The 57,671-nt window shown below is 36.6% G+C and carries 54 protein-coding genes, 2 tRNA genes and 2 other annotated features (1 of these 58 running past the window's edge); of the genes, 50 read left to right on the plus strand and 6 right to left on the minus strand.

Annotation, left to right across the window (positions count from 1 at the left end):
• The first annotated feature begins 13 nt into the window (after positions 1-13).
• The 4 genes from LDK52_RS02760 to LDK52_RS02775 all read left to right on the plus strand — a co-directional run bounded on the left by LDK52_RS02760 (position 14) and on the right by LDK52_RS02775 (position 2,142).
• On the plus strand, positions 14-109 hold the full coding sequence (locus LDK52_RS02760) for a non-canonical purine NTP pyrophosphatase (RefSeq protein ID WP_422662702.1): 96 nt from the start codon (positions 14-16) through the stop codon (positions 107-109).
• A gap of 16 nt (positions 110-125) precedes the next feature.
• Positions 126-623, plus strand: coding sequence for a metallophosphoesterase family protein (locus LDK52_RS02765; protein WP_277584426.1), 498 nt, complete (start codon positions 126-128; stop codon positions 621-623).
• An 85-nt stretch (positions 624-708) separates the two neighbouring features.
• A tRNA-Arg gene (locus tag LDK52_RS02770) sits at positions 709-782 on the plus strand.
• Positions 783-1,224: 442 nt separating this feature from the next.
• Positions 1,225-2,142 carry an HNH endonuclease gene (locus LDK52_RS02775; protein ID WP_277584427.1) on the plus strand — a complete coding sequence of 306 codons (918 nt, stop codon included), beginning with the start codon at positions 1,225-1,227 and terminating at the stop codon, positions 2,140-2,142.
• A 712-nt stretch (positions 2,143-2,854) separates the two neighbouring features.
• Here LDK52_RS02775 and LDK52_RS02780 read toward each other — a convergent pair.
• Positions 2,855-2,928 (minus strand) — tRNA-Arg (locus LDK52_RS02780).
• Positions 2,929-3,256: 328 nt separating this feature from the next.
• Here LDK52_RS02780 and LDK52_RS02785 point away from each other — a divergent pair.
• The 18 genes from LDK52_RS02785 (at position 3,257) to LDK52_RS02875 (ending at position 28,203) form a co-directional block, all read left to right on the plus strand.
• Positions 3,257-4,858, plus strand: a complete 1,602-nt coding sequence (locus LDK52_RS02785) for an amidohydrolase (protein ID WP_277584428.1) — start codon at positions 3,257-3,259, stop codon at positions 4,856-4,858.
• 37 nt (positions 4,859-4,895) lie between these two features.
• Positions 4,896-6,362 (plus strand): alanine/glycine:cation symporter family protein, encoded by a 1,467-nt coding sequence (locus tag LDK52_RS02790; protein WP_277584429.1) that lies wholly within the window; start codon positions 4,896-4,898, stop codon positions 6,360-6,362.
• 1,157 nt (positions 6,363-7,519) lie between these two features.
• Entirely contained in the window at positions 7,520-8,518 is a 999-nt protein-coding gene (locus tag LDK52_RS02795) for a hypothetical protein (protein WP_277584430.1), read from the plus strand.
• Positions 8,519-8,651: 133 nt separating this feature from the next.
• A complete protein-coding gene (gene tig, locus LDK52_RS02800) occupies positions 8,652-9,938 on the plus strand; it encodes a trigger factor (protein WP_277584544.1) in 1,287 nt (428 codons plus the stop codon).
• A 168-nt stretch (positions 9,939-10,106) separates the two neighbouring features.
• A complete protein-coding gene (gene clpX, locus LDK52_RS02805) occupies positions 10,107-11,375 on the plus strand; it encodes an ATP-dependent protease ATP-binding subunit ClpX (protein WP_277584431.1) in 1,269 nt (422 codons plus the stop codon).
• Positions 11,376-11,519: 144 nt separating this feature from the next.
• Positions 11,520-13,838: an endopeptidase La gene (gene lon / locus LDK52_RS02810; RefSeq protein ID WP_277584432.1), complete on the plus strand. Its 2,319-nt coding sequence runs from the start codon at positions 11,520-11,522 to the stop codon at positions 13,836-13,838.
• A 2-nt stretch (positions 13,839-13,840) separates the two neighbouring features.
• On the plus strand, positions 13,841-14,425 hold the full coding sequence (gene yihA / locus LDK52_RS02815; protein ID WP_277584433.1) for a ribosome biogenesis GTP-binding protein YihA/YsxC: 585 nt from the start codon (positions 13,841-13,843) through the stop codon (positions 14,423-14,425).
• A gap of 1,003 nt (positions 14,426-15,428) precedes the next feature.
• Positions 15,429-16,796 (plus strand): glutamyl-tRNA reductase, encoded by a 1,368-nt coding sequence (gene hemA / locus LDK52_RS02820; protein WP_277584434.1) that lies wholly within the window; start codon positions 15,429-15,431, stop codon positions 16,794-16,796.
• 79 nt (positions 16,797-16,875) lie between these two features.
• Positions 16,876-17,706, plus strand: coding sequence for a cytochrome c biogenesis protein CcsA (ccsA, locus tag LDK52_RS02825; protein ID WP_277584435.1), 831 nt, complete (start codon positions 16,876-16,878; stop codon positions 17,704-17,706).
• A 20-nt stretch (positions 17,707-17,726) separates the two neighbouring features.
• The gene (gene hemC / locus LDK52_RS02830) at positions 17,727-18,656 is read left to right on the plus strand and encodes a hydroxymethylbilane synthase (RefSeq protein WP_277584436.1); all 930 of its coding nucleotides are present in this window, start codon (positions 17,727-17,729) and stop codon (positions 18,654-18,656) included.
• Positions 18,649-19,413, plus strand: coding sequence for a uroporphyrinogen-III synthase (locus LDK52_RS02835; protein ID WP_277584437.1), 765 nt, complete (start codon positions 18,649-18,651; stop codon positions 19,411-19,413). Before hemC ends, LDK52_RS02835 begins: the two co-directional genes overlap by 8 nt.
• Complete coding sequence (hemB, locus tag LDK52_RS02840) at positions 19,410-20,396, plus strand: porphobilinogen synthase (RefSeq protein WP_277584438.1); 987 nt, start codon at positions 19,410-19,412, stop codon at positions 20,394-20,396. The genes LDK52_RS02835 and hemB overlap by 4 nt, the downstream gene beginning before the upstream one ends.
• Complete coding sequence (gene hemL / locus LDK52_RS02845) at positions 20,393-21,688, plus strand: glutamate-1-semialdehyde 2,1-aminomutase (RefSeq protein ID WP_277584439.1); 1,296 nt, start codon at positions 20,393-20,395, stop codon at positions 21,686-21,688. The genes hemB and hemL overlap by 4 nt, the downstream gene beginning before the upstream one ends.
• A gap of 150 nt (positions 21,689-21,838) precedes the next feature.
• Positions 21,839-22,597, plus strand: a complete 759-nt coding sequence (locus LDK52_RS02850) for a GTP cyclohydrolase II (protein WP_277584440.1) — start codon at positions 21,839-21,841, stop codon at positions 22,595-22,597.
• Entirely contained in the window at positions 22,590-23,681 is a 1,092-nt protein-coding gene (ribD, locus tag LDK52_RS02855; protein WP_277584441.1) for a bifunctional diaminohydroxyphosphoribosylaminopyrimidine deaminase/5-amino-6-(5-phosphoribosylamino)uracil reductase RibD, read from the plus strand. The genes LDK52_RS02850 and ribD overlap by 8 nt, the downstream gene beginning before the upstream one ends.
• Positions 23,682-23,705: 24 nt before the next feature.
• Positions 23,706-24,290 carry a 5' nucleotidase, NT5C type gene (locus LDK52_RS02860; protein WP_277584442.1) on the plus strand — a complete coding sequence of 195 codons (585 nt, stop codon included), beginning with the start codon at positions 23,706-23,708 and terminating at the stop codon, positions 24,288-24,290.
• Between the two features lie 63 nt (positions 24,291-24,353).
• Positions 24,354-24,947, plus strand: coding sequence for a hypothetical protein (locus tag LDK52_RS02865; protein ID WP_277584443.1), 594 nt, complete (start codon positions 24,354-24,356; stop codon positions 24,945-24,947).
• A gap of 222 nt (positions 24,948-25,169) precedes the next feature.
• Positions 25,170-25,396, plus strand: a binding site (T-box leader).
• A 164-nt stretch (positions 25,397-25,560) separates the two neighbouring features.
• A complete protein-coding gene (locus LDK52_RS02875) occupies positions 25,561-28,203 on the plus strand; it encodes a valine--tRNA ligase (RefSeq protein ID WP_277584445.1) in 2,643 nt (880 codons plus the stop codon).
• Between the two features lie 148 nt (positions 28,204-28,351).
• Here the strand turns inward: LDK52_RS02875 and LDK52_RS02880 are convergent, their stop codons facing one another.
• Together LDK52_RS02880 and LDK52_RS02885 are read right to left on the minus strand one after the other, a co-directional pair.
• Entirely contained in the window at positions 28,352-29,164 is an 813-nt protein-coding gene (locus LDK52_RS02880; RefSeq protein WP_277584446.1) for an ATP-grasp domain-containing protein, read from the minus strand.
• Complete coding sequence (locus LDK52_RS02885; protein WP_277584447.1) at positions 29,161-30,039, minus strand: ATP-grasp domain-containing protein; 879 nt, start codon at positions 30,037-30,039, stop codon at positions 29,161-29,163. Before LDK52_RS02885 ends, LDK52_RS02880 begins: the two co-directional genes overlap by 4 nt.
• An 86-nt stretch (positions 30,040-30,125) precedes the next feature.
• Between LDK52_RS02885 and LDK52_RS02890 the strand changes: the two genes are divergently transcribed.
• The 3 genes from LDK52_RS02890 to LDK52_RS02900 all read left to right on the plus strand — a co-directional run bounded on the left by LDK52_RS02890 (position 30,126) and on the right by LDK52_RS02900 (position 33,586).
• Positions 30,126-31,349, plus strand: coding sequence for a bifunctional folylpolyglutamate synthase/dihydrofolate synthase (locus LDK52_RS02890; RefSeq protein WP_277584448.1), 1,224 nt, complete (start codon positions 30,126-30,128; stop codon positions 31,347-31,349).
• Between the two features lie 95 nt (positions 31,350-31,444).
• Positions 31,445-33,154 carry a sensor domain-containing diguanylate cyclase gene (locus tag LDK52_RS02895; protein ID WP_277584449.1) on the plus strand — a complete coding sequence of 570 codons (1,710 nt, stop codon included), beginning with the start codon at positions 31,445-31,447 and terminating at the stop codon, positions 33,152-33,154.
• A gap of 288 nt (positions 33,155-33,442) precedes the next feature.
• Entirely contained in the window at positions 33,443-33,586 is a 144-nt protein-coding gene (locus LDK52_RS02900; protein ID WP_277584450.1) for a hypothetical protein, read from the plus strand.
• A 24-nt stretch (positions 33,587-33,610) separates the two neighbouring features.
• On the opposite strand, the gene LDK52_RS02905 is transcribed toward LDK52_RS02900, so the two are convergent.
• From LDK52_RS02905 to LDK52_RS02915, 3 genes are read right to left on the minus strand one after another with little or no spacing between them, the layout of a single operon-like run.
• On the minus strand, positions 33,611-35,227 hold the full coding sequence (locus LDK52_RS02905) for a hypothetical protein (RefSeq protein WP_277584451.1): 1,617 nt from the start codon (positions 35,225-35,227) through the stop codon (positions 33,611-33,613).
• Entirely contained in the window at positions 35,227-35,661 is a 435-nt protein-coding gene (locus LDK52_RS02910) for a prepilin-type N-terminal cleavage/methylation domain-containing protein (protein WP_277584452.1), read from the minus strand. The genes LDK52_RS02905 and LDK52_RS02910 overlap by 1 nt, the downstream gene beginning before the upstream one ends.
• Before the next feature lie 24 nt (positions 35,662-35,685).
• Positions 35,686-36,126 carry a PulJ/GspJ family protein gene (locus LDK52_RS02915; protein WP_277584453.1) on the minus strand — a complete coding sequence of 147 codons (441 nt, stop codon included), beginning with the start codon at positions 36,124-36,126 and terminating at the stop codon, positions 35,686-35,688.
• Positions 36,127-36,480: 354 nt separating this feature from the next.
• On the opposite strand from LDK52_RS02915, the gene LDK52_RS02920 reads away from it, so the two are divergent.
• The 25 genes from LDK52_RS02920 to obgE form a co-directional block, all read left to right on the plus strand.
• A complete protein-coding gene (locus LDK52_RS02920; RefSeq protein WP_277584454.1) occupies positions 36,481-37,854 on the plus strand; it encodes a VanW family protein in 1,374 nt (457 codons plus the stop codon).
• 21 nt (positions 37,855-37,875) lie between these two features.
• On the plus strand, positions 37,876-39,540 hold the full coding sequence (locus LDK52_RS02925; protein ID WP_277584455.1) for a GspE/PulE family protein: 1,665 nt from the start codon (positions 37,876-37,878) through the stop codon (positions 39,538-39,540).
• Positions 39,541-39,550: 10 nt separating this feature from the next.
• The gene (locus LDK52_RS02930) at positions 39,551-40,591 is read left to right on the plus strand and encodes a type IV pilus twitching motility protein PilT (protein ID WP_277584456.1); all 1,041 of its coding nucleotides are present in this window, start codon (positions 39,551-39,553) and stop codon (positions 40,589-40,591) included.
• A complete protein-coding gene (locus LDK52_RS02935; RefSeq protein WP_277584457.1) occupies positions 40,591-41,796 on the plus strand; it encodes a type II secretion system F family protein in 1,206 nt (401 codons plus the stop codon). The genes LDK52_RS02930 and LDK52_RS02935 overlap by 1 nt, the downstream gene beginning before the upstream one ends.
• Positions 41,797-41,949: 153 nt before the next feature.
• A complete protein-coding gene (locus tag LDK52_RS02940; protein WP_277584458.1) occupies positions 41,950-42,474 on the plus strand; it encodes a competence type IV pilus major pilin ComGC in 525 nt (174 codons plus the stop codon).
• Between the two features lie 196 nt (positions 42,475-42,670).
• Entirely contained in the window at positions 42,671-43,645 is a 975-nt protein-coding gene (pilM, locus tag LDK52_RS02945) for a type IV pilus biogenesis protein PilM (RefSeq protein ID WP_277584459.1), read from the plus strand.
• On the plus strand, positions 43,645-44,241 hold the full coding sequence (locus LDK52_RS02950; RefSeq protein ID WP_277584460.1) for a PilN domain-containing protein: 597 nt from the start codon (positions 43,645-43,647) through the stop codon (positions 44,239-44,241). Before pilM ends, LDK52_RS02950 begins: the two co-directional genes overlap by 1 nt.
• Positions 44,238-44,948, plus strand: a complete 711-nt coding sequence (locus LDK52_RS02955) for a hypothetical protein (RefSeq protein WP_277584461.1) — start codon at positions 44,238-44,240, stop codon at positions 44,946-44,948. Before LDK52_RS02950 ends, LDK52_RS02955 begins: the two co-directional genes overlap by 4 nt.
• 21 nt (positions 44,949-44,969) lie before the next feature.
• Positions 44,970-46,535 (plus strand): GGDEF domain-containing protein, encoded by a 1,566-nt coding sequence (locus tag LDK52_RS02960; protein WP_277584462.1) that lies wholly within the window; start codon positions 44,970-44,972, stop codon positions 46,533-46,535.
• A 1-nt stretch (position 46,536) separates the two neighbouring features.
• Complete coding sequence (locus LDK52_RS02965; RefSeq protein WP_277584463.1) at positions 46,537-47,292, plus strand: prepilin peptidase; 756 nt, start codon at positions 46,537-46,539, stop codon at positions 47,290-47,292.
• Between the two features lie 86 nt (positions 47,293-47,378).
• Positions 47,379-48,020 carry a hypothetical protein gene (locus LDK52_RS02970; RefSeq protein ID WP_277584464.1) on the plus strand — a complete coding sequence of 214 codons (642 nt, stop codon included), beginning with the start codon at positions 47,379-47,381 and terminating at the stop codon, positions 48,018-48,020.
• Positions 48,021-48,115: 95 nt separating this feature from the next.
• Positions 48,116-48,718 (plus strand): Maf family protein, encoded by a 603-nt coding sequence (locus LDK52_RS02975; protein ID WP_277584465.1) that lies wholly within the window; start codon positions 48,116-48,118, stop codon positions 48,716-48,718.
• Positions 48,715-49,413 (plus strand): RadC family protein, encoded by a 699-nt coding sequence (gene radC / locus LDK52_RS02980; protein ID WP_277584466.1) that lies wholly within the window; start codon positions 48,715-48,717, stop codon positions 49,411-49,413. Before LDK52_RS02975 ends, radC begins: the two co-directional genes overlap by 4 nt.
• Positions 49,414-49,508: 95 nt before the next feature.
• Positions 49,509-50,528 (plus strand): rod shape-determining protein, encoded by a 1,020-nt coding sequence (locus tag LDK52_RS02985; protein WP_277584467.1) that lies wholly within the window; start codon positions 49,509-49,511, stop codon positions 50,526-50,528.
• Positions 50,529-50,541: 13 nt separating this feature from the next.
• On the plus strand, positions 50,542-51,444 hold the full coding sequence (mreC, locus tag LDK52_RS02990) for a rod shape-determining protein MreC (protein ID WP_277584468.1): 903 nt from the start codon (positions 50,542-50,544) through the stop codon (positions 51,442-51,444).
• Positions 51,441-51,968 carry a rod shape-determining protein MreD gene (mreD, locus tag LDK52_RS02995; protein ID WP_277584469.1) on the plus strand — a complete coding sequence of 176 codons (528 nt, stop codon included), beginning with the start codon at positions 51,441-51,443 and terminating at the stop codon, positions 51,966-51,968. Before mreC ends, mreD begins: the two co-directional genes overlap by 4 nt.
• A 35-nt stretch (positions 51,969-52,003) precedes the next feature.
• On the plus strand, positions 52,004-52,675 hold the full coding sequence (gene minC, locus LDK52_RS03000; RefSeq protein ID WP_277584470.1) for a septum site-determining protein MinC: 672 nt from the start codon (positions 52,004-52,006) through the stop codon (positions 52,673-52,675).
• A gap of 1 nt (position 52,676) precedes the next feature.
• Entirely contained in the window at positions 52,677-53,477 is an 801-nt protein-coding gene (gene minD, locus LDK52_RS03005; RefSeq protein ID WP_277584471.1) for a septum site-determining protein MinD, read from the plus strand.
• Positions 53,478-54,027: 550 nt separating this feature from the next.
• Entirely contained in the window at positions 54,028-54,573 is a 546-nt protein-coding gene (locus tag LDK52_RS03010; protein WP_277584472.1) for a hypothetical protein, read from the plus strand.
• Complete coding sequence (locus tag LDK52_RS03015; RefSeq protein WP_277584473.1) at positions 54,566-55,162, plus strand: site-2 protease family protein; 597 nt, start codon at positions 54,566-54,568, stop codon at positions 55,160-55,162. Before LDK52_RS03010 ends, LDK52_RS03015 begins: the two co-directional genes overlap by 8 nt.
• 51 nt (positions 55,163-55,213) lie before the next feature.
• Positions 55,214-55,293: a sequence feature (ribosomal protein L21 leader region), on the plus strand.
• Between the two features lie 12 nt (positions 55,294-55,305).
• Positions 55,306-55,614 carry a 50S ribosomal protein L21 gene (gene rplU, locus LDK52_RS03020; protein WP_277584474.1) on the plus strand — a complete coding sequence of 103 codons (309 nt, stop codon included), beginning with the start codon at positions 55,306-55,308 and terminating at the stop codon, positions 55,612-55,614.
• 1 nt (position 55,615) lies between these two features.
• Positions 55,616-55,951, plus strand: a complete 336-nt coding sequence (locus LDK52_RS03025; RefSeq protein WP_277584475.1) for a ribosomal-processing cysteine protease Prp — start codon at positions 55,616-55,618, stop codon at positions 55,949-55,951.
• 12 nt (positions 55,952-55,963) lie between these two features.
• Positions 55,964-56,254 carry a 50S ribosomal protein L27 gene (gene rpmA, locus LDK52_RS03030; RefSeq protein ID WP_111437784.1) on the plus strand — a complete coding sequence of 97 codons (291 nt, stop codon included), beginning with the start codon at positions 55,964-55,966 and terminating at the stop codon, positions 56,252-56,254.
• Positions 56,255-56,391: 137 nt separating this feature from the next.
• Positions 56,392-56,925: a Spo0B domain-containing protein gene (locus tag LDK52_RS03035; RefSeq protein ID WP_277584476.1), complete on the plus strand. Its 534-nt coding sequence runs from the start codon at positions 56,392-56,394 to the stop codon at positions 56,923-56,925.
• A 5-nt stretch (positions 56,926-56,930) separates the two neighbouring features.
• A protein-coding gene (obgE, locus tag LDK52_RS03040) for a GTPase ObgE (protein WP_277584477.1) crosses the window boundary here: on the plus strand, positions 56,931-57,671 show its 5' portion. It continues 549 nt past the right edge of the window; only the first 741 of its 1,290 coding nucleotides appear in the window; the start codon lies at positions 56,931-56,933; the stop codon falls past the right edge of the window.

Below are 57,671 nucleotides of genomic sequence, written 5' to 3' on the forward strand. Positions count from 1 at the left end.
TGAACTAAAAATGATGGCAGAACTAACTGCAGAGCAAAAGGGAGCTATTTCTCATCGAGGTAATGCTATTAAAAAACTTTCTTTGGTTTTGGAAGATTTAATTTTCTGAAGGATAGGTGTGGGAAATGAAGTTATTAATTATGAGTGATACACATAGTGCTACCAATACAATGGATCAGGTAATTGAGCGACATAAACACGTTGTAGATACAATTATCCATTGCGGAGATAGTGAGTTAAATGCAAATTACTTTTTTGAAAAACCTATCCATGTTGTTCGTGGAAATTGTGATACCGATGATCGTTTTCCTTTAGAGCAGTTATTCTCTGTCCAGGATGCTAAAGTGCTTGTAGTTCATGGCCATAAATACAATGTAAAAACGACTCTAATGTCGCTATTTTATCGAGCACAAGAAGTACAAGCCTCCGTTGTTTGTTTTGGTCATTCTCATTTATTAGGAGCCGAAATGCAGGAAGGTATATTATTTATCAATCCTGGTAGCCTTCAACAACCTCGAGGACGTAAAGAAAAAAGTTACGCAGTAGCTGAATATAGCGGAGATTCTTGGACAGTTCTCTTTTATTCAGACGAGCATATACTGCTAGAAAAAGTAACTTTATAAATTATTAGAAATAGTGTTGACTTATCTTTGTTGTCATTATATAATAAATCTTGTCTTTCCTATCCGTTTAGGTGGGGGAGTACTTGTCTCAGTAGCTCAGCTGGATAGAGCAACGCCCTTCTAAGGCGTCGGTCGGGGGTTCGAATCCCTCCTGGGACATATAAGTAAATAGGTTATGAATTCTTAGAGAGTAAGGGTTTGTGATTAGAAAGGGATTAAGTCAGGACTTCGGTCCAAGAGACTTAATCCTTTTTTTCATTTCTATCAATTTACACAAAGTAGGACACGAAACTATCTTCTGACTCGATTGAATGGAGGATAGTTTTATTGACCGAGAAAACAGAGCTGCTGATGTATACATTATTGAGACGATGTTATCGTAATTACGGAGCGAATGATTACAATTTTTCAAAACGTAACCCAATCATAGCTGAAATGTTATAATTGGTTAACAATCCGAGAGAAAAATAAAAGTGTTGATGGTAATCCCGACGAACAAATTGATTTTTATAACTAGTTTCGGAAATGATATTTATGAAGAAAAGGCTTTAGATTCCCTAATATAATTGAAGTGAAATGTAATTTAAGGAGTGTTTTATAGATGAAGAGCTTTGTTGTGATGCAAGGAGAAACATATCAAGCGGAAAGAGATTTAGGTATTATTTGGTCTCCACAACAAGATAGTGGAGGACAAGTACCCCATTCTTGGCTCCGGATGAAGGAAGTGAATGAAGGGGATCGTTTCTTTCATTATGTGAAAGGTAATATTGTTGCGATTAGCGTGGCTAAAACTGGATGTCAGGAAATAACTAAATCTTCCTATCTGAAAAGTCATAAGCACTTAACTGATAGTGGTTATTTAGTAGAATTAGAATATCATGAATTAGAAGAGCCTCTAAATATCCTGTCAAACTATCATGAAATTTTAGCTCTGCTTCCAATAAAGTATTCGCCATTCCAACACGATGGAAATGGCAACCCAGGTTATTTATATCCTTGTAATGAACAACTAGTAATAAAATTATTAGAACTTATAAGTGATTTGAACATCTACCAAGTAGACGAGGAGCAGCTTGAATTAGCAATTGGAACAGTACGCCGTTCGGAGCGTAATACTTTTGTTCCATTGATAGCTGAAATGGAATCTGAAGCAAAATTAATGATTCGTAAAGGCCAAGAAAAATTTAAGAAAGAATTATTGCCATTGTGGGAAAATAAATGTGCTTTGTGCGATATTGAATTACCGATTTTACTTCAAGCAAGTCATTCTAAACCTTGGAAAGATAGTACACATAATGAAAGGGTAGATCCCTATAATGGTTTACTTCTTTGTCGCAATCATGATGCTTTATATTATAAAGGTTATATTGCATTTGATGGTCAGGGTAGATTACATATTTCTTCATCCATTCCGGAGGATGATTATTTAATTTATAATATCTATCCAAAAAAGAAGGTTGCTAGACATGAAGAGCATAAACCGTATTTCAAGTGGCATCTAAAAAATATATTTCATTAAGAAAAACCAGGCAAAAAGACGCCCGGTCCTCTAAAAATAAAAACGTAGATATGCCGTTGATTTCCGCTACGAGCGGACGCTTTCCGTGGGCACGGCTTCAGCCGCTTCCCTCGCTTACGCTCAGTCCAGGGTCTTCAGCTCGCGCTGTTCCCACTGGAGTCGCCGCTCTGCGCTCCAATCAACTAGGTCCACTTTATATAATACTACCCCTAATTCAAGAATCCGTTTTACCCCTCTAGTAACTTTGAATACGCTTATCATCAAAGCGATAGGCTATGCAGATCTACTAGTGGAGTACTACTCATTTAATTGATTGTAGTGAAATGTGGCGACTCCAGCGGGAACAGCGAGAAAGTCGAGACCCCGCAGGCAGCGCAGCGTACAAGGAGGCACGGCCTCGCCCGCGGAGGCCAACAGGATGTTGGTCACAAAGGCGTTGCCACAGGACGTGGCGCCCTTAGCCTTTGTTCTCCACATGTAACGGAAATCAGTAGTATTATGCATTCTTAAAAGTTCTGTAAATCCAGTGTTCATGCTGTATTTTTATATACTTTCTTATCTTTTAAAAAAGAAGTCCTGTTTTGGACTTCTTTTTTGCATTTGAACTAGGAGTTGAGTTTTAACTTCGCATTGAAAAAAACCTCGTAATTGCTGATTTAACAACGTTTACGAGGTATTCTTATTGTACTAGTTTTTAACACATTTCTGATTATGTCCCAGGAGGGATTCGAACCCCCGACCGACGCCTTAGAAGGGCGTTGCTCTATCCAGCTGAGCTACTGAGACAAGTACTAAGTTCTTTCAAAAACACTTACCTTTGTATGTTATCACTAAAATGAGTTAATGGAAGATTTTTATTTATTTAATCAATTCATAAATCAAAACAAAAGACCATGTTACTATTATGCAGAATATATGAACATTGAATAAAGCGATTAGCTATCGAGATAAAATTATAACGCGGATAGCTTTTTGGCGTTTGTAAAAGAATAGTTCTACATCATTACTTGACCTCATATACTTTTTGAAAATAGACGGAATATTATAAAACATCTAAATATTTATTTAATTAGTTGCGCGCTTACCTTATAATAAATATATGGAAAAGGAGGGAATGAAAGTGAATACTATATTTATAAATGGTCAGATATACACGATGAATCCGAAGGAACCCGTTGTGCAATCTATCTTTACTCAAAATGAGAAAATCATGGATATGGGAACGAATGATGAGATTTTACTACAATGGGGAAGAAATGGAACTAAAATTATCGATTTGGAAGGCAGGGCAGTTGTGCCTGGCTTGATAGATAGTCATCTGCACATTTCAAGTGTTGGGATCAATTTGCAAGAACTGAATCTTACTAATGTGAAAACTACAGATGATTTATTGGAATCTATCAGGAAATGGGCAGTTAATATGAAACCTGGCGAGTGGATTTTAGGTAGAGGCTGGGATGAAAATATTTTTCCGGATAGAAAAATTCCCTCTATTGAAGAATTAGACAGAGTTTCGCCGAATACGCCACTTTTTCTACCGCGAATTTGTGGACATGCATTTTTGGTTAATAGTACTGCTCTGAAAGTATGTGGCTACCACCCAGATATTAACGTTCCTTATGGAGGGACAATAGTACTTGATCCTGCAACGAAAAAACCTAATGGATTATTGTTGGAAACTGCTTCAAGCCTTATCTCCAAACATATTCCGAAGAAAAGCTATGAGCAGTTAAAAAGTGCTTTACAAGCGGGCTTGCAACAAGCAATTAGTTTAGGCTTAACGAGTATTCACACGAATGACCCGAACTATCTTGGAGGAGCAAGACAAACGTATAAATTGTTTGATGAACTTATCAATCAAGATGGAATTGGACCTCGTAGTAATCTGTTAATAGATTATGAGTATTTGGAGGAAATGATTACCTCTGAAATGAGCACTGGCTATGGAAATGACAACGTTAAAATAGGTGCAATAAAATTATTTGCGGATGGTGCATTAGGTGGAAGGACTGCTCATCTAATGGAGCCTTATTTAGATGATCCACACAATGTTGGAAATGCAATGTACGATAATGAAGTCTTATTTCAACTTATTCGTGATATCAGACTGCAAGATATGCCAGTAGCCATACATACAATTGGAGATCAGGCACTTATAGATGTCCTTGATATATTAGATCAATTTAAACCGTCCAACTATCGTGATAGGCTCATTCACGTTTCTTTATTGAATGAACAATTAATACAGCGATTAAGAAGTCCTCATCGAATAGTGGATCTACAGCCTAAATTCGTTTCAAGTGATTATCCATGGATTGAGGATAGACTCGGAAAACAAAGAGCGAGGTTTTCGTATCCTTTTAAAAGCCTCTTAGATAATGGTGTAATAAGTGCTGGGGGCTCGGATGCTCCAATCGAACCCTTAAATCCTTTATTAGGTATTCATGCAGCTATTACTAGAAGGAAGGCTAGTGAAAGCCATGATGGTTACAATAAACAAGAAAAATTGTCTATGCATGAAGCCATTCATTTATTCACAGTGGGGGGTGCCTATGCTACCAATGAAGAAAATTTAAAAGGAACATTAGAACGGGGCAAGTTGGGAGATATGACCGTTTTATCTAAAAATCCTTTTCGAATGGAGTGTCCCGACGAATTATTTACGACCGAAACGGAAATGACCGTAATTGGAGGAGTAATAAGGTTCCAAAGATAAGATCTTAAAAATCAGAAATCGGAGAGGGGTTATGCTTTTGGATGCAATACTGGAAACGATTGTTGGCTGGTTATGGGGATTACCACTAATATTTACAGTTCTATTTGTAGGGCTATATTTTACAATAGGCAGTAAACTTTTTCAGTTTAGTTATTTACCGCATATTTTTAAAGAAACATTTGGAAAAATTTTTGGCAAAAAAGAGAAAACAGAAGATACAAAAGGAATATTAACTCCATTTCAAGCTGTGGCTACAGCTATTGGGGGAAGTGTTGGGGTAGGGAATATCGGTGGTGTTGCTACTGCAATTGCTATTGGAGGACCTGGAGCAGTTTTTTGGATGTGGATTACTGCTCTCCTGGGAATGATTACAAAAACGGTGGAAGTAACCTTATCTGTGTATTACCGAAATACGGATGAAAAAGGTAACCCATATGGCGGACCGACTTATTATATGGAAAAAGGGCTTGGAGAGGAAAAGAATTTCAAGTATTGGAAGGTTCCAGCAATACTATTCGGCTTAGGTATTTTCACAACATTTTTTATTACTCTTCAAAATTATACAATCTCAGAGGCAGTTAGCTCGACGTTTAATATTGGAATGATTCCTGCCTCTTTTATTTATTTGACTATTATTTATATTATTATTTATGGTGGTATCAAACGGATTGGAGAGATAGCTTCATTGCTCGTTCCGTTTATGTGCTTGTTCTATGTGATTGCCGGACTTTATATTATTTTAAAAAATTACACCGAAATCATTCCTGTTTTTTCTTTAATATTTGATAGTGCTTTTTCTGGAATGGCAGCAGTTGGTGGGTTTACAGGAGCGGCAATTGCTCAAGTAATTCGTATGGGGGTTGCTCGTGCGGTTTACAGTAATGAGGCTGGTTGGGGTACTTCACCAATGATACATTCTACAGCTAAGACTGCCCATCCTGTGAAGCAAGGAATGTGGGGAGCGATGGAGGTTTTCGCGGATACGATGGTCGTCTGTTCTATCACCGCATTTACTATTATCATAACAGGCGTATGGTCTTCAGGCTTGGACGGTGCAGCACTAACCTTGTCTGCATTTGAAATTGGAATTGGAGAGTTTGGTAGATATATTATTACAATATCCATCTTCTTGTTTGGACTAACCACTTCTACAGGTTGGTATACGTATTATGAAATCTTGTTAAGACATGTATTTAATAATGAAAAGAAGCTTGCATTGAAATATAGAATATTAACACTGTTCAAATGGCTGTATCCAATTCCTGGTTCGTTAATGGTAATCTATGCAGTAATGAATGATATGCCTGGAAAAGCAGTTTGGTATTTTGCAGATATAACTACGGCAATCCCCACTTTTGTTAACTTAATCGTTATATTATTCTTAAGTAAAAAATTCTTCGAACTGCTTCGAGACTACAAAGCTAGATACTTAAATATAGGAATAGTCGACCCTAATTTTAGTGTGTTTTACGAGGATAAGGTGAAAAAAGAAAGCACTAAATAGCGATTACCAAAGACAAATCGTCGAAATACGATTTGTCTTTTTTAAAAGATAAGAAAGTATATAAAAATACAGCATGAACACCAGTTTTACAGGGCTTTTAAGAATGATTGATGCTACTGATTTGCATTTCAGGTGGGGTACAAAGGTTAAGAGCGCCACATCGTGTGGCAACGCCTTTGTGACCAACATCCTGTTGGCCTCCGTGGGCACGGCTTCAATCTCCTCGTCACTACGTTCCTGCGGGGCTTTCAGCTCGTGCTGTTCCCACAGGAGTCGCCACTTTCACTCCAATCAATTAAATGAGTAGTACTAAACTAGGGGATATTACATAGACTCTCGCTTAGATTATAATAATAGCCAGATTTAATATAGTGAAAAACCGTCTGAAGCATTAGGGATACTATTCTGGAAAGAAGGATGTAGAAAGTAGATATCCTTTTATACCAGAGGAAATAAAGAGAAATAGTTAGTGTTCACTAAATAAAGAAGCGAAATAGCGAACGAAATTGCATCTTCGTGAGCTACTTCTCTATATAGGAATTTAGCTTTTCTCTAGTTACCCCAAAAATGAACTAACCCGTTTCTAAAAGTTGTAGAAGGGCGACGGACAGTTAATAGCCATAAGATTACCGAGAAAAAAAGATGCTGGTCGTGACTTCAGTCACGACCAGCATCTTTTAAAAAATCAAACGGTAATTATATAGCAATAAATCTGTACAAAGCCCTTCGAAAACAGTAGAAACAGGTTTAGATCCTAGAGGACCGGGCGTTTTATTGCCCGGTTTTTCTTAATTGGATGTAAAAAAACAAAGAACAGGGATTGGATTGTTTATAACTCTAAAGATAGGGAATATATTGACTAACATAAATGATGAAATTTAGAAATGAGGAGAGAACAAAATGGCTAAACAAAATGAAAAAAAGAGACAAGGAGATGTAAATTACTAAGAGGATACGATTAGTACAAAAGAAGATAGTAACTTGCGATGATAATTACTTTTTGCGCTATAATTAAGATGTACCTGATCAATTGTCAATCAGGTACATCTATTTTACTATTCAAACTATTTAAACACTTTAAACAAATTGTATCTGTGCATACAGAAAAAATGATATAATAAAGTACATAGAGAAGTTAGTGAAGGTGGCGAGTTGTGTTGAAAAAAAAGAATCATCCAATTATAAAGGATGAAAACGTCATTTTATTCCCAGGAATGATTGAAAAATATGTTGAAAATGGGCTGAAATTTGCGGAAGAGACCAATTTTGTAGAAGCAGTGTCTTGCTTTGATGAGGCTAGCAAATATAAAGAATTAAGTGATATGGTACAAAGTGTTTATATCCTGTCATTACTAGAAGCAGGTAGACCTTTAGATGCGAAGAAAATATGTGAAACTCTTTACGAAAAAAGATCGCCTTTTTTTGAGCAGGTTATTGAATTATATTTGACGATCTTACTCGATTTAAAAGAATACAAACAATTAAACGAAGTGTTAGATGGATTAATGAAAGATTCTACATATACTTTTCAACAAAAGAAAAATTTTAAACAACTGAAAGAATTGAGCATCAAGATGTTAACGGACACTACATATTCTGCAGATGAAGAGACAAAAACCAACTTTGACAAGGAGCAGTTTGAGCTAAGTAGCTTTATAAAACTACCTTATGGGCAACAAGAACATTTAATACAAGAGGCATTTCATACAGATATTACTGAAATAACGGAGGAACTCATTGCTATTATCGAAGGTTCGGACATAATCCCTACTATTAAGTCACTTGCTCTTTTACTGCTGGGTGCTGCTGGAGTAGACAATGAAGTTACGGTTGAAAAATTCGGATTTAAAGAAACTATTATTCCGACAGCACCACCAGAGCATACTGCGGTGGACCGAGTAGAGCCCATAAAAAGATGTATCGAGAACTTGCTAGAAAAAGATCCAAGTAAGCTTCAGATGACTTTGGAAATGGTTCATCGACATGCTTATACCTTGTTTCCTTTTGATTGGGTAGGATATACTAATGAAGTAGTAGCTAACAAATATATCGAATATGTGGATGTATTGTTTGGCAATAGCGTATTGCGGTCAGATGAGTTCTTTGACTTGCTTATAGTAATGGAAGAATCATTAGAAGTTTTGAGTGGTGAATAGTGTTGAAACTCTATTCAACTATGCTATAATATACAAGTTGTCAATATAATTAGTGAAAATCTGTTCTGTATGAATGTGTGATACAGGCTGCTAAATTATTGTAAATTATTATTTGGAGGTAGAATATATGTCAATGGATCAGACTGTAAAATGGGAAAAACAAGAAGGAAATATTGGTTTATTAACTGTAGAAGTTACTGCAGAAGAAGTAGCAAAAGGATTAGACCAAGCGTTTAAAAAAGTAGTTAAACAAATTAACGTACCAGGTTTCCGTAAAGGAAAAATGCCACGTCAAATGTTCGAAAAAATGTACGGTGTAGAATCATTATTCCAAGAAGCATTAGATATCATTCTTCCACATGCTTATGGGCATGCTATTGAAGACGCTGGAATTGACCCTGTCGATCAACCAGAAATCGATGTTGTAACAATGGAAAAAGGTCAACCTTTAGTTTTCACTGCTAAAGTTGTTGTAAAACCAGAAGTAACTCTAGGAGACTATAAAGGTCTAGAAGTAACTAAATTAGAGGAAACTGTGACTGACGAAGAAATCGATGAGCAACTTCAAAGCCATCAAAGTCGTTTAGCTGAATTAGTTGTAAAAGAAGATGCAATTGTTGATGGCGATACTTCAGTAATCGACTTCGAAGGATTCGTTGATGGTGAAGCTTTTGAAGGTGGATCTGGAACAGATTATGCATTAGAAATCGGTTCTAATTCATTCATCCCTGGTTTCGAAGAGCAATTAGTCGGTTCAAAAACTGGAGATGCGAAAGATGTTGAAGTAACATTCCCAGAAGAATACCATGCTGCTGAATTAGCTGGAAAAGCTGCTACTTTTAAAGTAACTATCAAAGAAGTTAAAGGGAAAGAATTACCAGAACTTAATGATGACTTTGCTAAAGAAGTAGATGCTGAAGTGGATGGCATCGACGCTCTACGTGCTAAACTGAAAGAAGCATCAACTGAAGAGAAAAAACAATTGTCTACTCAAACACTTCGAGATACATTAGTGGAAGCTGCTGCTGAAAATGCAACAATTGATATTCCTGAAGCGATGATCGCATCTGAAACGGACCGCATGCTACAAGAATTTGGTCAACGTTTAGAGCAACAAGGTATGAACTTAGATCTTTATTATCAATTCTCTGGTCAAGATGAAGAAGCATTACGTACTCAAATGACAGAAGATGCTAAAAACCGCGTAAAAGTTTCATTAACGCTTGAAGCAATTGGTAAACAAGAAAATATTGAAGTTTCAGAAGATGAAATTACTACAGAGCTAGAAAAAATGAGCGCACAATTCAATATGAATGTGGAAGATATTAAACGTGCCCTTGGTAGTACTGAGGTTCTTGCAAACGATCTACGTTTTGCAAAAACAGTTGAATTCTTAGTGGAAAACGCTAAAATTTCTTAATCATAACTCCATACGATATTAATACAAATAGAGCAAGGTACAGAGCTACTGTGCCTTGTTCTATGCCATACATAGCATATATAAATATATAAAAAACGTACTTGAACGTATTATTTGATTACTTGCTGAGAATCTTGTAACATAATTGCTTGAATAGGGGTGAATATTTTGTTCAAATTCAATGATGAAAAAGGGAACTTAAAATGTTCTTTTTGTGGTAAGCCACAAGAACAAGTTCGTAAATTAGTGGCAGGACCAGGCGTATATATTTGTGACGAATGTATCGATCTTTGTTCTGAGATTGTAGAAGAAGAGCTAGGAATTGAAGAGGAAGTAGAGTTTAAAGAAGTCCCAAAACCAAAAGAAATTTTAGGTACTTTAGATGAATATGTAATCGGACAAGAACGAGCAAAAAAATCACTTGCGGTTGCTGTTTATAACCATTACAAACGTATCAATTCAAATAGTGTAATCGATGAAGTGGAATTAGCTAAATCTAATATAGTATTAATAGGTCCTACTGGTAGTGGTAAAACATTATTAGCCCAAACACTTGCAAGAATTCTTAACGTACCGTTTGCAATTGCAGATGCGACTTCGTTAACAGAGGCAGGATATGTAGGGGAAGATGTAGAGAATATTCTTTTAAAACTAATTCAATCAGCTGATTATGATATCGAACGTGCTGAAAAAGGAATTATATATATTGATGAAATAGACAAGGTTGCTCGTAAATCCGAGAATCCATCTATTACACGTGATGTTTCCGGTGAAGGCGTACAACAAGCACTTCTAAAAATATTAGAAGGTACTGTTGCAAGCGTTCCTCCACAAGGTGGTCGTAAGCATCCTCATCAAGAATTTTTACAAATCGATACGACGAATATTTTATTCATCGTAGGTGGAGCTTTTGATGGTATTGAACAAATCATTAAACGTCGTTTAGGCGATAAAGTAATTGGTTTCGGAGCAGATCCTAACAAAGTAGAAGTTGCAGAAGGTTCCGTACTTTCTCAATTAATACCAGAGGATTTATTGAAATTTGGTTTAATACCAGAATTCATCGGACGTTTACCAGTGCTTGCAAGCTTAGAACAATTGGACGTAAGTGCATTAGTTCAAATTCTTACAGAGCCGAAAAATGCGCTTGCTAAGCAATATCAAAAAATGATTGAGTTGGATAATGTGAAGTTAACATTTGAAGACGATGCATTAGAAGCGATAGCTAAAGAAGCGATCGAACGCAAGACAGGTGCTCGTGGTCTTCGATCCATTATCGAAAATATCATGCTTGATGTAATGTTCGAATTACCTTCTAGAGATGATATTGTAGAATGTGTAATAACAAAAGAATCTATTACAGAAAAGTCCAAACCTAAGTTATTATTAGAGGATGGCACTGAATTAGAAAAAGATAATGAAAAAACATCGGCTTAATTAGCGATTGACAAAGCTGGCTTCCAATCTGCGCGTGCATAGCGCATGCAAGGATGTCAGCTTTTTCAACTTAATAGAACTTTTATTATAAGAGGCATTATTAATGAATTATTCGGACAGAATAAGCTGGAGGTGACTATCCAAATGACTAAAGAAAAAAAAGTATTTTATCCAGTTCTGCCTCTTAGAGGTTTACTCGTTTATCCTACAATGATTTTACATATTGATGTAGGGCGTGAGCGTTCTATCGCTGCACTGAATGAAGCAATGATACGGGAGGAAAAGTTATTTCTTTCTGTTCAAAGAGATATGACTATAGAAAACCCCGATATGTCAGATCTTTTTGACATAGGGATTATTGCAAAAGTAAAACAGATGGTGAAGTTGCCAAATGGTACGATGCGGGTTTTAGTAGAAGGATTACAACGTGCTATTTGGGATGATTTTAATCAGCTTGATACATTTGACGAGGTTGCTGTGACTGCATTTATCGAACCAGAAAAAACAGATCAAGAAGATGTGGCACTCATGCGTACGCTAGTACATAATTTTGAAAAGTATTCAAAATCATCTAAGAGTGTCTCCGAAGAAACGTACAATTCGGTTGTTGATATTGAAGAACCTGGTCGTTTGGCAGATATGGTTGCTTCACACCTGCCATTAAAAATTTCTGGTAAACAAGAAATACTAGAAATAATGGATGTTAAAGAACGTCTGGAATGGTTAGTCAGTCGTTTATACAATGAGCAAGAAATATTGGACTTAGAAAAGAAAATAAATAATAGGGTCAAGCAAGCGATGGAAAGAACACAAAAAGAGTTCTATCTTCGTGAACAGATGAAAGCAATCCAAACAGAGCTCGGAGATAAAGAAGGTAAAACAGGTGAAGTTGCAGAACTGAAAAAACGTATTAACGAAGCCGGTTTACCTGAAGATACCCAAAAAAATGTATTAAAGGAATTGGATCGATATGAAAAACTTCCTACCCAAGCTCCAGAAAGCGGTGTAATACGAAATTACATCGAATGGATTGTCTCGATTCCATGGACTAAATCGACAGAAGACCAGTTAGATATAAAACGTTCTGAACTTATATTGAATAGAGACCATGAAGGCTTAGAGACTGTTAAAGAGCGTGTGCTAGAGTATTTGGCTGTCAGACAGTTAACGAAATCTTTAAGAGGGCCGATTCTTTGTTTAGCAGGACCTCCAGGTGTCGGTAAAACTTCCTTGGCTAAGTCGATTGCCGAGTCTTTAGGACGTAATTTTGTGCGTATCTCTCTTGGGGGAGTCCGGGATGAATCTGAAATTCGAGGACATCGTAGAACTTATGTAGGTTCTATGCCTGGACGTATCATTCAAGGGATGAAAAAAGCAGGAACGGTTAACCCAGTATTTTTACTCGATGAAATCGATAAAATGTCGAATGACTTTAGAGGAGATCCATCTGCTGCAATGCTAGAAGTATTAGATCCTGAGCAAAATAATTCATTTAGCGATCATTATATCGAAGAGACGTATGATTTATCCAATGTTCTTTTCATAGCTACAGCAAATGATTTAAGTACTATTCCTGGACCATTACGTGACCGTATGGAGATTATATCGATTGCTGGCTACACAGAAATAGAAAAGCTTTCTATTGCGAAAAATCATTTATTACCAAAACAATTGAAAGAGCATGGCTTAACGAAAAGTCAGCTTCAGGTTAAAGATGACGCTTTACTGGATGTCGTCCGATATTATACAAGGGAAGCTGGAGTACGTAGTTTGGATCGTGTACTAGCTAATATATGTCGTAAAGCCGCGCTTAAAATTGTATCAAGTGATAAAAAACGAGTTTCGATTACAACAAAAAGTCTTGAAAATATTATAGGTAAACGAAAATTTAGGTACGGACAGGCTGAAACCGAAAATCAAATAGGAGTAGCTACAGGACTCGCTTATACTTCAGTAGGTGGAGATACTCTACAAATTGAGGTTTCCCTAAGTGCTGGAACTGGCAAGCTCCAATTGACTGGTAAACTCGGTGATGTGATGAAGGAATCCGCACAAACAGCATTATCCTATGTACGTTCAAAAGCAGAGGATTTTGGAATTGATCCTACGTTTTATGAAAACAAGGATATCCATATTCACGTTCCAGAGGGAGCTGTTCCGAAGGATGGTCCTTCAGCGGGGGTTACTATTGTTACTGCTCTTGTTTCTGCACTAACTAAACGTCCTATTAAACGTGAAGTTGGTATGACAGGAGAAGTTACATTAAGAGGTAGGGTATTACCTATCGGTGGTTTAAAAGAAAAAACACTAAGTGCACATCGTGCAGGTTTGACGACAATTATTTGTCCGTTAGATAATGAGCGCGATATTGAAGATATACCAGAAAGTGTTCGCGAAGTATTAACATTCCATTTTGTTTCCGATGCTGAAGAGGTTCTTCAACTGGCTCTAGAGGAGGCATAACAATGAAAATTCATAATGTAGAATTACTAATAAGTGCAGTAAGACCAGCACAATATCCAGAGGGTGATTTACCTGAAATAGCTTTAGCTGGACGTTCAAATGTAGGGAAATCATCCTTTATCAATAAAATGATTGGTCGAAAAAGCATGGCAAGGATTTCTTCTAAACCAGGTAAGACACAAACTTTGAATTTTTATAAATTAGAGGAATCATTGATATTTGTAGATGTACCTGGTTACGGTTACGCAAAAGTATCTAAAACAGAACGTGCTGCTTGGGGTAAAATGATTGAAACTTATTTTACCTCTCGCGACATTTTAAAAGCAGTTGTTTTAATCGTTGATTTAAGACATCCACCAACTGGCGATGACTGTATGATGTATGATTTCCTAAAGCACTATAATATCCCTTGTATCGTTATTGCTACCAAAGCAGACAAAATCCCTAAAGGGAAATGGGATAAACATAAAAAGATCGTAAAAGATGAGCTTCAAATGGACAAAGGTGATCCATTAATCGTTTTTTCATCAGACACAGGTTTAGGCTTCGATGCAGCATGGGCTGAAATTGAAAGTAGAATTAGATAAGGCTACTTATTAATTTGGAGAATTTTGTATTATCTCTAAAATTATTTAATTCTTTATAGTTGATTAGAAGTAAAAAATTATAAATTATTCCCCAGTGAGTTCTTGACCGATTAGTCGATCAAGAGCCCGCTTTTTTTAATAGATAAGCGTATATAAATATACAGCATGAACACTGTATTTAAAGGGGGAAAGGGGGAAAGAATGAATAGATAATACTACTGATTTGCATTTCAGGTGGGCAACCAAGGCTAAGTGCGCCATCTCCAAAAGGAAGGCAATCTAAGTTCGCCGCGTCCTGCGGCAACGATTGCATAACCCACCTCCTGTGGGCCTCCGCGGGGTGAGCGATGAGCTATCACCACAGCACACGCGTCGCTGTGATATCTCATCTGTCTCACTCATCCCACTGGAATCGCCACCTTCACTCCAATCGATAAAGGCAGTAGTACTCAATGATAAGATTTTGCATAGATTATCGCTGTAATAATATGATTAGATAAATTCAATGCAATAGTAATTGCCTCTTCGAAACAAACTTGTTCCTGCTAACTGAAAAAGATTGCAAGAGGATTCTCCGTGAATTAGCGATTCCGTTTGCTTATATTCATTATTTATCATTACTCATTTTATTTAATGAACAAAGTGGAAAGCCACCACCAGAAATGAAGATCAAAGCCGTGCCCACGGAAAGCGTTTGCCTGGAGCGGAAATCAAATTAGTTTGGATTTTCCTGCTTATTTGTTCTTTATAAAATTGAATCATAAGTAAAGATTAAAAACTACAACACCAGGGAATAAATTATTATACTCGTTGATATTTTTTGATTTATACTTCTTTTATTATTGGGTGTAGATTGTTTGAATTTGTCGATTTTGTTTGGTATTATTAATTTATAATAATTATAAATAAGATTTCATATGTTGTTCACAAATTATGAAGGAACTAGTGTGAAGCTATGATATAATGGGACTTATGAAATGAACGTGAAGGGGAGACATATTCCATGCATACAATCGTGGTTGGTGTCAATTACCGTACTGCACCTGTCGAAATTCGTGAAAAACTGTCATTTTTAGAAGCAGATCTTCCGAATGCGATGCAAGCACTACAAGACCAAAAAAGTATATTAGAAAATGTCATCGTATCTACATGTAATCGTACGGAGATCTACGCTACTGTAGATCAACTACATACAGGTAAATACTATGTGAAGCAATTTTTAGCGAATTGGTTTGATATTCCATTAGAAAACTTATCTACCTATTTATTTGTTCACGAAGATGACCAAGCGAATAATCATTTGTTCCGTGTTACATCTGGGATTGATTCGATGGTACTTGGTGAAACACAAATTTTAGGACAAGTGAAGAAAAGTTTTCTAAATGGCCAAGAGAACGGTACAACTGGTACTGTGTTCAATCAGTTATTCAAACAAGCAGTTACATTTGCAAAGCGAGCGCATGCAGAGACTGCGATCGGAGAGAATGCTGTTTCCGTTTCTTACGCAGCAGTTGAGCTAGGGAAGAAAATATTCGGTACATTAAAGCATAAGCATGTAGTTATTTTAGGTGCTGGTAAAATGGGTGAACTTGCCATTCAAAACCTTCATGGAAGTGGAGCAGAAAAGGTTACGGTGATCAACCGTACTTTTGAAAAAGCGATGGAGCTTGCTTCTAAGTTTGACGGCAATGCTAAACCGATGGACGAGCTACAATGTGCTCTTTTAGAAGCAGATATCCTCATTAGTTCCACAGGTGCAACTGAATTTGTCATTGATTTTGAACTTATGCAATTTGTTGAGCGTCTTCGTAAGGGCAAACCGTTATTTATGGTAGATATAGCTGTACCGCGTGATCTAGATCCGCGTATTGGTGATCTTCCAAATGTGTTCTTATATGATATTGATGATTTACAAGGAATTGTGGAAGCCAACTTAGCTGAAAGAGAACGTGCAGCTAAGCAAATTGATCAAATGATTCAAACAGAGATTGAGCAATTTAATGATTGGGTAACGACACTTGGAGTTGTACCAATTATTTCAGCGCTTCGTCAAAAAGCAAATTCGATACAATCAGAGACAATGGCTTCAATTGAAAACAAAATGCCTAATTTAACAGATCGAGAGCGTAAAATTTTAAGTAAGCATACAAAATCAATTGTCAATCAGCTTTTAAAAGAACCAATTTTGCAAGTTAAAGAATTATCTACAGCTAAAGACTCTGCGACTCAGCTTCAATTATTCCAACAAATCTTTGGTATAGAAGAGGATGTTCAAAAGGAAGTAGTAGTGCAAGCTGAAAAAGCTAAAATTAATTTAAAGCAAACATTAATTGATTCACAGAATTTAAAAGAAAACTTATTATATAACTAAGTAAAGGAGGCGTTATTATATCTGTATGGAGACAAATAGATATAATGGATGCTTTTTTTCTATGTAAAAGGAGAATGTTATGACTGATCTGACGATGACAAGGCTTCATGAGATTATGGTCATTCTTCAAGCTATAAGCCTTGTCTTTTATTTTATTGATTACTTAGAGAAGGATTTGAGAGCACATCGACTAGCTGTGTGGTTACTTTTTGCTGTCGGTACTTTACAAACGATTTTTTTGATAATGTATATGGTGGAGATGAAGCGTTTTCCAATACTTTCGTTGTTTGAGGGTATTTACTTTTACGCGTGGCTGATTATCATGCTTTCCCTTGTTTTACAACTGGTATTTAGATTGGACCTTCCCGCTTTCTTTTTGAATTTAATCGGATTTATTTTTATGACAATTCATACATTTGCACCCAATCCAATGGTGCAATCATTGGTAGAAGAAAACGTTAAATCTGAGCTGTTATTCATCCATATTATGTTTGGGTTACTTGCTTATACAGCATTTGCTTTATCGTTTGTTTTTTCAACATTGTATTTAATCTTATATAAAGTGTTAAAGAAGAAAAAATGGACGAAACAATTTACTCGATTACCTTCTCTTAAACAAGCAGAAAATGGTATGAGTTTTTCCATTCTAACAGGGATTCCATTACTGTTCGTAAGTTTAGTTCTTGGGTTAGAATGGGCATATATATCTTTGGATGCCTTTCCATTATATGATATAAAGATTGTCAATTCTTTTATAGTATTAGTAATCTATATTCTTGTTTTATTGATAAGAAAGTCTGCAAAAATCGTAGGGGCAAATTATGCGTGGATCCATATATATGCGTTTCTATTAGTTTTGATAAACTTCTTATTAGGTAGTAAATTATCTCAATTCCATATTTGGTATTAAAGGAAGGAAGCGGTTATATTATGCGTAAAATTATAGTAGGTTCAAGACGAAGTAAGTTAGCATTAACTCAAACAAATTGGTTTATCCAACAGATGAAGGGTATGGGTGCACCTTTTGAGTTTGAAGTGAAAGAGATCGTCACAAAGGGTGACCAGATTTTAGATGTTACGCTATCAAAAGTTGGCGGTAAGGGACTTTTTGTAAAAGAAATTGAACAGGCCCTTTACGACAAAGAGATCGACTTTGCTGTGCATAGTATGAAGGATATGCCATCTATTTTACCAGAAGGGCTAGTATTAGGATGTACACCAAAACGTGTGGATGAACGAGATGCTTTTATATCGACAGGACATGTGAAATTTGCAGACCTTCCAACAGGAGCAATTATCGGAACAAGCAGCTTGAGAAGAAGTGCTCAGTTATTGCTCTTACGTTCAGATATTGAGATTAAATGGATTCGTGGGAATGTAGATACCCGTCTGCAAAAATTACAAGATGGCGAATACGATGCGATTATTTTAGCAGCAGCAGGTTTAAAACGTTTAGGCTGGAGCGATGAAGTCGTAACCGAATACATTTCTCCAGAGGATTGCGTTCCAGCAGTTGGACAAGGGGCTCTTGCAATTGAATGTCGTGCGGATGATCAGGAATTACTAAACGAGCTAGCGAAGCTTTCAGACCATGATACATGGGTTACAGTAGAAGCAGAGCGTTCATTTTTAGCTGCAATGGACGGTGGTTGTCAGGTGCCGATTGCGGGACATGCAACAATTAGTGGCGATAAAATTACGATGACAGGATTAATAGCTGCACCAGATGCATCTGTCGTATACAAAGAAGTATTAACAGGTACAAATGCGGATGCACTTGGAAAAGAACTAGCACGTATTGTGACAGAACAAGGAGCATACGATTTAATCCAAAGAGTGAAGGCAGATTTGAATGTTTAATAAAACTCCTTTGTTAGGTGAGAATGTCATTTTCACGGGCATTCTAAGGTCATCGGAAGCGTCCATTCTTGTGGAAAGACTCGGTGGAAATGCGGTAATTGCTCCGATGATTGCTACAAAGGAGATAGTTAGTCCTGATGATTTAGATAAATTACAGCGTTGTAACTTATATGAATGGCTTATTTTTACTAGTCAAAGTAGTGTGAAGGCCTTTCATTCGAAAATGGTAAAATATCAGCTCGATGCAAGTTTTTTTACAGCTAAAATTGCAGTGGTCGGGAGCAAAACAGCAAATGCCATTGAAAAATTAGGATTATCAGTCCACTTTAACCCTACTATATTTAGTGCGGACATATTTGTTCAGGAATTTCCAAAAATAGCATCTTTAACGGATCATTGTTTATTTGTGAAAGGAAATCTTGCGAAAGATACAATAACAGCCGGACTGAACAATGAGGTAGATGAATGGACTATATACGAAACAGTGGAATTAGAGGAAAACAAGGAATTTGTGAAGAAGCTATTAAAGAGCGAAGAAAGTTGTTCTATTATCTTCACGAGTCCTTCAACAGCCGAAGTATTTCATCGAAGTATTGGAGCTTTCCACGGATATGATCATGTCACAGTTTGTGCAATTGGACATATTACCAAGAGTTTTTTAGAAGCGAAGAAGGTTTCTGTGCAGGTTATGCCTGACACTTATACTTTAATAGATGTGATTGTTAAATTAGCGGAATGGAAAGGAAGAGTGCAATGACCGAATTATTTTTTCAACGTCATCGTCGGTTAAGACAATCGGCTGGGATACGAGCAATGGTGAAAGAAACTTATTTACATAAGGAAGATTTAATCTATCCTATTTTCGTGATGGAAGGCGAGAATATTAAAAACGAAGTATCATCGATGCCAGGCGTTTTTCAATTCTCCTTAGACCGTTTAAATGAGGAAGTAGATGAAGTAGTGGATTTAGGCATTCCATCGGTTATTTTATTCGGCCTACCTGCAGAAAAAGATGCAGTTGGAACGCAGGCTTACCATAATCACGGAATTGTGCAGCAAGCGATTCGCCAAATAAAAGCACGTCATCCGCAATTAGTCGTAATAGCTGATACTTGCCTATGTGAATTTACGGACCACGGTCATTGTGGTGTAGTGGATGAAAATGAACGTATTTTAAATGATCCTTCCCTTGATTTATTGGCGAAAACGGCAATAAGCCAAGCAGAAGCTGGTGCAGACATTATTGCTCCGTCTAATATGATGGACGGTTTTGTAGCTGCAATTCGTCTTGGTTTAGATGAAGCAGGGTATAAGGATGTGCCGATCATGTCCTATGCAGTAAAATATGCCTCCGCATACTACGGACCTTTCCGTGAAGCAGCAGACGGCGCACCAAAGTTCGGTGACCGCAAAACATATCAAATGGATTATTCGAATCGTATGGAAGCAATCCGTGAAGCCTCATCAGATGTACAAGAGGGAGCAGACTTCTTAATTGTAAAACCTGCATTAGCTTACTTAGATATAATTCGTGACGTCAAAAACACATTTGCCACTCCGATTGTTGCATACAATGTAAGTGGTGAATATGCGATGGTAAAAGCAGCGGCGATGAATGGCTGGATCAATGAAAAAGAAACTGTACTTGAAACACTAACAGGAATGAAACGAGCAGGAGCAGATATGATCTTAACATATCATGCGAAAGATGTTGCCCGTTGGTTGGGGGGAAAAAAATGACAAAATCATATGAGCTGTCTAAACAAGCATTTACAGAAGCGAAAGAGTTAATGCCAGGTGGCGTAAATAGCCCTGTACGCGCATTTAAGTCAGTCGATATGGATCCTATTTTCATGGAAAGTGGAAAAGGCGCTATTATAAAAGACATCGATGGCAATGAGTACATTGACTATGTTCTATCATGGGGTCCACTTATCTTAGGACATACAGAACCGAATGTTGTGAAGGCAATCCAACAGGTTGCTGAAACAGGTACAAGTTTCGGAGCTTCTACGTTAATCGAAAACAAATTAGCTAAACTTGTGATGGAGCGTGTACCATCTATTGAGATGGTGCGTATGGTCTCTTCTGGTACGGAAGCAACGATGAGTGCATTACGTTTAGCTCGTGGTTATACAGGACGCAACAAAATTTTGAAATTTGAAGGTTGCTATCATGGACACGGAGACAGCTTACTCATTAAAGCTGGATCTGGTGTTGCTACACTTGGATTACCAGATAGCCCTGGTGTTCCGGAGTCAGTTGCAAAAAACACTATAGCAGTACCGTATAATGATCTTGAAAGCGTGCGCCATGTATTTGAAAACTTCGGAGATGATTTAGCAGCAGTAATCGTAGAGCCTGTAGCGGGTAATATGGGTGTTGTTCCTCCAGTGGAAGGATTCTTAGAAGGATTACGCGAATTAACGGAAAAATACGGAACAATATTAATCTTTGATGAAGTGATGACTGGCTTTCGAGTAGGCTATAATTGCGCACAAGGATATTATGGTATTACACCGGATTTAACTTGTTTAGGTAAAGTAATTGGCGGAGGACTTCCGGTGGGTGCTTTTGGTGGGAAACGTGAAATCATGGAAATGATTGCACCAGCGGGACCAGTATACCAAGCGGGAACACTTTCTGGTAATCCTTTAGCAATGACAGCAGGGTATGAGACATTAACTCGTTTAAATGAAACATCGTATGATTATTTTATCGAGCTTGGGGATATACTTGAAAAAGGTTTCCGAGAAGCAGCAACCAAATACAATATTCCACATACAGTGAATCGTGCCGGATCAATGATTGGATTCTTTTTAACTAGTGAAGACGTGATTAACTTCGATAAAGCGAAAACGTCTGATTTAGAACTATTCGCTAAGTATTTCCGTCTCATGGCAGAGGAAGGGATTTATTTACCCCCTTCGCAGTTTGAAGGATTATTCCTATCAAGCGCACATACTGTAGAGCATATAGAAAAGACAATCCAAGCGTTCCATACAGTTTTTGAACAATTATCTAACAACTAAAGAATAGTAGAGCCTTGCATTAATTGCAGGGCTCTTTTAGTCTAATATCGTTGACATAAAATGATTACTAAAATATAATTACTTACGAAAAGTAATCTGGATAGAATAATATAGAGATACTAATATGTTTTAGCGAAATGAGGATATAGAATGCCAAAAGTTAATGAAATTTCAAATGATGTTGTCAATGTATTAAAAGATAAAATTCAAGTCATTAAAACGGAAGAAAGTTTGCTTTATCTAGTTGGGCCAATCCGTCTGCCAGTAAGTTTAAATGAGAAAACAGTGATATTCCATTGGTATAGCTGGTTAAATAGTGAGGAATACACAGAAGATATTCATCAAATAATAAAAAATTTATCTTCCACAAATTTAGCAGAACATCAACAGTCTAGTGTGTTGGTTTATGGCGATTTTGAAGAGACAGAGGACTCACTAATCCGCATGCACTCCATTTGTCATACAGGAGATATTTTTGGTAGTAAGCGTTGTGACTGTGGTTTCCAACTAAAACAGTCGATGCAAATGATTGTGAATAATGGCTCAGGTGCATTATTCTATCTAGCAAACCATGAAGGTAGAGGAATCGGTCTATTTAGTAAAGCAATGGCTTATATTTTACAAGAAAATGGTTCAGATACGGTTGAGGCAAATGAAAAACTTGGCTTTGTTGATGATTCTAGAAATTACGGGGATGCAATCGAAGTGTTAAAAGTTTTACGCACAAAACCAGTGACACTAATAACGAATAATCCAAAGAAAGTAAAAGCATTAAAAGACGCCGGTTTATCTGTAGCGGGACGTACACCATTATGGGGGGACGTATCGGAATTCAATGAGAAGTACTTACACACGAAAATAAATCGCTCAGGTCATATGGAGGAAGAAGGTACTTTCCGAAATGACTAGTCATGCATTTTATATGGATCTAGCCCTACAAAATGCTCGTGCGATGAAAGGGCAAACGGATCCGAATCCATTAGTAGGAGCAGTTGTCGTCAATGATAATCGTATTGTTGGAATTGGTGCACATATGAAACCTGGTGAACCTCATGCAGAAATTCATGCCATTCGAATGGCAGGAGAACATGCAAAGGGTGCTACGATTTATGTCACGCTGGAACCATGCTCACATCATGGAAGAACAGGTCCGTGTGCAGAAGCAATTGTAGAGGCTGGAATAGAAACCGTTGTGATCGCAACGCTCGATCCGAATCCACTCGTTTCTGGAAGAGGAGTTAAAATTCTAGAAGACGCTGGCATTAACGTTATCTCAGGTATTCAAGAGGAAGCTTCTCAAAAGATGAATGAAGTATTCAATAAGTTTATCGTAACAAACAAGCCATTTGTCACATTAAAATCAGGGATAACGTTAGATGGGAAAATTGCTTCTCATACTGCTCATAGTAAGTGGATAACGTCCGCAGATGCACGGGAGGATGTTCATCATCTTCGTAATGAGCATTTGGCCATTTTAGTTGGTGTCAATACAGTTATAGAGGATAATCCCGAACTAACCACTCGTATTGAAAATGGTCGTAATCCGCTGCGTATAGTATTGGACTCCACGTTGAAAATTCCATTGGACGCTAAGCTTGTGACGGATCAATTAGCCGATACATGGATTTTCACTAGTGCGAATTATGATAACGATAAAAAAGAGAAGCTTTTAGAGCAAGGGATTCAAGTTTTCCATACAACTGGTTCTACCCATGTTAATGTACAAGAAGTCGTTCAACTATTAGGCGACAAATCTATCTCTTCTTTATTAATAGAAGGTGGAGGGACGATTAATGCGGCATTTTTGGAGAACAAATTAATCGATAAAGCCGTTATTTATATCGCTCCAAAGTTAATTGGTGGTAAAAATGCTCCTACGTTTGTAGAGGGTAATGGTATTGACTTAATGAGTGAAGCAGTAGAGCTTGTTGATACGGATATTCAAAAAATAGGGAAAGACTTTAAGTTTGTTGGTTATCCAATATACAAATAAGATGTAATTGATGAGGGATAAAAGATGAAATTTGGATTTGACATTGATGATACATTGATCAATTTAAGAGAGCATGCTTTTCATATTTATAACGAAAAGCTAGGACAACAAGTGGCAATAGATCAGTTTCATGCGTTGAACAAAGTAGAAATACATGAGTTATTCGGGATGACCGAAGAAGCAGGTTCTAAAATGTGGAACGAAACATTAGAGCAAATATATTACACTAATTGTCCGGCATATCCAGATGCAGTAGAAACATTAGTAAATCTACAAGAACAAGGGCATGAGGTTTACTATATTACGGCTAGACCGGCAGAACATCGGGAAAGAACGATGAAGTGGTTAATTGAACAAGGTTTCCCTGTTACTGAAGAACGGTTTTATTGTGGCATGAAGGATCAAGCGAAGGTAAATATTATTCGTGATTTACGGTTGGATTATTATTTCGACGACAAACCAGATGTATTAAATACATTGACGGATGATACATTACAAGTATATGTAAAAACACAATCGTATAACCAGCATCTAACTATTCCTAGGCTAACGAATTGGTTGGAATTAAAGCAGATTGTCGAAGAAAACAACGATAAAAAGCAATTCTAGAGCGAAATTTGTTCTATCCCTTTTGTTCTATTCATAAGTTGTCCTATAGAAGGAGGATGACTTATGACAACAAAAACATGGGATGTAAGAGAACAATTCCGATTTCCACCAAGCTTTGGGGTTCCAAAAGAAATAAAAAATGTAGCAGTAACTCCTCAATGCGAAATCGCTGAGAAGGAAGATATTATCCAAGTGGTTGGAATATACCACATTACCTGTCATGTTAAGTTCGAGGAAGGTGAACAAGAACATCATGCTACTAGCGAATTCACGGAAATTGAGGACTTAGATTTACAAGGTGAGGTCGGCTATTTCGAGTATGCAGTACCGATGAGTATTGAGATTAGTAAAGACAAATTAAAAGAAGGTTCCAAGCCAACAGTTCATGTGAACCATATTCACTCGAAACCAACAGAGAAAATGTCTATTGAAATTGGGTGGACAGTACATTGCGAATATGAGGAAGCACCAGAGCCCGAACCAGTTAAACCTGTTGTAGAAGCAGAAAGTCCAAATCCAGCCGAGCCAATGGAAGTTGAAAATCCTAATGGCGATGAATTTGAACTCCAATTTATTTTGGATTTAGATGATGGGTACACGAAGCTATCATTTCCATCAAATAATGTTCTTGTAAAACAAAAAGGAAATGGAAATTAAAAGTACTAATAAGAGAAAATCCCATGTGGTCGGCACAATTAATACGCGTATTAATTGAAAACAGCAAATAGGAATACTAATATGCTTACAGTAGAAACGTGTTTTACGTAACCAATCAGGTAGCAAATATGGGTTATATCCTTTTCTCATTGTAATTTCTCCTTTCACCATACTAGACTTGACGCCATATAATAATATCCTTTACAATAAGAACAACTGAATAGAGATGCAATGAATGGGAATAGTAAAATGATCTGGTTCTCAAAAGAAAGGAAACAATTTGCTGAAATGTTTCTGTTAACTACCATTTGAAGGTAGCCCACGAGCAGTATTTGTGAAAGTAATGTAGCAAATGCCGGTTTGAAGCCGTTATCGAATTGAGAGCGTGATGCGTTTTTTAGCATTCGCGAATAAAGGTGGTACCGCGAACAAACTCCTTCGTCCTTTAATGACGACAGGAGTTTTTTTATATTCGTTCAAATGCTGAACGAATATAAAGCCTCCGGCAGATGTCACAGATTTTGAGAGGAGTCAATCGAGCAAGCTCGATTCAAAATCTGGACTCAATTACTCCGAGGCGTAATTGATATTCTTTTTTAAGGAGGAACAGACAATGACAAACGAAACAACGATGTCGACAAAGTATGATCCGCAGTCGATTGAAAAAGGACGGTATGAATGGTGGCTAGAAGGAAAATACTTCGAAGCTAATCCAGAAAGCGATAAAGAACCATATACAATTGTAATTCCGCCACCAAATGTTACGGGGAAACTACATTTAGGTCATGCATGGGATACTACCTTACAAGATATTATTGTTCGCATGAAACGTATGCAAGGATACGATGCATTATGGCTTCCAGGTATGGACCATGCAGGTATTGCAACACAAGCAAAAGTGGAAGAAAAGCTGCGCTCTGAAAACATTACAAGATACGATTTAGGTCGTGAAAAGTTTGTGGAAGAAACATGGAAATGGAAAGAAGAATATGCTGGTCATATCCGTGCACAATGGGCAAAACTCGGACTTGGCTTAGATTATTCACGTGAGCGCTTCACTTTGGATGAAGGATTATCAAATGCAGTGAAAGAAGTATTCGTCAAGCTATATAACAAAGGATTAATCTACCGTGGCGAATACATTATCAACTGGGATCCAGCAACTAAAACGGCATTATCAGATATCGAAGTTATTCACAAAGATGTACAGGGTGCATTCTATCATATGCATTACCCACTTACAGATGGTACTGGATCAATCGATGTTGCGACAACAAGACCAGAAACAATGCTAGGTGATACCGCAGTAGCAGTACATCCAGAAGATGATCGTTACAAGCATTTAATTGGAAAAACAGTAAAACTTCCGATTATTGGCCGCGAAATACCGATTGTTGGAGATGATTACGTGGATATGGAGTTTGGAAGTGGAGCAGTTAAAATTACACCTGCCCATGACCCAAATGACTTCGAAATTGGAAACCGTCATAACCTACAACGTATTTTAATCATGAATGAAGATGGAACGATGAATGAAAACGCTGCTTCTTATAATGGAATGGACCGCTTTGCCTGCCGTAAACAAATCGTAAAAGATTTACAAGATGCAGGCATCCTATTCAAAATTGAAGAGCATACGCATTCTGTAGGGCATTCGGAGCGTAGTGGAGCAGTAGTTGAGCCATATTTATCTTTACAATGGTTCGTAAAAATGCAACCACTTGCACAAGAAGCTATTCAACTTCAAGAAGCAGAAGGAAAAGTAAATTTTGTTCCGGACCGTTTTGAAAAGACTTACCTACGCTGGATGGAAAATGTTCATGACTGGTGTATTTCTCGCCAATTATGGTGGGGACATCGTATTCCGGCTTGGTATCATAAAGAAACTGGTGAAGTATATGTAGGACATGAAGCTCCTGCGGATGCGGAAAACTGGAATCAGGAAAACGACGTATTAGATACTTGGTTCTCCTCTGCATTATGGCCGTTCTCTACATTAGGCTGGCCAGATACGGAAAACGAAGAGTTCAAAAAATATTACCCAACGAATGCGCTTGTAACCGGTTATGATATTATATTCTTCTGGGTTTCTCGTATGATTTTCCAAGGTGTTGAATTTACTGGTACTCGTCCATTTGATGATGTATTAATTCACGGTCTTGTTCGTGCTGAAGATGGAAGTAAAATGTCGAAATCACTTGGTAACGGTATCGATCCAATGGACGTAATTGAACAATACGGAGCAGATTCACTTCGCTATTTCCTAAGTACCGGATCATCACCTGGTCACGATTTACGTTATTCAACAGAAAAAGTAGAAGCAGTATGGAACTTTGCCAACAAAATTTGGAATGCATCTCGTTTTGCACTTATGAATATGGATGGCTTGAAATTTGAAGAGATCAATTTAGATGGTAAAAAATCGGTTGCGGATGCATGGATTCTAACTCGTTTAAATGAAACGATCGAACAAGTAACAAGACTTTCTGAACGATATGAATTCGGTGAAGTTGGTCGTGCGCTGTATAACTTTATCTGGGATGATTTCTGTGACTGGTATATCGAAATGGCAAAACTTCCACTTAACGGGGAAGATGAAGAAGCGAAAAAAATGACACGTTCGGTGCTAGCATATGTTTTAGACAATACTATGCGTCTATTACACCCATTTATGCCATTCATCACAGAAGAAATTTGGCAAAACCTTCCGCATGAAGGCGAGTCAATTACAGTAGCTGCTTGGCCAACTGTAAACGAAGCACTTTCGAATAAAGAAGAAGCGGACAATATGAAATTACTTTCTGAAATTATCCGCTCTGTTCGTAATATTCGTTCAGAAGTACAAACACCAATGAGCAAAAAAGTTCCTTTATATGTTTCAGCGAAGGACACAAATACATTAGAAGTATTAGAAGCTAATGCGAAGTATTTAGAGCGTTTCTGTAATCCAGAACCACTTGTAATTGGATTAGATTTAGAAGCTCCAAGTCAATCGATGTCTGCTGTAGTAACGGGAGCAGTTTTATATCTTCCACTACAAGGGTTAATCGATATAGACGCGGAGAAAGCTCGTTTAACGAAAGAGCTAGAAAAATGGGCAAAAGAAGTGAAGTTAGTTCAAGGCAAACTATCCAATGAGCGTTTCGTTTCCAAAGCGCCGGACGCTGTAGTTGCAGAAGAACGTGCAAAAGAAGCTGACTACCTAGAAAAACACGCATCTGTATTGAAGCGTATGGAAGAATTGAATAATCTATAAAGAAATAAAGCGTGCACCCGTTGATTTGGGTGCACGCTTTTGGTGTGTGGAAAAATGGATACTAATTCTAGTGATTCTACTTTTTATTCTATCGATTATCTAAAACATTCCAGTGTTTCCTCATTTTAACGCAAAAGAGAGAGACCGATTAAATCTCGTCTCTCTCATTTTTTGTGATTTTTTGATGAATGTATTCCATAATAGGCTCTGCGATATCTTTCTTAGTCGTTTCAAAATAAGATCTTGCACCAACGGGATCTTCTATTTCGTTGAAAATCCAGGTCTCGTCAGGTAAGAGGAGAAAATCGATCCCTATATAATCACTTTTTAAGGCTTTGGCTATTTTCTCGACGTTAGCAATTTGTTGTGAGTCTAGCGAGTATTTTTCAACTGTTCCACCTAAAGTGAAATTGGACTTAAAGCTATCTGTTGGTCCAGTTCTTTTTACAGCACCTAAAACTTTCTCGCCGAGCATGAAAACTCGAACATCCATAGCGTTTGTTTCGATATATTGTTGAGCGATAATCGTATTCTCAGAAAATGTGTTTAGAAAAGTAGTTGCTTCATTTTCCGTGTGAACTAATTCAACTTGTTTTCCGCCATGGCCGTCAATTGTTTTTAATACGACAGGATACTCGTTTAGTTCAGAAACTGTTGCTATTTTTCTAGTGGGAACAGTTGCAATTCCAAGCAACTGCACAAGTTGTATGGCCTTTAATTTGTCATTAGCAATAACATTCACTTCTGCGCGATTGAACATTCGTATATTCCGTTGTTCTAATTCCTTTGCTAACTCTGAATTTCTTGTTCGGAAAAATATAAAATCTGCTTCTGGAATAGGACCTTGATCATCTACTAGGGTCAAAGTAAGTGAATAACTACCCGCAGCATTTATTAATCGGTCAATAAAGCTTCGATTGCGTTCTATTTCGGCTTTTTCGTATATGAGTAATCCTTTCATACAACAGCCGCCCCTACTTTTGACTGGATATATGCGATCATTGCGTCCCCAACATTAATGCCTGTTACATTATAGATGTTGCGGATATGGGCTACTCCATTTACTTCACAAACCAGCGGCTCGTCATTGTCCCCAAATAATAAATCTACTCCTGCGAACTCTGCACCTAAAGCTTCCGCAGCTTGAATTGCTACATCTATTTGTCTCTGCGAAAGAATGATAAGGGAAGCAGATCCTCCATTCGTAATATTGGCGCGGAAATCCGTTTGTGATTCACGAAGCATACAAGCAATCACTTTTCCTCCCACGACATTTACACGGATATCTCTACCTCTACTATTTTCGATAAATTGCTGGAAGACATACTCAATACCTGCAAGTTCCTCTACTTTAGCAAAGAATTGTTGTCTTGTTTCTATTAAATACACCTTCATACCAAATGAGCCATGTGCTTCTTTAATAATCATTGGTAAAGGAATAGTTTGAAGTACCTGTTCAAAATAACCTGATTCTTCAATAGAAAATCCAGGATACACTTTTGGTGCGATAATCGTTACAGGCATTGGCACTCCAGCATTTGCTAGCTTCAAATACTGCCTTGCTTTGTTATCGCATATTTCAATTACATCGGGATCATTAAATACGGGTATACCTTCATTTTTAAGGTATTGGGCAAGCAAAATATCTTTATCAAGAAACACGACAAAATCGGGTTTGGCATGTAACCTTTGCTGGACATTCATCAGCACTTCATAATTTTTCACTAGAATTGCATGAATATCATGTCGGTCCGCAGCTTCCTTTACTAGAAGTGCTTGATCGATAAATTTGTCATGTGTAAGACTACCGTTGTAAACGATCCAACATGTTTGCATAATGAATGACCTCCACTAGTACGTGATATAATGTGTACACAAGAAGTTTAGCACGAATTTTAATCAGACGGAATAGGGTGAACTACGTGGAAATAAAAAATTTTAATAAATATAAAATAAAGTGGAATATAGAAAGTGAAACAGTTATAAAACCAGGTTTAGAAACCATTCAATCTGCTCTAAAAAAACTTGATAATCCCCAGGACAAGCACAAAGTAATTCATGTAGCAGGAACAAACGGAAAAGGCTCAACCATTGCCTTTTTAACAGCCCTAGCAAAGGAACACGGCTTGTCTTTTGCTTCGTTCACTAGCCCAAGTATTGTCGATGTTCATGATCAAATTCAAATAAATAGTGTAAATGTTACAGAAAAACAAATGGATGAAGCCTTTTTGCATATGCATGATAGAGGCATTGGCGGTATGTTAACAGACTTCGAATTACTAACTGTTACAGCCTTCGTTGTCTTTGAAGCGATGGAATTAGATATTGTTTTCATTGAAGCAGGTATGGGGGGGCGTTTAGATAGTACGAACGTCATGAAACACTCTGTTGCGGTTATACCTAGCATATCTATTGATCATACAAATTTCTTAGGAGATACGATTGAAAAAATTAGTTGGCATAAAGCAGGGATATTAAAGAACAATAGCCAATTAGTTATAGGGTCCCTATCAGTTTCTGCAAAAACTATCGTATATAAAGAAGTAGAAGATAAAAAAGCGACTGTTCTGGAATACAATAATGATTTTCATATGAAGAATAATGAGTATTCTTATAAAGAATATTCATTTTCTAATTTAAAACCTCAAATGATCGGGAAGCACCAACAATCTAACATGGCCCTAGCTATAACAGCATTAATCGAAAGTGGTTTTGAACTAGATGAATCTAGCGTCCAAACAGCAGCGACTAATGCAAGATTACCTGGTAGAATGGAAAAAATTAATGAACACTTTTATATGGATGGAGCTCACAACCAAGCGAGTATCGATGCTTTAGTAGAGACTGTTCAAGAAAAGTTTCCGAACAGGAAAATCCACATAATCTTAGGTGTTTTAATGGATAAGGACTATATCTATATATTAAGGAAGTTAGAGGAAATAGCTAGTACTTTTGAATTTGTTAATTTCCAAAATAAAAGAGCTTTAAATGCTAATATATTGTATAAACACTGCATGAATAGTGCTAAAATCGTGACTTTAGATGCATCAATGATTGATTTGGAAAAAAAATCTAAAAATGGCATTACAATTGTCACTGGTTCCTTTTATTTCATTGCCGAGTTCAGAGAAAAAACAGGATTTTAGTAATTGAAACATTCAGAGAACTTAATGATATAATGATTGTGAGGTTTATGTATTTAGTAGTAGTTATTTAGACTTGGAAGGAGATTAAGAGTCAGATGACGTTTTCTAAAAAAGCACAAAGAATTATGTTTGCTTTGTGGTTGTTATTTGTTCCACTTGGAACTCTTTTAGTATATTTATATTCTCCTACTGGGCCTAGTGATTGGAAAGGTTACGCAGCCTTTTTGGTGTTGGCGTTACTTTCAAGTGTGTTTCCGTTTTTTATAGCTGGAACGACATTTGTTTTGGTCATCTGGGTTCAAATTGCCATCTTTTTAAAATATGGAATTTTAGCCGAACTTATATCAATGCAAATATGTATGATTCCATTAATTTACCATTTAAAGATTTCAAGAGATACATTATATAAATATTTCTTTAATTCGTTTATGTTTTTTTCTCTTTCTGTTCTTTGTGGTACTTTGGTTCTTTCATTAGGCTATGAAATAGGAAATGTAAATATCAGGGATGTGATTGTATATGGTTCTATTTTTGCAATCTCCTATTTATCTATAAACCATCTATTCCTATATACGAGGGAATATTTATGTGACTGGAAACCACTATTTTTCACTAAAGATTTATATTGGGAATTTGCATGTTTGTTTATTACACTGCCATTCGGTTTAAGTCTATATCTTTTTGAGAACAAGGTAGGTTCAATAGCTCTCTGGTTACTAGCTCTCCCTTTATTAGCTATTTCATTGTTAATCCGCATGTATAGCGATTCAGAAAAAGTAAATGCCGATTTAAACAAGGCGAGTGAGTTCGGTCATCAGCTTGCCGATCGCATGACCTCGACTGAGATTTTGGATATGTTCTTGAAAAAAATATCTGACATTTTCCCATTTGACGCGGGTTATATAGTAGATAATATAAATAGTATTGATAAATTCTTTGTTTTACGTGCCATAGAAGATGGGGAAAATAAAAAAAAGGAATCTCTTCATGATGATATACAATCTAGCCTAGCTGGCAAAGGATATGAAAAGGGAGAACCTATACTTTATAATAAACAGACAGAATGGGCACATATAAAACCACCTTTTTTAGCAGATGATATGCAAAGCGTAATGTGTGTACCTATCTATAGAAATCAAAGAATTGAAGGAGTTCTAGTTTTAGCTGCAAGAGAGAAGTTTGCATTTGAATCGTATCAACTAAAAATAGTTCACTTGTTATGCTCTTATTTTGCTGTGTCATTAGAAAAAGCTAGATATGTAAAAGACGCAGTGGAGAAAAGTGAAATATGCGAATTGACGAAGATTTATAATTATAGATATTTAGACAAGCAGTTGAAGCTAGATATGTTACGATTGAAAAATGGTTCTCTTCATACTGTTTCGTTGATCATGATAGATATCGATAAATTTAAAGATGTTAATGATACGTATGGTCACCACAGTGGGAATATTATTTTGCAAGAATTCGCCAAAATAATTAAAGAGGAAATTGGGACAAGTGGGACAGTTGGAAGATATGGGGGAGAAGAATTCGTAATTCTCTTACCAAATTATTCGAAATTACAGGCTATGAATATTGCGGAGCAACTTCGTCGGAAAATCGAACAAACGCCATTTATGGTACCACTCGATTTAGGTGACATAACACGAGAAGAAATAATATTCATAACCGCAAGCATTGGTGTCTCTACAGCACCCGAAGACAGTGACGAAGGAATGTCTCTACTTCGAAATGCAGACCGTGCCTTGTATATTGGAGCGAAGCAGGCGGGTAGAAATCGGGTTGCGGAGTATGTGAAGTGAAAAGAAGTTGACTCGCATTTATTTGTGAGACAACTTCTTTTTTTATTGGGGGCTAACACAAGAAAGCGCTCCTCAAACGATCGCCACAAAAACTTTGCCAAATAGGATCGCTCCAAGAGGAGTTAGCCACAAATTGAAGGAGCATTTGTGACTAACTCCGCGCTGTAGGTGTTTTTCTAGCGAGGTTTAGTAATCTTTCCCAGTGTCAGTCACAAATAAAGAACATTTGAGTCTGACGCAAGGAAAGGACGCGGTTTTGTTTGGTATTTACAAAAGGTGGCAGATTTTTTGAAAAGAAGAAAAGGGCCGAGAGAGTTATCGTTACTCATTCTCGGCTCTTCTTCATTTCTATTCTTCTATTATGAGTTCATGTCTGCTGGACTCGATAAAAGAATTGTATTTACTTGTCAGAATTCTATTTTAGTTTGCTAACATAGAGTCCGAAAAACAATTTTATTAGTTATAAATTACATTATTAATGAAATCATTTTCTATTATGGGTTTTGGTTCTGGTTCTGGTTTTGGTGCTTGGTTCCCACTAGGACAAAGAATATCTAATTCGTTTTTTGAAACAAAGTTTGGTTGCTTACCATTAGTTGAATAAATTGTACCTTTTAAAGATTCATCCATGTAAACATTACTTGTTGAATCAATGTTTAAGAAAGTGCCCCAAATCGGGTTCTGTGTAGCTAATTTTCTGAAACAGACGGTGGATTTATTCCCAATTGTTATGCTAGGGCCAGTCACATTATTGCCGAAATTTATAGTAGAGTTACTAATATTTAAATTATTTTTAAACAATGAAGTTCCAGAAATATTGCTATTCTTTGCGCCATTAAATTCTACTGGATTATTAAAAGTTGCATTACCAAAAATATTAACAGATGTAGTATTAAACTTTGCATTATAATTAAACAGTGCATTACCTAAGATATCTATCTTAGATCCAGTGAAATTAGAAACGTCTTTGAAATCTACATTATTTTCGATTTCAAATATAGTATTAATAAAGTCTGCGTTTTTTTTAAATAGTGTATATCCAATCACTGAGAACTTTCCTGATTCGAAGTTTACCGTCGATTCAAAGACTTGATCTCCTGCTCCGTATAATGTGAAATTTTTGCCACCTAAATTATTATTGAAATTACCATTGCCTTTCATAAACAATGAGATATTTTCGGTGGAATCTAGCAATTTGAAAGTTGTGCTTCCAGTAGATTCTATGGTAAGATTTTTGGCTCCTTTTAGGTCGTTGAAACTATTTGTTCCATTAGTAAAAATGAAAGAGTTATTAAAATTTTTGTTTATTGTTAAGTTTAAAGGGTTGAAACTTTTACTGCTATTTTCAGGATAGTATACAATATTATTACTTAAGTTTAAAAATGTACTTAAATCATTGGTTTTACACGGTACATTATTAGAACTCATAGGATTTTTGCAAACCTGGGTAGGAATTGTTTCAAAAAAGAGATGTCTCGGTATTTCAAAAGAATTTTGAGGATTACCAGTATTTCCTCCTCCTGCTCCTCCTGTGTTACCTGTCGGAAATGTAATCAAATCAGTTGGAAAGTTAAAATATGCAGTTAATCTCTTTTCCTTATTTTTAATCTTTCCAACTACATTAATTTCTAGTAAAATATTTGAAATAAATTTAGGTTTAAATTCATTGCTATCAGCCAATAAGAAATATGTAGATTCATCATCTAATGTTATTTTTTTTATTGCAGTGTTATTTGAAAGGTTCAATATCTCAGTTTTTAATGCTGCTAAATATTCTTGCTTAATTGTATCTAACGATCTTTGAATATTTTGTGGTAGTCCATTATTTGCTGTAATCGCATTTATAGTATCCTGACTATATTTTGCAATTAAATTAATTATCGCAGCTTGATAATACTCCACCCCCATCTCAGCGATAGCAGTAACTTCATAAGTCTCATCCGTTTTCTCCACTTGTTTTTGCTGATTCATTGCACTTAAAGTAAATGATGAAAAGAAAATAACAATTATTGTAATGATTACTAAAGTGAGTATAAGAGTGTAACCTTTTTCATTGTGCAATTTTTTCATCATCAATTAACACATCCTTTTACATGTAATTTGCTAAATGTTGTTTTTGCATCAAAAGAGATTTTTTCATTTGATTTAGAAGTTAGAGTTAACTCCAGTGTGAATTCTTTGCTTGGAAGAGTGATATTATTAACTTGATATTTAATAGCTGTATTATTGAATTTTGCTGAGTCAGACGGAATACAATCATTAATATTTAGAAATCCGTCGTCAGTAACTTTAATTTCTTTAATTGTCGATTTCGTATGCATTTGTTGAATGGTGTTTAATATAATATTTGCCTCTTGTTGCAATTGATTTTGTGTAACTGCTCTATCGTTAAAATTCAACGCTTGAAAAAAGAGATTCCAAATAAGTACAGAGATCACTCCGAACAATGCGAGTGCTGCTAGTAATTCTACTAAAGTAATTCCTTTTTCATTAGATTTAGTTGCCATTAGAAAACTCCTCTTAGTAAAACTTCATTTCTTAAGATATCCGTATGTTGATGCTTGTATTAGATCGTTAGGATTCAAAACGTCTATTTTCATCTTGTGTAAGGTTTGTGCAGTTCCACTTACGGCTTCTATCGGCCAAAGCGAAATATTTATTTTTGTAGATTTTCCATTTGAAGTATACGTTCCTGAAAGTATAATTGGATTTGTTGAATTATTAATTTTTTGAGAAGGAGTTATTGGTAAGTTAGTCCCTGATATTGCATCAGTATATGTAATTCTCTTCATTTTCACTAAAACTTCTTTCCCCACATTCGCCGCTTCCAAATTATCCCCTGTACGATTATTCATATTCGCCATTTGTGGGAAGATTGATAGAAACATGGAGAGTACTACGGTTAGCAACACGACAGACGCTAGTATTTCTATTAATGTAAACCCACTGTTATTTTTAAGATTATGCAACATTAGGCAATCCTCCTTTTTACGTGCGAAATTTGGCTTCATTTAGCATCTTCTTCTATTAAGTACACATATTTATCAAACTTTTAGTGAGGAAACTCACAATCTACTTGTGAAATATATAGGGAACTATAAAAAAATTTGTAATTTGTTCTGTTATACTCTTGTAATTGGTCTCTTAATCATATATAAATAAGTACAAAGAATCAATTTAAATTTCAATATATTCAAATATATATATATTAGATAGTCTTAAAGTACTTGGTTTTATAAAAGTAGATTCTTAATACCTATTAAATGATTAATATATGCAAGTTATACTATAATAATAGTGAGAGTTATTGAAAAGGAAGTGAATTAGTGAAAATTATTTGGAAAACAGTTGTTTTAGTTATCTTAACATCTTTTCTTTTTTATATGTGGTCCGGTAATTTCGCTCCTTTGCAGCAACAAGTGAAAGCAGAAGGGGAAGTTTCAGGTTCTACTATTGGTGGACAAGAAGTCGAGTCGCTTGAAAAGGATGAAATCATTTCTGTATTAAACGCGGAAATTGTAGAGTGGAAGCAAAATCCGATACTATTGACTGGTAATAATACAGATATTTCGCTAGATCCAGAGTGGTTTACCTTTAATGTCGAAGCAACTGTCGAACAGTATGAAAATCAAGTAGCTACACCCTGGTATGCATTTTGGAATTCTGCTCCAACTGTTCATATTCCTGTACAGTTTACGATGAATCCAGAACTAATAACATTAATAGAAGAAACCGCTCAATTAAATACAGAAGAAACCATTGTCAATATAAACAATCAAGTTGGCGTTCTATCAATGGAACCAATCGAAACTGTTGCACTTGATTTATCCATGTTTCAAACTGAACGTATAGCTTTTAGTTCAGAAAATATAGTGGTTAATTCAAATGGGTTAACGAATATTGCATCTGCATTAAATGAACGAGTTATTAAAGGTGGAGAAGTATTTTCTTTGTTAGACGGTTTGAAGGAAATAAATGTAGATGCAAATAAAGAAAGTGTCGATTTTGTTGCTTCAGTTTTATATAGTGTTTTACTTCAAACGAATGTTGAAATAGTGGAACGACATTCGCAGGGGATCATGCCAAACTATCTTGAACCAGGTGTAGAAGCAAAAATTCGTAAAAATACAAATAAAGATTTAAAGTTTATAAATACAAACAATGCTCCAATCGTCTTGAAGATGCAACTTAAAGGAACTGATCTATTAGTAGAGATTTACTCAGTTCGATTAGACACGGAAGCGACTTACCGAGTGGCCGATAAAGTAGAGATTAAGCCCCGCACTATATACCGTTATTCTGCAGCATTAAAAGTTGGACAAGAAAAACTGGTAGAAGAAGGAAAGGTTGGGTTACGAGTTTCTGTTTACCGAACTATCTCCGAAAAGAATGGGCCTTTTGAAAAAGATGAGTTAATAAGTTCAGATTATTATCCGCCAACCAATCAAGTTATTTTGAAGTCATCTGTAGTACCTGAAACACCGACTGTAACAGATCCAGACTTAGCAATAGATCTTAATGGAGACGGGTTCCCAGATGTAGTGACAAAACCATCAACAGAAACGGATTCAAAAGCTAATGTCGATGGCGCAAATAAAGACGAAACAACAGAACCAGAAATAGATAAAGAGACTGGATTACCTATTGGTACTGAGTACGACAAGAGTGGAAATATAGTCGATTCCATTACAAACGATTAACAAAGAAAGGGGGCAGCGTAGATGAAAGCAAACGCGAGGAAACGATTAGGAGACTTATTAGTTGAATCATTGGTTATAAGTACCGAACAATTAGACTATGCACTATCTAGTAAAAGTCGAGACGAAAAACTTGGTGACTTTCTCATTAGAGAAAACCTACTAACAGAACAACAGTTAATTGAGGTACTTGAGTTTCAATTAGGAATTCCTCACGTTAGTTTAAACCAATATGCGATTGAACCCGAGCTAATTCAATTAGTTCCGAAAGAATTGGCTAAACGAGCGAATATTATGCCGATACGTAAGGAAAAAAACAAACTAATGATTGCTATGGCCGATCCAATGGACTATTTTGCCATTGAAGAAGTTCGGATGGCAACAGGCTGTCAAATCGAAACAAGTATCGCAGCGAAAGATGATCTGTTCCGGACAATTTCGAAATACTATGATTTGCAAGAGTCCATGGATCTAGCAATGATGGATATGACCCCTGTAGACATAGAAAATGACACACAAATTACGGATGAAGATTCACCGATTGTTCGACTCGTGAATCAGATTATCGCAAACGGTGTCGCGCAACGAGCAAGTGACGTTCACTTTGACCCACAAGAAACGGAACTTCGAGTACGCTACCGCGTAGATGGTGTATTGAGAACAGAACGTGGGCTACCTAAACATATGCAAAACGTTATAATAGCTCGTATTAAAATTTTAGGTAATTTAAATATAACGGAAAATAGATTGCCTCAAGATGGTCGTATTAAAATTAACGTGAATATGAAACCAATCGATATCCGTCTTTCCACTTTACCAACCATTTATGGGGAAAAAGTAGTTATGCGTATTTTAGACTTGAGTAGTGCGCTTAATAGTCTAGCAAAACTTGGATTCAATGAAAAAAATTACAAAACATTTAGTAATATGATAAAAAAACCGAATGGAATTGTCTTAATCACGGGTCCAACTGGTTCGGGTAAATCTTCTACTTTGTATGCAGGACTAAACGAACTAAACGGGGAAGATGTCAATATTATTACTGTAGAAGACCCAGTCGAATATCAATTAGCAGGAGTTAACCAAATTCAAGTTCGCGAAGAAGTAGGATTGACATTTGCAACTGGTCTACGTTCTATTTTGCGACAAGATCCAGATATCGTGATGGTTGGGGAAATACGTGATTTAGAAACGGCGCAAATTGCTGTTCGTGCTTCTTTAACTGGGCATCTCGTACTTAGTACATTGCATACAAATAGTGCCGTTGAATCAGTTGCACGTTTGAAAGACATGGGAGTAGAACCTTTCTTACTTTCCTCTTCATTAGTAGGAGTTTTATCACAACGTTTAGTTCGAAAAGTTTGTCGTGATTGTAGTGAAATGCAAATGCCAAATGAACGTGAAAAAGCTATTTTTATGGAACACGGTATGGAAATAAATGAAGTACGACGCGGAAAAGGGTGTCCTGTTTGTAATCATACGGGTTATAGAGGACGTTTAGCCATTCATGAAATACTTGCTGTGGATGAATTTGTCAAAGATGCCATTTTAACTGGGAAAAGCTCAGCAACTCTTCGAGAATATATGAAAGAAAGTGGTTATTATAATTTGTTAGAAGATGGCCTATTAAAAGTACAAGAGGGATTAACAACAACGGAAGAAATACTTCGTGTTGCAACAATTGACTGAGGTGGATGGGATGGAAATTTCGATAATCGACTTATTACAAAAATCGTTTCATGACCGAGCATCCGATCTGCATATCACGGTTGGACTTCCTCCTATATTTCGAGTAAACGGTGTGCTACAAAATTTTGGTGACGTCAATTTAAATGAAGCTGATACAAGAGCGATGCTAGAAGAAATTCTACCTGCGCTTAAAATAGAAGAATTCAAAGCAAAAGGTGAATTTGACTTTAGTTACGAATTACCAGGTCTGTGTCGCTTCCGTATAAATGCCTACCATCAACAAACGCATGTCGCAATTGCCGCTCGTATGATAGATGCTAAAATACCGGCTATTGAAACACTAGGAATGCCGGATGTACTAAAAACACTGGCCGATAAAGCCCAAGGACTCATCTTAGTAACAGGTCCAACTGGTTCGGGGAAATCGACGACGCTTGCTGCGATGATCGACTATATTAACACAACGTCATCGAAGCATATTATTACGCTAGAAGATCCAATTGAGTATATACATTCGCATAAGAAATCGGTGATCAATCAACGTGAAGTAGGAGCAGATACACAAAGCTTCTCAAATGGTTTACGTGCTGCACTTAGGCAAGATCCAGATGTGATACTTGTTGGGGAAATGCGAGATTTAGAAACGATTTCCACTGCGATTACTGCAGCGGAAACGGGTCATTTAGTCATGGCAACACTGCATACAAGTAGTGCTCCCACAACGATTGACCGAATCATCGATGTATTTCCACCACATCAGCAAGGACAAATTCGGATTCAACTGGCGAATGTGCTACAAGGAATTATTTCCCAACGATTATTTGTTCGACACGATGCAAAAGGTCGAGTTGCCGCGACGGAAATATTAGTACAAACACCATCTGTAGCGAACCTTATTCGCAATGAAAAAGTACATCAAATTCAAAACGTCATGCAAACAAGCCGTGCGCTCGGAATGCATACGCTCGAATCGTCTATACAAAACTTGGTAACTACAGGGAAAGTTTCATTGGAATCTGCCAAGCCATTTATGAATGTAGGTGAGTATTGATGGTTGTTTTTAAATACAACGGTCGTACTACGGCGGGAGCAGTAAAAAAAGGTACAGTAGATGCAATCAATAAACAAGCTGCCATCACAAAACTTCGTGCACAAGGAATTAACCCAAGGGAACTAGAAGAATCGAAAAGTCTTCTGCACAAAGAGATTTCCATTGGGGGAACGGTAAAAAACCAAGATTTCGTTGTTTATAGTAGACAGTTTGCAACACTTATAAGAGCTGGTGTCTCTATCTTAGAATCTACTAGAATACTAGCAGACCAAACGTCTAGTAAACCTTTAAAAAAAGCATTGCAATCAGTGGGGGAAGATGTAAAATCTGGATTGTCATTCTCAGATGCATCAGCCAGGTATCCGAAAGTGTTTCCTCCACTATTCGTTAATATGATTCGCGCAGGAGAATTGACAGGGAACTTGGATGAATCTTTAGAAAGATTAGCATTTTCCTTTGAAAAGCAATATAACTTGAAAAAGAAAGTACAGTCAATGATGGTATATCCCATTTTTTTACTCATTATGACGGTAGTAGTAGCAGGTTTTCTCATGTTAACTATTGTTCCACAATTTGTGACGATGTTCGATGAAATGGGAGCAGAACTACCGACCATTACAAAGGTAGTCATGAGCTTTAGTGAAATACTTCAGACTTCTTGGTATATTATCATTCTGGTAGTTGTTGTCGTAGTTGTCGTATTCAACTATTTTTATAAAAAGAATGAAGCATTTAATTTTTCTGTAAATCTTATTCTACTTAGAATACCTGTATTCGGTACATTGCTACAAAAGTCAGCAATCGCTCGAATGACACGTACACTTTCCTCTCTATTCAGTAGTTCAGTGCCCATTTTACAAGCATTGACAATAGTAGAGAAAGTGATTGGCAATCCAGTAGTAGCAAAAGTAGTGCGTGAATCACGGACAAGCTTAGAGCAAGGGAGCACATTAACAGCACCACTCGAAAAAAGTTGGATTTTTCCACCTTTAGTAACCCAAATGACCGCAATTGGTGAGTCAACTGGCTCACTTGATTATATGTTAGAAAAAATTGCAGTGTTTTACGAAGACGATGTAGATCGCACAGTAGACTCGTTAAAGTCACTAATTGAACCACTCATGATTGTGATTTTAGCGGGAGTAGTAGGAACGATTGTTATGGCAATTATGGTGCCTATGTTTAGTATGTATGAACAAATGTAACTTACTTCAGTAAATACTGAAGTAAGTTACAGCCTCCGGCGGATGTCACAGATTTTGAAAGGAGTGAATCGTGCTAGCACGATTCAAAATCTGGACGCAATTACGCCAAGGCTAAATTGATTTATTGTTTTCAATTTAAGGAGGTGATAAGTCATGAAAACAATGATGAATGAAACACCGAACGAAATTTCTATAACAAAATCTAGGGGGAATAATAAAATGAAAAAATTCACAAAACTATTTAAAAATGAAAAAGGTTTAACACTTATCGAGCTTCTAGCTGTAATCGTAATCCTTGCTATTGTAGCAGCAATTGCTGTGCCATCAATAAGTGGGGTTATTGATAATAGTAGATATAATGCAGTAAAAGCTGATGCTACAAATATACTGAATGCTGCTCAACTGTACTTTGTTGAAGATGGAGAAAATACTGCGGTAACTTTAGTAACAGTCGAAGGTTTGAAAACGGCTGGATATTTAGAATCTGAAGGGAAAATCCCTTTAACTGCTGAGATTGCCAAGTCTAAGCCACTTGCATTATCTAAAGCAACGGTCAAATATTCTGGTGAGAAAGCTGTTACTTTTACTGGAGCTACTTTAAAAGGAATTATTGAAGATGAGCAAAAAGGTTCGACTGATACCGCTAAAACTGTTATAGGAAAAGGTAAAACCGAATAAGTATAATTATTAACATTTATTGTTCTAGTTCTGCATTGATAAATTAAAATGAGATTAAACAGCATGAAATTAAATAATACAGCAGGCACTAGCCTGCTGTATCTCTTATTTTCACGTTTGAGCAAACGAACAATTCGTTTCCTGAAACGTGAAACTACAATAGAAATAGATAGAAAGTCATGGGGGGGTGCCGGCTATGTTCAAAAGTAAAAAGAATCGTTTTGTTGCTTTGGAAGTGAATGAGTATGTCATCCGAGCAATTGTGATGAACAGTCTAGATATAAAACAAGCTGTTGTGTATGAACATCCGTTAAAAGCTGGAATCATTGAAGGGGATACGATTCGAGATGAGATGGCTTTGTTTGATGAATTGAAAGAGCTTGTAGCTGCATGGGGTGTTAAACGACATGATGTGCTTTTTTTTGTGCCCGATAGCTCGGTGATGATGAAGTCATTTGAACATCCTGCTGATGTTGTATCGGCTAAGTTAAAAGCCTATGTGGAAATGGAGCTTGGACGTACGATTCACTTGCCTTTTGCTCATCCCCTAATTGATGTGTATGATGAAAAACCTAATGACGGGGAAGCGACACTTTTTGCTGCTCCTTCCGATGAAGTGAATAAAATGGCTGGTTTATTAGATGATGTGTCCTTAAATCCAACTGTCGCCGATATTCGTACGTTATCGACGATTCGCTATTTAGAAACACTGAAGGCTTTTGCGGATCACAAGAGTTACTTGATCACCGATTGGTCGATTGCAGGTGTTTCGATTTGTATTTACACGCCCGGAAAGATAGAGTTCCTGCGTTACCAAACGATTGAAACGATAATGAATAAATGGCAAAGTCAACAAATAGATGACGGGGAAGTGCAATTTTCATATGATGGTGAAATAGCAGAATATCGTATGCAATTAGTCGATCAAATTGCGGAAATTGACCGAATTCTAAATTTCTATCGTTTTTCTCTTTATAAAGGAGAAAAAGCAGTAGATGAGTTAATCGTTTTAGGAGACTCACCGGAAATTGATCATATTGTATCTGAGATACGATCAAACTATGAAACTCCTATGACCTATATTGGAGATCAAGAAGTTCAATCACTAAATCCTCAGTTGAAATCTAGACATATTTCACTTATTGGACTTGTATATAAGGAGGTCAATTAATGGTTCCAGAAATTAATTTATTACCTAAGATTGAACGAAAACAGTCTAGTAATGTTGTCCTTATTTTAGCCTTTGTGTTATTTGGTATCCTTGTACTATTTTTAAGTATGCAATTATTTTCGTTAAAAAAGGATATTAGTGTTTTAAGTTCGGAAGAAACACAGTTAGTAGGACAACGAGATGTATTAGTTGCTCAAGTATCTGCTTCTGCACAAAAAGAGCAAGGCACACTTGCTAGTTCTGTAACGTTTGTGGAGAGTATTTCCTACCCCGTAAGCCCTTTAATAGATGAAGTACATAGGTTATTACTTGAGAACACCTACTTACGTGATTATCAGTTTGGGGAAAAGGCTGTGGATCTAGTCGTAGATTTCGAAACGATGAATGATCTTTCCTTATTTGTGGAGAACTTATTAAATAGTACCTATTTCACAGATGTCCAAGTGCAATCAATTTCTACTTTTGAACCATCTCTTACCACAGAAGACACTGCGGATAGTACGAAGACTGATTTTGATGTGCAATCTCGCTATTCTGCTACGTTTACACTTATTATGGACCAAGCTTATTTGAGTGCAGGAGGTGCCCGTCCATGAATGATTTGATGAGTAATAAGAAGACGGCTACTTTAGTAATAGCCGCATTCATAGCGTTGATCCTTGGGGCGATTTATTATTTATATATATATCCATTAAATGGAGTAAAAGACGCCAAAGAATCTACTGTATTGTCCGTGCAAAGTGAAATTGCGGTTCTAGACCAACAATTAGTTGCTTCTGAAGTGGTGGGAGAAGAGCCAGAAGAGCAAGTATTTGATTTGACGAAAAAAGTTCCGCCTACTCGAGGCTTAGATGAATTAATACGCTCGATTGAAGAAGTAGAACTAGTGACTGAATCTATCGTTGAGTCCATCGACTTTAATAATTATGACGGGGTTGTTGCTGAATCGACACTTGCACCGACAGAAACAGAAGATGGCGCGGAAACAACAGAAACGACTGAAACAACAGAAGATACTACAGAAAACGGAGCACCTACTGACACCGAAACTCCAGTTTCTCCGGTAGCAGGGATCGTACTTCCACCGCAGTTAAAGTTACTCACTTTTAATATTTCTGTGTTAACAAAGGACTATGATCATTTCAAACTGTTTATCGAAGAGCTAGAAGCATTGGAACGTATTGTTCGAGTAGACCAATTAAGTTTCTCGATGCCTGGGGAGGAACAGTTTTACGAAATGGACTCGGATGAAACGATTGCAGCAGAAATTCAAGTAACGACATTTTATTATGATGAAAAATAAGAATGGATAGGAAGATACTCTTTGTCTATTTCTCAAATATGTATTTATATAGCCGTATATATACTACCAGCTCTTTATATGTTTGGGCTGGCTTGCATTGTCATTGCTCAGCATGCTAAAAGACTGGAAAATAGGTTAATTGCTACTATGTTATTTATATATTGTATTGTATTTTTAGGAGAGTTATTCCGTCACTTACTTCCGATTAACTATAGTACATCCTTAGTGGAGATTATCTTAGGAAGTTTAGGTGTATTAACAATTGGGGTATCGTTTCATCTATATATGTATGTTGCCGACTTGCATAAGCTGATGAAAACAGTGTATCCTTTCTTATTTTATATTCCGTTTATATGTCTAGTAATTATCCAGCTTCTTGGATTAAATTTCTTTTCATCCGTTACCTATAATTTAGAAGGAATTTGGCATAAACCTGTAGTTGATGAAACATATTACATTACTTTAACGATTGCTGTTCTGTTAAATGTAGTCTTGTTATTCATTCTTGTTATTGGCAATAGAAAAGTATTTGATAGAAAACGAAAAAAATTACTCCGTTTTTTAATGCTGTATAGTATAACAACTTTAGTAATGAAAATCGGCTTTGGTTATCCGAGCTATAGTGAAAGCTTTCCTCCTTATCCGATAATTTTCGAAGGGCTTATTTTTTCTGTCTTCATATCCTTTTCCTATTTACATAATGATTTATTACCAAATATCACCAAGCACTACCAAACGCTTTTTGATATTAGTCCAATCTCTATTATAATTGTAAATGAAAATATGGATATTATAGAAATTAACAATCAAGGAATGATTTTGATAGGAATGCAAAAAAGTTCGGAACTTAACTTAATGAAGTTTGCACAAACAAAACATAATAAAAATCAATTACATAAATTGATCTACGATATTCAAAGAGAAGGAATAGTTCAAGATTACCCCATAACATTAGAAAATATATTTAATGATGGCACCTTACATTTTTCCGTTGATGCGAAGATGGTTATTACTGGTGAAGAGAAAAATTATTATGCGATGCTTAGAGACGTGACGAGCGAAGTAAAAAAAGAAAAGGTTATTTTACATATGGCCTATCATGATGTACTTACAGATTTGCATAATCGAGCGTATTTTGTGACGCAGCTTAGGAAAAAATTAGTAGAAATATCGAAAAGTCCAATTAGTGAATCAGTTTTTGTCTTAATAGATTTGAATAACTTTAAATCTATTAATGATAGTTTTGGTCATCAGATTGGAGATCAAGTACTCCATCATACTGCATCTATTTTGAAACAATCGGTGTCTGAAAATGCCTTAGTTGCCCGTTTAGGTGGGGATGAATTCGTGCTATTTCTCCAAGATTTTAACTCTAGAGAAAAGATTTCTGAGTGGCTTTATCATTTACGTTCCACATTTGAGAAAAGTAGTTTTTATTATAATGATATTGAGATTAAAATTGAACCAAGTATCGGGATTAGCATCTTTCCTGAACAAGGTACAACCTTCGAAGATTTGTTTAATCAAGCCGATTTAAACATGTATATCGATAAAGAAAATTCAAAAAGCAAGAAATTAGGTGTTTAAAATGGAATTTGTACTATTATTTATATTTTTCTCATACGGCCTAGTTTTCGGTTCTTTCTTTAACGTAGTAGGTCTACGCATTCCAAAAGGAGAATCGATTGTTAAACCTCCTTCTCATTGTACGGTTTGCGATCGGCGTTTAACGATTAAAGATTTAGTGCCAGTGTTTTCATATGTGTTTCTCAAAGGGAAATGTCGAGGGTGTGGAACAAAGATTAATTGGGTGTACCCAGTGATGGAGCTTGCGACAGGATTATTATTCGCGTTTGCTTATTTGCAGCTGGGATTTTCATTGGAGTTAATTGTTGCGCTATTGTTTATCTCGCTTTTAGTTATTATTACGGTGTCGGATATTGCGTATATGCTTATTCCTGATAAGATTCTGTTATTCTTTTTGATTCCATTAATAGTGTTACGAGTTTTAGAACCACTTGACCCGTGGTGGGATAGTATTGTCGGTGCGGTTGTTGGGTTTGGTGTTTTATTCCTCATTGCGATTGTGTCTAAGGGAGGCATGGGTGGAGGAGATATTAAGTTATTCTTCGTCATCGGTCTAGTGCTAGGTTGGGCTCCGACATTACTGACTTTATTCTTAGCTTCCATTATTGGCACGGTTATTGGGATTATTTCATTAAGACGATCAAAACAAAGTAGAAAAACGCCGATTCCATTTGGACCATCTATAGCGATAGCTGCTATTATTGCTTATTTTTATGGAGAGATGCTTGTCGATTGGTATGTGAATTTGTTTTTTTAACTCGATAACTTTTTTTGGCGAGCCGACATAGGTCTCGTCTTTTTTTATATTCTTCGTGATAAGGTTATAAAAAAAGAGGTGATTCTATGCCAATTGGAAGACGGAATAATACGAGAAAAAAAGTAGTATTAGCTGGCATACAAGGATTAATCATTGGGGTTGTTGGAGTTCTATTGTTCGGATTAATATTAAACTTAGCGAATGATAAGAAAGTGGAAAGTGAAGAAGTCGAAATTACGACTCCCACAGATGAGGAAGATAAGTTAGAGGTAATAGGAAAAGTGGAGGAAAAATCTCTCCCTTTTCAAGCAAAACAATATGGCATGTTCACTTCCAAGGAAAGTGCGATTGCCTTCATAGGATCTCAGCCCTCCCTTGCTAAAGCGAGTATTTTCCAGGTGGGGAACGAGTTTTATGTGTGGAGTGATTTATACGCTACAACTATTCCGACACAAGAAGTGGAAGTACTGCCTACTTTTATAAAGAGTTTATATGTGTCGACGAACAGCTGTGAAGATTCTAAAGTCATAAAAGTAATGGAATTAATACAGGAAGAGAATTTAAGTAAAAAATTTTTTGACTCTATAGCTAAAAAAGAAGACTATCCAGACGATTTAATGCAAATTGTGCAGGCTATATCAGCGTTTTCAGAAGTTCCCTCTGTCATGAGATCTCATATTTTTTCACATTATGTTGCGACGAACAATTGTTTGAAATTGAATTTCTGATACCACTTTCTCGGTAAGAATTAAATTGTTGCTTTTTATACACAATTTCCATTTTTTCAATTGTTTTGTATGCTATTGAAAAGGAGGAATTAAAAATGAAATTAACAACTAACCAACGATTTATTTTAGCTAGTGAGTCACCTAGAAGAAAAGAACTTTTTGGTAAATTAGGTATTCCTTTTGAGGTGATAGTCTCAGGAGCAGCGGAAATAGTAGAAGGGAATCTTACAGTTGAAGAAGTGGCCATGAATATCGCTATTAGCAAAACAACAGCCATTTTAAAGGAAAATCCTTCTGCAATTGTCATAGCTGCGGATACAATTGTTAGCTTTGAGGACGAATTTTTGATGAAACCGAAAGATCATGCTGAAGCAAAGGCCTTTCTTCAAAAGCTATCCGGAAATAAGCATCAAGTGACAACAGGTGTTGCTATTTATGGGGAGGGTTGTTCGATAAGTTTTGCCGAGACTACTTTGGTACAGTTTTTTGAGCTTTCTGAAGGACAAATAGATGCTTATGTGGCAACTGGAGATTCATTGGATAAAGCAGGTGCTTATGGAATACAAACAATGGGGGGATTATTCGTCCAAAGTATCCAAGGAGATTATAATAATGTCATTGGGCTTCCAATTAGTCGCTTATTTAAAGCGTTATTGTCTCTTCGTTTGATAGAAATTGAGCGGGGGCTGAATTCATGAATACTAAGTTGCCGCCATCCCTTATGATTCGTGATGTTCATGTGTCGGATCGTCCTAGAGAACGACTAGTTAGACAAGGTGCCTCAAGCTTATCTAACCAAGAATTGATCGCAATCCTGCTTCGAACAGGTACCAAGCAAGAATCCGTTCTTCACCTCGCAAATCGTGTCCTCAATTATTTTGAGCAAATTCAGGAGCTGAAACATGCTTCTATCGAAGAGTTAACTGCCGTTAAAGGTATTGGACAAGCAAAAGCTGTCCAATTACTTGCGGCAGTTGAACTGGGGAAACGACTATCCCAACAAAAGACAGATGACAAATTTACGATTCGCTCCCCCAAAGATGCTGCTACATACTTAATGGCAGATATGACCTCTTTAAAACAAGAACATTTTGTCACACTTTTCCTCAATGTCAAGAACCAAATCCTTCATAAACAAACCATTTTTATAGGTTCTCTTAACGCTTCCATCGTACATCCAAGGGAAATTTTCCGTGAAGCTGTAAAACGTTCCGCTGCCTCGATAATTTGCGCTCATAATCATCCTTCCGGCAATCCAACACCTTCCACAGAAGATATTGACGTAACGAAGAGACTTTATGAAGCGGGCTTACTTATGGGCATAGAAATGCTCGACCATATGATAATCGGCGATCATCAGTTTATTAGCTTAAAAGAAAAAGGGTATATGTGACACTGTGCATTTTCCTATCTATCAGTTATAATAAGAGTTATGACTTTATAACAACGAAGTGAAACTTGTTCGAGATAGAAAGGGAGTAAATAATAGTGTTTGGATTTGGATCAAGAGATTTGGGTATAGATTTAGGGACAGCAAATACGCTAGTTTTCATTAAAGGAAAAGGGATTGTGCTAAGAGAGCCATCCGTTGTAGCGAAAAATGTACAAAATGGTGCGATCGTAGCAGTAGGGAACGACGCGAAAAATATGATCGGTCGTACGCCAGGTTCGATAGTTGCGATTCGTCCGATGAAAGACGGAGTTATCGCAGATTTTGATACAACTGCTGCGATGATTGAATATTATTTAAGAAATGCGATGAAAGCATCTGGAATGTCTTGGAGTAAACCAAATGTCATGATTTGTGTGCCATTTGGTATTACTTCTGTGGAGCAACGTGCAGTAATTGATGCTGCTAAACAAGCTGGTGCGCGTGATGCTTTAACAATAGAAGAGCCTTTTGCAGCTGCAATTGGTGCAAATTTACCTGTTTGGGAACCTACTGGTAGTATGGTCGTTGATATAGGTGGAGGTACTACAGAAGTTGCGGTTATATCATTAGGTGGTATCGTAACAAGTGAATCCGTTCGTGTTGCAGGGGATTCGATGGACCATGCCATTACAGCTTATATCCGCAAAACATATAATTTAACAATTGGTGAACGCACGTCAGAAGCGATTAAGATTGAAATTGGCTCTGCAAGAGTGACCGATGAAGAAGAAAATATGGATATTCGCGGACGTGATCTAGTTACTGGTCTGCCAAAAACAATTGAAATTACCTCAAAAGAAATTTCGAATGCTTTACGTGAGTCCATTACTGCCATTATCGATGGCGTGAAAAAAACATTAGAACAAACTCCACCTGAATTATCAGCGGACGTAATGGAGCGAGGCATCATGTTAACTGGCGGTGGTGCGTTACTGAAAAATCTGGACAAAGTTATCAGTGAACAAACGAATATACCTGTATTCATTGCAGAAAATCCTCTGGATTGTGTTGCAATTGGTACTGGGAAAGCGTTAGATCATATGAATGTATTAAAACGTCAACAAACAAAACACTAAGGAGAAGTGTGATATGCCACAGTTTTTTTCGAATAAGCGATTAATATTGCTGCTTGTAGGGATGATTTTTCTTGTGGCGCTCATCAGCTTTTCTTTGCGAGATCGAAATCATGCATCCTTGCCTGAACAGCTAATCAAAGATGTGGTCGGTTTTGGACAATCTATGTTTTCCAAACCGACTCAGTATATAACGGGTGTTTTTGATAATGTAGAATCTTTACTAAATACATATGATGAAAATAAACGATTAAAAGTAAGATTAGAGGATTATGTAACACTTCAAGCTTCTGTAAATGATCAACGTCTTGAAAATGATGAGCTACGCAAAATTGTCGATAAGGAAGAGGATCTACGTGCGTATAATCCTATCCAATCGACTGTAATAGCTAGAAATCCCGACCAATGGGAAGAGAAAATTATTATTGATAAAGGTGAAATTCACGGAGTATTGGAAAATATGGCTGTAATGACTGCTCAAGGGTTAATTGGGAAAGTTATATTAACCACGCCCTATACGTCCACTGTGGAACTTTTATCTACACAAAATCCAAACTATCGTGTTTCAGCAGTAATAGCTGGGGATCAAGAAGTTTTTGGACTTATTGAAGGATTTGACGAACAGCGTAAAGAATTAATACTAAAAAGAATCGATAACGAATATGAAGTGAAAGTAGGTCAAAAAGTTACGACTTCTGGACTAGGTGGAATATTTCCAAAAGGTATTCTCATCGGAGAAGTAACAGAAGTCACAACCGATGATTATGGCTTAACTAAATTAGCGTATGTTAAACCTGCAGCTAGTTTCTCTATTTTAGATCATGTGATTATTTCTAAGCGTACGATTACTCCAGTGGATGGTTCAGATGGAGAAAATACGGAGGCTGATCTAAGAGAAGCCGAAGGGGACGGCTCATGATTCGTATTCTAGTAATTGCTATTTCGGTTCTATTATTCTATTTAGAACCGATTTTTGGTCTTTTTTCGCCGATTGAATTGAATAATGATTTTTATGTATTAGTCCCACGTTTTCTTATCATATATCTGATTTTTGTATCCATTTATTATGACCGAAAACGTGCGATAGTTTATGGTTTGTTTTTTGGGCTCTTGTATGATGTCTTTTTCATTGATATTATTGGATTATATTCTTTTATATATCCGCTAATGTGTTTGGTTGCGAGTTATACGGTTAAATACATTCACCAACATCTCTTAGTTTCTAGTATCCTCACCTTGCTTCTTGTGGCAGTGGTAGAGTTATTATTGTTCTTATTTTATACTTTCATCGGTATCAAAACGATGACATTTACTAGTTTTTATCAACATAATCTCATTCCTACAATGATTGCAAATGCCGTCTTTTTATTAATGTTCGGATGGGCTTTTAAATATATTCTTCTAAATCGGTTTAATCAAAAAGCTTTATTGCTCCAAAAATAGCTTGTTGATTTAACAGTAGATCTGAGGTGACTTGGTTGACAAAGAAGCAGTTAATATTTATCAAAGGAACGAAAGAGGGCCTTGTATTACGCCTAGACGATCAGTGTTCATATGCAGAGCTTTTAGATGAATTGGCAAAAAAGGTTTCTGATGAAGGGTTTGAAGGTCAAGCGGAGGTGCTTTTACATTTAGGATATCGTTATTGTAACGATGAACAGATGAAAGAGATTATTTCGTGCGTCCAGCAAACAGAACATCTACGTGTGAGTAAAATTCAAAGTGAAGTTATGACTGTTGAAGATTGTAATAGAAGATTACTAGAAAACCAGTCAGAGACTTATGTGGGAATTGTTCGGTCAGGACAAGTCATTACAGCTTTGGGAGATCTGGTAGTTATCGGTGATGTGAATCCCAATGGAAGAGTCGTTGCTGGTGGGAATATTTTCGTCCTGGGTAGACTTAAGGGAATTGCTCATGCAGGTTCAACTGGAAATAAAGAGGCAGTTATTGCAGCTTCTTGGCTGGAGGCAACGCATTTAATCATTGATAGTGTCGTAGAAACGATGACCGATGAGCTGACGGTTCTATCAGAGAAACCGGAAATGGAATGTGCTTATTTACATACAAATGGTTCAATTGCAATTGATCGATTACAGGATCTACGTTTGTTAAGACCAAACTTATCAACATTTAAAGGAGGAAGCTAATGTGGGAGAAGCAATCGTTATAACTTCAGGTAAAGGTGGCGTCGGTAAAACGACGACAACAGCTAACCTTGGAACTGCATTGGCTTTGCAAGGAAAAAAAGTTTGTTTAATGGATACGGACATAGGTTTACGTAACTTGGATGTAGTTCTTGGTCTTGAAAACAGAATTATCTATGACTTAGTTGATGTTATAGAAGGTAGATGTAAAATTCATCAAGCGTTAGTGAAAGATAAACGCTTTGAGGATAGACTATACCTACTACCTGCAGCTCAAACTGTGGATAAAAATGCTGTTAATCCAGAACAAATGAGAGAACTTGTTTTAGAGTTAAAACGCGAATATGATTATGTCTTAATTGATTGCCCAGCTGGAATTGAGCAGGGCTATAAAAATGCAATTGCTGGAGCTGATAAAGCAATTGTAGTCACTACACCTGAAATTTCAGCTGTACGGGATGCGGATCGCATAATTGGGTTACTAGAGCAAGAGGGAACAATTGATCCACCTAAGCTAATCATCAATCGTATTCGTCAACATTTGATGAATAAAGGTGATGCACTGGATATAAATGAGATTACTACACACTTATCCATTGAATTATTAGGGATTATTGCGGATGATGAGAGTGTCATTACTTCGTCTAATAAAGGTGAACCTGTCGTTATGAATCCCGATAATAGAGCAGCTCTTGGATATCGTAACATCGCTCGCCGCATTTTAGGAGAATCGGTCCCATTAATGTCCATGGACCTTCCTAAAATAAGTGTTTTTTCTAAAATCAAATCTATTTTTACCAAATAATATAAACCGACTGCCGAAATTGGAGGCAGTCGGTTTTTTTACAAGATAAACAACTTAGATAATAAGAGTAATCAAAGGTGATAATATCCTGATAAATTAATCTGCTAAATTAGGAATTCTATTCTGTAAAGAACGGTGAAAAAAGTAGATTTTCTTTATACTAGTGGAAATAAAGAGAAATAGTAAGTGATAACTGAATAAAGAAGCGGAATAGCGAACGAAATAGCATCTTCGTGAGCTTCCTCTATTATTAGGATAATATCTTTTCTCTAGTTACCCAAAAAATGAACTAACCTGTTTTTAGAAGTTGTAGAAGGGCGACGGACAGTTAATAGCCATAAGATTACCGAGAAAAAAAGATGCTGGTCGTGACTTCAGTCACGACCAGCATCTTTAAAAAATCAAGCGGTAATTATATAGCAATAAGTCTGTCCAAAGCCCTTCGAAAACGACAGAAACATGTTTTGACCTTTATAGAGTAACAGTTTTAATAAAGATAAAATTCATTAATCACCCTCGTCCTTCATATATTCTTCTTAGGGGGAATGTTATGCTTTCAAAAAGAAAATGGGTTCTTTCATTTATATTTGTATTGACCTTTATTTTATTAGCAAAGTTAGAGGGAAATAGCACTTTATCCACCAATTATGCGAGCCTCTTATTAGAACCACAAAGACCAACAGAAATATATAAACAAGTAGTTGCATGGATTGATCGTTCGGATGAATTAATCAGCGTTAGCGCACCTATATCCAATCCTCCTTTAATCGAATATAAATCGATTCAGCCTCTAGAAGAAGGTGCAATTTTATCTATTGATAAATCCCAAGACCTGTATGCGACAGAAGATGGGCTAATTATTTATACAGGTTATAGAAAGAAAACTGGTAAAACAATGTCTATTTTATACGATACGGGAGAAACTGCTACTTATGGTTTTGTAGATGAGTTTCGTCAATTGCCATATACGACTGTGAACGCGGGAGACATTTTCGGCTCGATTGAAAATGAAATTCTTTATATTCAAGTAGAAAAAGAAGGGGAAATGTTGGAAACTGATGAGCTTATTGAGTGGCTTGCCGTAACCGATGAATAAACAATTATTTCGTGTCCACCCTATAATGATTCCCTTTTTTCTTTTCTTTTATTTATCCGGTGAAATTGCAATGTATGTACTCGTGTTTGGATCGTTATTGGCTCATGAGCTTGGTCATCTGCTCGTTGCAGTATGTATGGGTGCAAAAATTCAATCGTGCACTATTTTGCCTTATGGGGGCGAAATTAAAATGGAGCAATTCTCTAAGCTGTCAAGGATAACACAAGTGTGTATCATCTTAGGGGGACCATTTTGTACGCTCCTTTTGATGTTATTTGGTATGCTAGTAGATTTTCCTCAGGCTAATATATTTATCATGATTCAATTGCTTATTTTATGCTTAAATTTATTGCCAATCTTCCCATTAGACGGAGGGCGAATCATACATTCTATCTTCCCAGAAAGGTATGAGGAGCTGCTTGGCTTTTCAGGATGTATTTGTGTGATCATTTTTGTAATAAGTTGTTTTTATTTTCCAAAAGGATTGGTTTTTACCCTGTTATTTTTATTTCTAGTTTTTCAAAACTTTTCCTACTGGAGATTTCGTAAGTACAAGCTTGCATTTGATTGGATCACGAAAAGAGCTTGACTACGAATATTATATGTGATAATATTTTAATGTTATTGTTTGTAGCAGCACCCGTTGCTACAACCGCTCTGAAAAGGTTATAAGTATTCGATTTTTGAATCACCTTTTGGAAGGCGAGTCTTATTCTAAGAGGAGGTGCAAGTATGTACGCAATTATTGAAACTGGTGGTAAACAAGTTAAAGTTGAACAAGGGCAAGAAATCTACATTGAAAAATTAGATGTTAATGCTGATGAAGTTGTAACTTTTGACAAAGTTTTATTCGTAGGTGGAGAAGATGTTAAAATTGGCGTTCCATTCGTGGAAGGTGCTACAGTTACAGCGAAAGTTGTAAAAAGTGGCAAAGCTAAAAAAATTACAGTCTTCAAATACAAAGCGAAAAAGAACTATCACAAAAAACAAGGTCACAGACAACCATACACTAAATTAGTAATAGAAACTATTAGTTTATAAGATGATTAGAGTGACTATAACAAAAGACCAATCTGGTCATATTCATTCCTTCGAGATGAAAGGCCATGCTGATTTTGCGGAACATGGAAAAGATTTAGTATGTGCAGGAGCTTCTGCTGTATCTTTTGGTGCAGTGAATGCTGTTATTGCTCTTACGGGAATCACACCCATACTTGCGCAAAAAGGGGACGGAGGCTATTTATACGTCGAGGTTCCAAGTATATCAAATCTAGAAAAAGCTGCTCAAATACAGCTGATTTTGGAAGCGATGATTGTATCTTTACAAACGATCGAGCAAGATTATGCGAAGTATATAAAAATAACCTTCAAAAAGTAGGAGGTGGAACATATGTTAAAATTAAATCTTCAGTTTTTCGCATCCAAAAAGGGAGTAGGTTCGACTCGTAATGGTCGTGACTCTCAATCGAAACGTCTTGGCGCTAAACGTGCTGACGGACAATTCGTATCAGGTGGATCAATTTTATACCGTCAACGCGGTACTAAAATTCATCCAGGTGAAAACGTTGGACGTGGTGGTGATGACACACTTTTTGCGAAAGTTGACGGTGTAGTGCGCTTTGAGCGTTTCGGCCGCGACAGAAAAAAAGTAAGTGTATATCCTGTAGCTCAAGAAGCTTAATGAATAATAAAAGGACTGCATTTATGCAGTCCTTTTTGATTTTAAAAAATACCTAAAGTAAGCTATTCTCTAAAAGCATAAAAGAACTATTCCTGTTATACTAGAAGAGATAGTAAATGTTGGGATGTGTAACTTTTATGGATCATAACAAGATTACTTTAAATGAAATACTACGTCATACAATGCATGATTATTTAAATAACTTGCATTTATTACAAATGAACTTAGATATGGGTAAACCTGAGGAAGCTAGGGCTTTAATAAGAAAATATTCCCAAAAATGCACTCAATTTTTTGATATAAATAATATTGGCTTATATAAAACAAATGAATGGTTACAAACATTTAGTATTAAATATAATCAATTAACTTTAGATGTTCAAACATCTCTTCTAAATAGAAAAGCGGATAAGTACGATGAGTCCTTAATAGATTATCTCGATAGACTCGTACAAGCAATTTACCCGCATTTTAGAGGATATCAAGAGCAGTTACTGAAACTTCATATCATTTCAGATGAATTTTTGGAAATACTAATAGATATTCGAGGAGATTGGACCAATAATAACTGTACGGATGAACTAACTGGAGAGTTATTTCAGCTGCAAATATTAGAAGCAACCAACAACTCGATAAAAGCAAAACTAATTGCAAGTGGAAGATTGGAGTGAAGTAAATGTTTGTTGATCACGTGAAGGTTTATGTTAGGGGTGGCGACGGCGGAGATGGTATGGTAGGTTTCCGTCGTGAGAAGTATGTTCCTTTAGGAGGTCCTGCAGGTGGGGACGGAGGAAATGGTGGCAACGTTATCTTCGAAGTAGAAGAAGGTTTACGTACGTTAATGGATTTCCGTTATAAGCGAATTTTTAAAGCGGATAGAGGAGTTCATGGTGGTAGTAAGAATATGCATGGTGCCGCTGCAGATGATATGATCATTAAAGTACCACCTGGTACAATAGTTAAAAATGAAGAAACTGGAGAAGTAATAGCTGATTTAGTTGAGCATGGTCAACAAGCTATTATTGTAAGAGGTGGCCGCGGTGGTAGAGGGAACTCTCGTTTCGCAACACCTGCAAATCCAGCTCCGGAGCTTTCTGAAAAAGGAGAGCCAGGTTTTGAGTTAAATGCTGAGTTAGAACTAAAAGTATTAGCTGACGTTGGTTTAGTCGGATTCCCAAGTGTTGGTAAATCTACGCTATTATCCGTTGTTTCAGCAGCTAAGCCTAAAATTGCTCCATATCATTTTACAACAATTGTACCCAACTTAGGAATGGTGGAAACAGAAGATCATCGTAGTTTTGCGATGGCCGATCTACCAGGTCTTATTGAAGGTGCACATGAAGGAGTAGGGCTAGGTCATCAGTTCTTACGTCATATTGAACGTACGCGTGTAATCGTACATGTTATCGATATGTCC

Source organism: Psychrobacillus antarcticus (genome assembly GCF_029533155.1).
In the GTDB taxonomy this organism is placed as follows: Bacteria; Bacillota; Bacilli; order Bacillales_A; family Planococcaceae; genus Psychrobacillus; species Psychrobacillus antarcticus.

Excerpts from the sequence above, each read along its gene's own strand:
- LDK52_RS02760 (WP_422662702.1), top strand. The coding sequence starts at position 14 with ATGGCAGAACTAACTGCAGAGCAAAAGGGAGCTATTTCTCATCGAGGT.
- LDK52_RS02765 (WP_277584426.1), top strand. The coding sequence starts at position 126 with ATGAAGTTATTAATTATGAGTGATACACATAGTGCTACCAATACAATG.
- LDK52_RS02775 (WP_277584427.1), top strand. The coding sequence starts at position 1,225 with ATGAAGAGCTTTGTTGTGATGCAAGGAGAAACATATCAAGCGGAAAGA.
- LDK52_RS02785 (WP_277584428.1), top strand. The coding sequence starts at position 3,257 with ATGAAAGTGAATACTATATTTATAAATGGTCAGATATACACGATGAAT.
- tig (WP_277584544.1), top strand. The coding sequence starts at position 8,652 with ATGGATCAGACTGTAAAATGGGAAAAACAAGAAGGAAATATTGGTTTA.
- lon (WP_277584432.1), top strand. The coding sequence starts at position 11,520 with ATGACTAAAGAAAAAAAAGTATTTTATCCAGTTCTGCCTCTTAGAGGT.
- yihA (WP_277584433.1), top strand. The coding sequence starts at position 13,841 with ATGAAAATTCATAATGTAGAATTACTAATAAGTGCAGTAAGACCAGCA.
- hemA (WP_277584434.1), top strand. The coding sequence starts at position 15,429 with ATGCATACAATCGTGGTTGGTGTCAATTACCGTACTGCACCTGTCGAA.
- ccsA (WP_277584435.1), top strand. The coding sequence starts at position 16,876 with ATGACTGATCTGACGATGACAAGGCTTCATGAGATTATGGTCATTCTT.
- hemC (WP_277584436.1), top strand. The coding sequence starts at position 17,727 with ATGCGTAAAATTATAGTAGGTTCAAGACGAAGTAAGTTAGCATTAACT.
- LDK52_RS02835 (WP_277584437.1), top strand. The coding sequence starts at position 18,649 with ATGTTTAATAAAACTCCTTTGTTAGGTGAGAATGTCATTTTCACGGGC.
- hemB (WP_277584438.1), top strand. The coding sequence starts at position 19,410 with ATGACCGAATTATTTTTTCAACGTCATCGTCGGTTAAGACAATCGGCT.
- hemL (WP_277584439.1), top strand. The coding sequence starts at position 20,393 with ATGACAAAATCATATGAGCTGTCTAAACAAGCATTTACAGAAGCGAAA.
- LDK52_RS02850 (WP_277584440.1), top strand. The coding sequence starts at position 21,839 with ATGCCAAAAGTTAATGAAATTTCAAATGATGTTGTCAATGTATTAAAA.
- ribD (WP_277584441.1), top strand. The coding sequence starts at position 22,590 with ATGACTAGTCATGCATTTTATATGGATCTAGCCCTACAAAATGCTCGT.
- LDK52_RS02860 (WP_277584442.1), top strand. The coding sequence starts at position 23,706 with ATGAAATTTGGATTTGACATTGATGATACATTGATCAATTTAAGAGAG.
- LDK52_RS02865 (WP_277584443.1), top strand. The coding sequence starts at position 24,354 with ATGACAACAAAAACATGGGATGTAAGAGAACAATTCCGATTTCCACCA.
- LDK52_RS02875 (WP_277584445.1), top strand. The coding sequence starts at position 25,561 with ATGACAAACGAAACAACGATGTCGACAAAGTATGATCCGCAGTCGATT.
- LDK52_RS02880 (WP_277584446.1), bottom strand. The coding sequence starts at position 29,164 with ATGAAAGGATTACTCATATACGAAAAAGCCGAAATAGAACGCAATCGA.
- LDK52_RS02885 (WP_277584447.1), bottom strand. The coding sequence starts at position 30,039 with ATGCAAACATGTTGGATCGTTTACAACGGTAGTCTTACACATGACAAA.
- LDK52_RS02895 (WP_277584449.1), top strand. The coding sequence starts at position 31,445 with ATGACGTTTTCTAAAAAAGCACAAAGAATTATGTTTGCTTTGTGGTTG.
- LDK52_RS02905 (WP_277584451.1), bottom strand. The coding sequence starts at position 35,227 with ATGATGAAAAAATTGCACAATGAAAAAGGTTACACTCTTATACTCACT.
- LDK52_RS02910 (WP_277584452.1), bottom strand. The coding sequence starts at position 35,661 with ATGGCAACTAAATCTAATGAAAAAGGAATTACTTTAGTAGAATTACTA.
- LDK52_RS02915 (WP_277584453.1), bottom strand. The coding sequence starts at position 36,126 with ATGTTGCATAATCTTAAAAATAACAGTGGGTTTACATTAATAGAAATA.
- LDK52_RS02925 (WP_277584455.1), top strand. The coding sequence starts at position 37,876 with ATGAAAGCAAACGCGAGGAAACGATTAGGAGACTTATTAGTTGAATCA.
- LDK52_RS02930 (WP_277584456.1), top strand. The coding sequence starts at position 39,551 with ATGGAAATTTCGATAATCGACTTATTACAAAAATCGTTTCATGACCGA.
- LDK52_RS02935 (WP_277584457.1), top strand. The coding sequence starts at position 40,591 with ATGGTTGTTTTTAAATACAACGGTCGTACTACGGCGGGAGCAGTAAAA.
- LDK52_RS02940 (WP_277584458.1), top strand. The coding sequence starts at position 41,950 with ATGAAAACAATGATGAATGAAACACCGAACGAAATTTCTATAACAAAA.
- pilM (WP_277584459.1), top strand. The coding sequence starts at position 42,671 with ATGTTCAAAAGTAAAAAGAATCGTTTTGTTGCTTTGGAAGTGAATGAG.
- LDK52_RS02950 (WP_277584460.1), top strand. The coding sequence starts at position 43,645 with ATGGTTCCAGAAATTAATTTATTACCTAAGATTGAACGAAAACAGTCT.
- LDK52_RS02955 (WP_277584461.1), top strand. The coding sequence starts at position 44,238 with ATGAATGATTTGATGAGTAATAAGAAGACGGCTACTTTAGTAATAGCC.
- LDK52_RS02965 (WP_277584463.1), top strand. The coding sequence starts at position 46,537 with ATGGAATTTGTACTATTATTTATATTTTTCTCATACGGCCTAGTTTTC.
- LDK52_RS02970 (WP_277584464.1), top strand. The coding sequence starts at position 47,379 with ATGCCAATTGGAAGACGGAATAATACGAGAAAAAAAGTAGTATTAGCT.
- LDK52_RS02975 (WP_277584465.1), top strand. The coding sequence starts at position 48,116 with ATGAAATTAACAACTAACCAACGATTTATTTTAGCTAGTGAGTCACCT.
- radC (WP_277584466.1), top strand. The coding sequence starts at position 48,715 with ATGAATACTAAGTTGCCGCCATCCCTTATGATTCGTGATGTTCATGTG.
- mreC (WP_277584468.1), top strand. The coding sequence starts at position 50,542 with ATGCCACAGTTTTTTTCGAATAAGCGATTAATATTGCTGCTTGTAGGG.
- mreD (WP_277584469.1), top strand. The coding sequence starts at position 51,441 with ATGATTCGTATTCTAGTAATTGCTATTTCGGTTCTATTATTCTATTTA.
- LDK52_RS03010 (WP_277584472.1), top strand. The coding sequence starts at position 54,028 with ATGCTTTCAAAAAGAAAATGGGTTCTTTCATTTATATTTGTATTGACC.
- LDK52_RS03015 (WP_277584473.1), top strand. The coding sequence starts at position 54,566 with ATGAATAAACAATTATTTCGTGTCCACCCTATAATGATTCCCTTTTTT.
- rplU (WP_277584474.1), top strand. The coding sequence starts at position 55,306 with ATGTACGCAATTATTGAAACTGGTGGTAAACAAGTTAAAGTTGAACAA.
- LDK52_RS03025 (WP_277584475.1), top strand. The coding sequence starts at position 55,616 with ATGATTAGAGTGACTATAACAAAAGACCAATCTGGTCATATTCATTCC.
- rpmA (WP_111437784.1), top strand. The coding sequence starts at position 55,964 with ATGTTAAAATTAAATCTTCAGTTTTTCGCATCCAAAAAGGGAGTAGGT.
- LDK52_RS03035 (WP_277584476.1), top strand. The coding sequence starts at position 56,392 with ATGGATCATAACAAGATTACTTTAAATGAAATACTACGTCATACAATG.